This is a genomic window from Burkholderia sp. Bp9142 (assembly GCF_003853415.1).
GTDB lineage: Bacteria > Pseudomonadota > Gammaproteobacteria > Burkholderiales > Burkholderiaceae > Burkholderia.
The window spans coordinates 229,430-286,062 of the sequence record NZ_QTPP01000002.1 but is presented as its reverse complement, the minus strand read 5'-3'; the positions used below and the strand labels follow the sequence as shown (position 1 = coordinate 286,062).

Below are 56,633 nucleotides of genomic sequence, written 5' to 3'. Positions count from 1 at the left end.
GCGCGAACGGATCACCATCTCGCCGGTGTCGGCCTGCACGAGGTCGTCGCCCCACTTCGCCGGGTCCGGACGCTCGCCGCCCGTGTACCAGTACGCGAGCGACTCCATGAAGTAGCGCTGGCCGCGGATGCCGATCTTGCGGGCCTTCTGGCCGTCGGCCATCACGACCGTCGGGCACAGCGCCGCGAGGTGCTGGGTCGGGCGGAAGCCGACCTGGTCCTCCGGCTTGCGGTTCGCCCATGCTTCGCGATAGACCGCGTTCTTCTTCGCGACTTCATCGGGGCCGCCGAAACCGAGCACCAGCGCGCCCATCCCGCGCTGTCCTGCGCGCAGCAGCGCATCGGTGTTCGTGCAGGCGAGGTACATCGGCGGATGCGGATCCTGGAACGGCTTCGGGTGGATCGGACGCTTCGGAATCTTGATGTACTTGCCGTCGTGCTCGATCTCGTCCTGCACGAACATCTTCGGCACCAGGTACATCGACTCGTCGATCATCGGCTGCAGTTCGTTGAGGTCGTAGCCGAACGCGCCCGCTTCCTGCTGGCTGCCGCCCTTGCCCACGCCGAAATGCACGCGGCCACCCGACAGGATGTCGAGCAGCGCGACGCGCTCGGCGACCTTGATCGGATGGTTCATCGCCGGCGGCAGGCACACGACGCCATGACCGAGGCCGATGCGCGTCGTGCGGCCGGCCAGGTACGCAAGGAAGGTTTCCGGCGCGCTCATGTGCGCATAGTTGGTCAGCGACGTGTGCTCCACGCACCAGATCGTGTCGAAGCCGACCTGCTCGGCCAGCAGCGCCTGTTCGACCGTCTCGTTGAACACCCGGTGGTCGCCCTCGCGCGACGCGTCGGTGGTCTGGGCTTCGTAGATGAGGGAAAACTTCATTGCGTGCGTCTCCATGTATGTTGGACGAGTCGGGGGTCGTGCAGCCGCCCGCACGATACGGACGAATAGCGACGGTCCACGGATGGGAGTGTCGGCGCGCGGGCCCGCACGGGCATCGTCTGTTTGGAGTAACGGCCCGCCTGCGGGGACAGAGGGGTTTCACCGTCATCCGATCGGACTGCGTCGCGGCCGGCACCGCGCGCTAGCATCGAACGACGGTGCGGTGCGCGCCGACCACATCACGACGAGGGAGAGAGGGAATGAAGGTATCGATGCTGCTGTACCCGGTCGACGACATCGACACGGCCCTGCCGCTGTTCGTCGACGGACTGGGCCTGAACGTGAAGTTCCGCGACGGCGACCGCTACTGCGCGCTCGACGGCGGCCCGCTGACGATCGCGCTGGTGGCCGGCGACGAGCAGATCGTCGAGCGCGCCGCGCTCACGCTGCGCGTGGACGAGGACGACGACCTGTACGCGGCGATGGCGCGGGTCGTGAAGGCCGGCGCGTCGGTGCGCGTGCCGGTGCAGGCCGGGCCGCACGAATACCGCGCGGTGCTGGAGGACAGGAACGGCGCGCTGCTGGTGCTTTCGCAGAAACGCGCGGCATGAGCGGCATGAGCGGCGTGAGCGGCGTGAGCGGCGACGCATGGCGCGCGGCCCGGCCGGCTGCCGCGCGAACAGCGGCTGGCAGGTGACGAAGTGCGCTACACGCTTCGATCGGCCGCGCCGGGGGCACGCAGGTCGCTGGTTTCCAGCAGCTCGAGCAGCGTGCCGGCCGGCTGGCTGAGCCGCTTCGCGGCGAGCGCGATGAACTCGACATCGGGCAGCGCGGGCAGCCCGTCGCCGTTCACCGGCGGCGCCAGGCCGCGCGCCGACAGGTACTGCGACGTCGCGGTGAGCCCGAGGCCGGCCCGCGCGGCCGCGATGCAGCCCGGCTGGCTGCTGCTCGAACACACGACTTCCCAGCCGATCCCCTTCTCCGCGAGCGCGTTCAGCACGACCGCGCGCGTGACGCTCGGCTCGGCGACCAGCACGAGCGGCAGCGGCCGCTCCAGGTCGACGACGGTGCCCGGCCGCGCGACCCATTCGAGCCGCGCGCGCAGCAACGGCGTGCCGCGCCGCTCGCCGAGCCGCCGCTTGCCGACCATCAGGTCGAGCGCGCCCGCATCCATCAGTTCGTAGAGCCGGCTCGTCATGCCGGTCGTGATCTCCAGCGCAACGTCGGGGTGCGCGGCGCGAAACGCCGCGAGCACGTCCGGCAGCGCGACCAGCGCGAGATCGTCCGACGCGCCGAGCCGCACGCGGCCCTGCAGCCGCGGCTTGCGGAACTGCGATTCCGCACGGTTCAGCGCCTGCAGGATCACGTTCGCGTGCACGAGCAGCGCCTCGCCGTCGGCCGTCATCGCGATCGAATGGGTGTCGCGCACGAACAGCCGCCGGCCGACGCTCTCTTCGAGACGACGGATGTGTTCGCTGACGCTCGACTGGTTGAGCCCGAGCTGCCGGCCCGCTTCGGTGAAGCTGCGGCAGTTCGTGACGGTCGCGAACGTCTTGAGCCAGACGGGATTGAGCATTCCCGCATTGTCATCGGCAACTCCGATGACAGTCAATGTCTTCAGGCGGCTTCCCGATGACTGGCGGAATCGGTACCATCGAACGCTTGTAGACCGGCCGTGCGCCGGCGCGAGCCTGCCAGGCCGTGTCGCCCGTCACGTCGCCATCGCCGGTCGCCGCACTTCCCATTTCGTCATGCCCCGCGAACCCTCACACTCCGCGCTGCTGTGGATCGTCGCCGCCGCGTTCTTCATGCAGTCGCTCGACACGACGATCGTCAACACCGCGCTGCCGTCGATCGCCCAAAGCCTGCATGCGTCACCGCTCGCGATGCAGCCGGTCGTGGTCGTCTACACGCTGACAATGGCGATGCTCACGCCGGCGTCCGGCTGGCTCGCCGACCGGTTCGGCACGCGCCGCGTGTTCTCGGTCGCCATCCTGGTGTTCTCGCTCGCGTCGATCGGCTGTGCCGCGTCGCACACGCTCGGCCAGCTCGTCGTCGCACGCGCCGTGCAGGGTATCGGCGGCTCGATGCTGCTCCCGATCGGGCGGCTCGCCGTGTTGCGCCGCGTGCCGGGCGAACGGTACGTCGCGGCGATCGCGTTCGTGTCGATCGCCGGGCAGCTCGGCCCGATCGTCGGACCGACGCTCGGCGGCTGGCTCACGCAGGCGATTTCCTGGCACTGGGTGTTCATCGTCAACGTGCCGGTCGGCGTGGTCGGCTTCCTCGCGGTGCAGCGCTTCCTGCCGCACGACCAGGCGACGCAGCCGCCGCCGTTCGACTTCGTCGGCTGCGCGCTGCTGTCGGTCGCGATGATCGCGCTGTCGCTCGCGATCGATCCGCCGATGCCCGCGCACCGCACCGGCTGGGCGATCGGGCTGGCCGTGCTCGGCGTGGCGAGCGCGCTCGCATACCTGCCCCATGCACGACGCCGCGCGCAGCCGCTGTTCCGGCTCGGGCTGTTCCGCGAGCCGAACTTCGGCTCGGGGCTGCTCGGCAACCTGCTGTGCCGGATCGGCACGAGCGCCGTGCCGTTCATGCTGCCGCTGCTGATGCAGGTGCAGCTCGGCTATACGCCGCTGCAGTCGGGGATGATGATGCTGCCGGCCGCGATCGCCGGCGTGATCGCGAAACGCTGGATCGCGCCGCTCGCGAAACGCTTCGGCTATGCGACGTTCCTGGTCGTGAACACGGGGATCGTCGGCTGCGCGATCGCGGGGTTCGCGCTGGTATCGGCACGGCCCGCGCCACTGCTGGAGATTGCGTTGCTGATCGTGTTCGGCGCAGCCAACTCGATGCAGTTCGCCGCGATGAACGCCGTGACGCTCAAGGGGCTGTCACACGCCGACGCCGGCAGCGGCAACAGCCTGTTCACGATGATGCAGATGCTGGCGATGGGGCTCGGCGTATCGATCGGCGGCGGGCTCGTGAACCTGTTCGCCGCGCATTGGGGCTCGATGGCGAACGGCTTCATGCTGTCGTTCGCGTGCATGGGCTCGGTCACGCTGCTGTCGTCCGTCGTGTTCCGGCGGATCGACACCGCCGCGCCGCCGAGACCGGTCGCGCCGCGGCCGTCCGTATGAGCGGTGCCGCGGGCGGACGTGGCCGTCAGTTCACCTGGCGGCGCTCGACGACACGCCTGAGCACCCAGCGGATCGACGAACCGTCGGCCGGGGGTTGCGCGACGCGGTACTCGTCGACTTCCAGTACGTATTGATAACCGGGCTGGTACGCAAAGCCTTCGATCCCTGCGTACCACAGGCTCCACGGCTCGGCCGGGCTGCCGCGCACCTGCAGGCAGTCCATCGGCGCGACGCCCGTGCAGCGCGCCGCCTGCGGCGCGACATGAACGGTCCTGGTCACGGGCCGGCCGTCGGCCGGGCGGGCCGCGCGCGCGGCCGTCGCGGCCGCGTCGGTCTGGCATCCGGCCAGCAGCGTGCTGCCGGCAATCACGGCCGCGCCGAGCAGCCTTTGGGTCTTGCGAATCATCCGATGTCTCTCAGGAAGCGTTGGCGGGCCGGTTAGACGAGTGGTGCGCCGGGAAAGTTCACAATCGGCTTACAGCAGGCGTACCGCCACCTTCATTCGACGTCGGCAGGAACACCGCGCACTCGCATCTGCGTGCGATCTTTTCGAAGACGGATGTCACGCGGCCGGCGACGCTCGTGCGGACGTTGCTGAACAGCGTGTTGTCGCTGGAGCGATGCGATCGACGGCGGCTTCACCGCGTGGTGATCGTGTATTACCATCGGCGCTTCCTCGTACGCTTCGTCGCGCCGCCTGCGCCTGCCCGGCCACGGGCAGGCAGCGCCCCCTGTTCGCATGACCTCACCCGTTCCGTCCGACGCCGCGCTGCGGCCGCAGCCGATCGATGCGCTGACCGTGCCGGCCGCGCTCGACGGACGCGCGGGCACGAACCGCTCGACCGGCGCACACCCGCAGATCGCCGCGACCCATGATCTCGATGCCGTGCGCGCATGGCTCGCGCGCTTCGTCGATACGCCCGCCACATTCCAGAACTACCGCAAGGAAGCCGAGCGCCTGCTGCTGTGGGCCGTGATCGCGTGCGGCAAGCCGCTGTCGTCGCTCACGCACGAGGATCTCGTCGTCTACCGGCAGTTCCTGCTCGCGCCCGCGCCGGCCGACGTGTGGTGCGCGAACGGCGGCCGCAAGCATCCGCGCGGCGACCCGCGCTGGCGGCCGTTCTACGGGCCGCTGTCGGCGGCCAGCCAGCGCCAGGCGATGGTGATCCTGAACGTGATGTTCTCGTGGCTCGTGCAGGCCGGCTATCTGGCCGGCAATCCGCTCGCGTTGTCGCGGCAGCGGCAACGGCGGCCCGCGCCGCGCGTCACGCGCCATCTCGGGCCGCCGCTGTGGCAGGCGGTCAAGGACGCGATCGCCGCGATGCCGCGCGACGATGCGCGCGCATCCTTCCATGCGGACCGCGCGCGCTGGGTCTTCACGCTGCTGTATCTCGGCGGGCTGCGCATCACCGAGGCAGCCGATACGACGATGGGGCAATTCTTTGCACGGCGCGACGCGAACGGATACGATCGCTGGTGGCTCGACGTGACCGGCAAAGGCGGCAGGCAGCGGCTCGTGCCGGCCACCACCGAAATGATGGCCGAGCTCGCGCGCTACCGGCGCGCGCACGGCCTGCCCGCGCTGCCCGCCGACGGCGAGGACACGCCGCTCGTGCTGCCGGCCGGTCACACGCGCAAGCCGCTCACGCGCGCCGCGCTGCACCGGATCGTGAAGCAGGTGTTCCGGTTCGCGGCCGACCGGTTGCGCGCGCAAGGGGATGCCGGCGAGGCACAGGCGCGCGTGCTCGACCAGGCATCCGCGCACTGGCTGCGCCACAGTGCGGGCTCGCACATGGCCGACGGCCGCGTCGACCTGCGGCTCGTGCGCGACAACCTCGGACACGTCTCGCTGACGACGACGAGCCAGTATCTGCATGCGGACGACGACTGGCGGCACAGCGAAACCGACGAGAAGCACCGGATCGGCTGGTGAGCGGCGGGCCGTCCGGTCCGCTTCAATACACGGCCACCCAATGCCCGGGCACCCACGCCCAGTGGTTGCCGGCCCAGCGGTAATGGCCCTTCGCCCAGCGATAGCCGGGTGCGGGCGGCGGCGGCGCCACCTCGGCGACCGGTGCGGGCTGCGGCGGCCGCGCGGGTTCGACCACGCACGCGGACAGCAGCGCGGCGCTCGTGGTCACCAGTACGGCAAGCGATACGGATCGGATCTTCATCGTCACTTCTCCCTGTTGTGTCATCGGTTGGCGGATGCGAACGCGCGCCTGCCGCGCGTCACGCGGTTCCGCGAACGAGGCCCGTCATCGGCCGCGTCGCGCCGCTTTCCGCGAACAGCGTGGCCGCGGTGCGGCCGGGATCGAGCCGCAGGCTTTCGGCGGCCGCGCCCGCGATCAGCGCATCGAGCGACGCGGTCGGCTTCAGGTCGCGCCCTTCGTACAGGTCGGCCGGCCGCAAGCCCGGCCAGTCGGCGATCACCCGGCCGCCCGCGACCGCCCCGCCCGCCAGCATCGCGACCGACGCCTGCCCGTGATCGGTGCCGCCCGTGCCGTTCGCGGCGGCCGTGCGGCCGAACTCGGTCGCGACCAGCACGGTGGTCTGCTGCCACACGGGCCCGAGACCGTCGCGCAATGCGGCGAGCATCGTGTCGAGCGCCTTCAACTGGTTCGCGAGCCGTGCGTTCTGCGCGCTGTGCGTGTCCCAGCCGCCCGTCTCGATCATCGCGATCCGCGGGCCGTCGTCGCGCGCGAGAAACGCCGCCGCGAGCGTGCCGACGCCCGCCGGATCCTGACGCGCATGCGCATCGCCGGCGAGGCCGCGCGCCGCCATCGCCGATTGCCACAGCGGCGCGAGCTGCGCATCGGCCTCGTAAAGCGCCGACACGCGCGCGAGCAGGTCGTCCGGCGCGGCCGGCAAACCGGACGCCGCATACGACGCGGCCTGCACGCTGCCGCGCAACGCAAGCGGCACCGTCGGCGCGAACGCGATCGCGCGCTCGCGCGTCGCCGGCAACATCGCGGCGAGGCGGTTCAGCCAGCCGTCCTTCACCTGGTATGGGGCGCGGCCGCCCGTCTCGAGCACGTTCTGGCCGTCGAAATGCGAGCGGTCGCGATACGGCGACGCGATCGCGTGAACGAACAGCGCCTGTTGGTCGCGAACCATCTGCGCGGTCTGGACAAGCGACGGATGCAGCGCGAACGTGCCGTCGATGCGCGTCGCCGCCGCGGCATCGATCGCCAGCGGGCCGCGCAATGACGCATACGCGGGTTCCGCATACGGGACGACGATGTTCAGCCCGTCGGCCGCGCCGCGCTGGATCACGAACACGAAGCGCCGGTCGGTTTCGACGTTCGCGAACACGATGCGCGGCGCGACGAGGATCGCGCCCGCGCCGGCCGCCGCGACGCTCAGGAAATGACGACGGGTAAGGGATCGAGCCATGTTCATCTCCGCTGGAAATCGGGCGACACGAGCAGCAGCGCGAGCGACGTCGTCGCGCTTTCCGCGCGCGACAGCGCGGTCGCCGTCGGTGCGCTCAGCGAGCCGGCCAGCAGCGTGTTGCCGAGCGTGCGTGGATCGAGCCGGTCGCCCGTACGCGCGGCGAGCCGCTGCGCGATCTCGACACGGCGCACCAGCGCGTCGGGCGCGGCCCAGCTCGCGGCGACGTCGTCGTAGCCGGCCGGCGACCCGGGCCGCCACACCGGCTGGCCGAGTTGCGCGAGCAGCGGCGCGGCCTTCAGGTCGCCGAAGTCGCCCGTATCGCGCCAGCCGAGCCCGCGCAGCGACGACACGGCCCACTCCCACGGCGTCTTGAACTTGCGGTTGACCGGCAACCAGGCATCCGGCGCATCGACGAGCGCGCGATAGACGGTCGGCAAATCGCCGCCGCTCGTCTCGAATGCGCGCGCGAGCCGGTCAGTGAGCGCGGGCGGCGGGTTGTCGGCGACGAAATGGCGAGCGAGCTGGAACGCGATGTGCCGGCCCGTCGCCGGCGAAGCTGCGAGGTCGCCCAGGATCGCGCGCGCCTGCGCTTCGCCCGGCTGGTCGTAGGCGCGGCCCATTACCGCGCGCACGCCCGGTTCATGCAGCTTCGGGCGAAACACGAACGCGCCGGGCGCCGCGTCGCCGGGCTGCGGCCCGCGTTCGCCGGCAATGCTCCAGCCGGTCAGCGCACGCGCGAATTCCGTCACGTCCGTTTGCGTGTAGCCGGTGCGTACGCCGAGCGTATGCAGCTCCATGATTTCGCGCGCGAGATTCTCGTTGAGACCGCGCCGCGCCGCGGGATTGCGCGCTTCGGCGCGCAGCGCGGCCGGACTGTCGGGGCCGACCGAGCGCGCCTGGTCGAGAAACAGCTGCATCGCGGGATGCTGCTCGGCGGCGACGAGCATGTCCTCGAAGCGGCCGAGCACGTGCGGGCGGATCGCATCGCGCTCGAATGCGCCCGCGTACGCGGCGACCTGCCCCTTGTCGACCGACACCGCGAAATGGTTCGCCCAGAAATGCACGAGCCGCTCGACGAACGGCGCGGGCGTGGCGAGCGCGCTGTTCAGCCGCGCGGCGACCGCGCTGCGATACGCGTCGTAGCCATCGCGACGGATCGACTGCGCGGTCGCGCGCTTGGCCGCCGCGTCGTCGCTCGTCATCGCGTGGCGGGTGTTCGCGAACCGGGTGGCGAGCGTGACCGCGTCCGGCTCGGCGGCCCACGCGGCGGGACGCGGGTCGTAGCGATCGAACTGGGCGACCAGCGCGGCCTTCGGGTCGACCGGCGGCGCTTCGTTGGCTCGCGCGCCGAGACCGAAGCGGTTCAGCGCGATGGCGGCCGGTGAGATGTCGTTCGGATGGTCCATGACGGGGGCTCTCGCGATGCGTACCCGTGTTTAACGGGGGCCGGCGGGAAATCCGTCGCGGGATGGGCGAAATATTTCGGATGCGGCGCGGCGATGCTGCCGGACAGCACCGCCTGAACAACCTCACGGACCTCACGGAACGGGATATCACCGGTGGCACCGGCAAGTTCCGCGGCATCCACGGCATCGTGCGCGCGGAAACCGTATCCGACGCCAAGGCCTTCAACCAGACCCACACTGAATTCGAAGACTGGTTCGACAAGTAGCCGGGAGGATGGCCTCGGGTCGGCGACGCCCGTGACGATCACCCCAGCTCGAACGACGTCACCCCGAACACGCGCTCGATCGCCATCGCGGGCACTTCTTGCGTATACATCCGCGCGGTTTCGAATACGCTCGACATGCCGTGCCGTTCAGCGAGCGCGACGGCCGCGGGGTTCGTTTCAGGCACGTCGAGCACGATCACCTCGCCGGGCATGTGCGACGCCAGCGCACGAAACAGCCCCGTGGCGACGCCTGCGTCATCGGCGAAGAGCGGGCCGATCTTGCAACCCGCCCTGCAGCGGCGCACGACGCCGTACCCGGCGACACGACCGGCCTCGACCGTTGCGAGCGCAACGGCATCGGGTTGCGCGATCCAGGCGGAAACAAAACGCTCGCGCGCCGCGGGAAAACACTGGCGATCGTAGGCAAGCAACTGCTGGAACGGCACATCGGCCACGGACGCCACATGAGCGCACCCGATGCCGTCCACGCGCCCCTGATAGCGGATGTTGCGATACGCGAGCCGGAACCCGGACTTCCTGTAGTTCGCCTGCTGGGCCACGACGCCGTCGAGACCGACGTTGCGGTCTCCGAGGTAGCGCATGCCGTGCTGCCAGATGCGCAAACCGAAGCCCTGGCCGCGAAACCCGGGTTTTACGATGTAGAGACCGATGAAGCCGAAGCGCTCGTCATAGGCGACGGCGGAGATGCACGCAACCGGCTCGCCGCGCAACACCCCGACGAAAAAGCCGGCCGGGTCCGCTTCCCTGAAGCACTGCGGATCATGCCGGCCGGGGTTCCACCCTTCGGCAGCCGCCCATTCGACCGACATGGCCACCTCATCGGCCGACATGGTGCGCACGATAAAGTCTTCGCTTCGATCCATGGTTCGCCCCCATCGCGGCACTCGAGATGGCCGCCAACTGATTCGCGAACGTCGCGCGTCGTCACGCAACGCCGCTTACTGACTCCCCGCCGCGTCGCGTTTGCTCTGCAATTTCGCCGGCAACCGCCAGTTCCCGCTCCGCCGCAACCCGTCGACGAACTTCGCGCGCTCGTCCGGCGTCAACGTCGCCGCGAAATCGACGACACTGCGCTCCACCTGCCCGCGCAACGCACTGTCCGCCGCCCGCGTCCGGTCGAGCGCCGCATCGATCGCCGGACGATCGAGCTGCGGCGCAGCCAGCAGATCCAGCACCGTAATCCGCCCGTCACGCCCTTCCCGCGCGACATCCCGGCCGTCCTTGCGCGCCGCCTTCAGCGCGGCGGCAAATTCCTGCCGACGCGCATCGGACAATTCGTCCGCGGCGAACCGCAACGCCGTACGCTGCCCGGGCATCCCGGCCCCATGCAGATCGCGATGCGTCGCGAACCACTGATACGCGCCGCCGCCAATCGCGCCGAGCATGAACACGTTCAGCACGACGGACCCGACGAGAATGAATTTCCAGCCGCGCTCGCTCAATCGTCGCCTCCGTCGATACTTGGGCCGCCGAACGTCGTCGTCAGGTAGCCCGGTTCGTGTTGCGCGACCGGCGCGCTACCGAGCATCAGCATCGACACGGCCACCGCGCCCGCCAGCGCGCCCGCCAGCCCGACGCCCGCGAACGCCGCGCCCGACCACCACACTCTTCCTCGCCGCCGCGCACCTCGCGGCGCAGGCGCCGACGCGACGATGCGTTCGACGAGCGCCGGCGCCGGCGCCGGCGGCGTGACCGCATCCTGCGCGAGCCACGCATCGAGTTCGGCGGCTTCGTCGAGCGCCTCCAGCGCGTCGCGCGGATGCGCTTGCGCCCACGCTTCGGCCGCCGCGCGTTCGCCTGGCGGCCAGCGCCGCGCATCCGCGCCGTACGCGGCGACGATGGTACGAAATCGTTCGGGTGTCATCGCTTGTCCTCGCTAGGTGGGTCGCCGGCCAGTTGCGCGCGCAGGTTGCGCCTCGCGCGCGCGAGCAGGCTTTCCAGCGCATCGACGGTGATGCCCATCAGGTTGGCCGCTTCAACGTTCGACATCTCCTGATAGTACTGGAGCACGAGCGCTTCCCGCTGCCTGGGCGGCAACGCGGCGAGCGCCTGCCGTACGCGCGCGTCGCGCGAGCGCGACTCCGCGTGCGCGGCCGGCTCCGGTTGCGGGTCCGGCACGTCGGGCAGCGCGTCGACCGGCTCCTCGCGCCGCCCGCGCAAGCGGTCATAGCACAGGTTCAGCACGACGCGATGCAGCCAGGTGTCGAAGCGCGCTTCGCCGTCCCGCCAGCGCGGCGCGTGATTCCAGATCCGCAGGAAGGTTTCCTGCGCAACGTCTTCCGCCTCGCTCCGGTCGCCGAGCATGCGCGTCGCGAGCGCGAGCAAGCGCGGCAGCTTGCGTGCGACGAGCGCGCGCACGGCCGACGCGTCGCGCGCGCCGACCCGCGCGACGAGTTCCGCGTCCGGATCGGCGTTGCTCAACGCGGACTGCTCCACAACGTGCCGGGCGAACGCCGCATGCTGCCGGCGGGTCTGCCCGCCGTCCGGCTGAAGCTCATCGTCGTGCTCTCCTTGCATGCGCCGGGCCGGCGCCGGACGGCGCCATGCCGGCGCGTCGGCAACGCGCGGTGCGCCGCGCCCGAGATCGGCCTGGTCGGTTTCGTCGACATCCGGTTCGAAGGGCATATCGATCCTGTCGATCGCCAGCCGGCCGCGCGATCAATATACGACGACCGGCGCGGGCCGGTAATACACGGGACGCGCCGGCACCACGACACAGCCGGTCAGCACGGCGGCCGCGGCTGCCAGGATCACGAGGGTTCGAAAAGGCATGGCTCGACTCATGAGGTTGCGTGGAAGTCCCGCCGCACGGACGCTGCGCGCCGCGCGGCACCGTGCGCGTCACGCCCAGTGACCCGGCACCCAGCGCCAGTTCGGGCCGCGCGCGGCCCAATGCCCGGGCACCCAGTGATAACCGGCACGAACCACTTGCCAGTGCCCGGGGATCCATACGTAGCGACCGTACCGCCAGTGCCAGTGGCCCTGATCCCATACGTAACCCGCGCGCGGCGCCGGCATCACTTCGACGCGCGGCGGCGGCGGTGCGACCGGCGCGACCGGCGCGACGATGACGGCCTGAGCGAATACGGCGGATGTCGCCAGCGCGGCCGCGCACGCCGCGGCAAACCGTAATGAAATGGAAAGTTTCATGCAAGACTCCGAAGCATCGTGTATCGACCGTTCATGGCCGGACGCGGCCGTTCATTCGTTAAACGACGCATGCGGCAACAATCCGTCGCGACACCAGCAAAAAAATTTCCGCCGCGCCTGCCACGCCACACGCGCCCATCGACGCATCGGGTCCGCGCACCGATTACCGTCTGTCACAACCCGGCAAAACTGCGCTTCGACAATGCGTGTCACCGGGATCCCGCTCGTTTCCGGCCCACGCCCCGGACGCGCTCGCGCACGGCCGGGCGGTTCCGCATCTCGCGTGCCACTCAACGAAAATACGATCATGTCGAACCAGGACAACTTCCCCGCCGAGTCGAACGAGCCGGCCGCTTCCGTATCGCGTCGCGGCTTCCTGAAACTGGCCGGCGTCTCCGGCCTCGCCACCGCCGCGGGCGGGCTCGCGGCCACCCGGGCCGCCGCATCGAGCCCGGACGGCACCCCCGAACAGGTGCACCTGACGTGGGGCAGCGACCCGACGTCCGAAGTCTCGATCTCGTGGGCGTCGCTCGCGCCGGCCGTCAATCCGCGCGCGCGCATCGTCGCCGACGGCGAGCCGGCACACACCGTGCATGGTGTTCAACGCCTCTACACCGACGGCCTGAACGGCGAAACCGTGTTCACGTACCACGCTCGCGTGCACGGCCTGAAGCCGAACACGCGCTACCGCTACGAACTCACGGCCGACAACGACAGCAACGCCGCGCAGCCGTTTGCCGCGACCTTCACGACCGCGCCGCGCGGGCGCGCCCCCTTTCGCTTCACGAGCTACGGCGACCTCGCGACGCCGAACGGCGCATGGGTGCTGTCGTCGCCGCAAAGCCGCTTCGCGGTGCAGGCCGTCGAGCAGTTCCAGCCGCTGTTCCACCTGCTGAACGGCGACCTCTGCTATGCGAACCTGAACCCCGCGCACCAGCCGGAAGTGTGGCGCGACTTCGGCAACAACAACCAGACGTCGGCCGCGAACCGTCCGTGGATGCCCTGCCCCGGCAATCACGAGATCGAATTCAACAACGGTCCGCAGGGGCTCGACTCGTATCTCGCGCGCTATACGCTGCCCGAGAACGGCACGCGCTTCCCGGGCCGCTGGTACAGCTTCCGCGTGAGCTCGGTGCTGTTCATCTCGCTCGACGCCGACGACGTCGTGTACCAGGACGCCGCCGCGTTCGTCGGCGGCCCCAATCCGTTGGTGCCGGCCGCGAGCACCGGCCGCGCGCCGATCGAGCCGGGCACGTCGTTCTACGTGCGCGGCTACAGCAACGGCGAGCAGACGCGCTGGCTCGAGCACACGCTGCGCCATGCGTCGCACGACGACGACGTCGACTGGATCGTCGTGCAGATGCACCAGGATGCGCTGAGTTCGTCGAAGACGGGCAACGGCTCGGACAAGGGCATCCGCGAGGCATGGCTGCCGCTGTTCGACCGCTACGGCGTCGACCTCGTGCTGTGCGGTCACGATCACGACTACGAGCGCAGCTACCCGGTGCGCGGCTGCAATCACCGCGCGGGTGTCGATGTGTCGACCGGCGAAGTCGTCGAGACGCTGCAGCCGCGTCCGGTCGGATCGACCGATCCCGATCGCACGACGTTCGACACGAGCCACGGCACGATCCACCTGATCCTCGGCGGCGGCGGCACCAGTGCGCCGCTCGACGTGTACGGCGAGAACCCGGCGACCGGCTATGCGCAGGCCAAGGTCTTCACGAAGCCGAACCGGCCGGTGCCGGGCGCGGCGGCGAACACGTTCGTGCGCAAGCCGGCCGATGCGCTGGAGGATGCGATCTGGTCCGCGCGCCGCGATACGGGCACGGGCTACGGGATCGCCGTGTTTGACCACGACCCGGGCAAGCCGGGCGGCCACACGACGATCACGATGCGCTACTACCACGCGCCGGGCGCGGATCAGCACCCGACCACCCAGTACGATCTGTTCGAGACGATCGAGCTGAGCAAGCAGCGCGGCGAGCGCTGATGCGGCGGCGACCCGCGGTGCGTGATGGCGCCGCGGGCCGGCGGAGGTCCGGTCATGCGGAGCACATCGCGCGCAATGCGCCCCCTCCGCTCACCCTTGCACCGGCCGCCGGAAACCGCCTCGCCGCTAGCTGCGCGACTCGAGCGCGATACGCACCGCCAATCCCGCCAGCACGGTCCCCATCAACCAGCGCTGCACCCGTGCCCAGACCGGCCGATCGGCAAGAAAGCCCGCGATCGAGCCGGCCATGCACGCGATCAGCGCATTGACGCAGACGCTGACCGCGATCTGCACGCAGCCCAGCGCCAGCGATTGCGCGAGCACACTGCCGTGCCCCGGCGAAATGAACTGCGGCAGCAGCGATAGATACATCACCGCGATCTTGGGGTTCGCCAGGTTCGTGACGAAGCCCATCGTGAAGAGTCTCGCGCCGCTGTCGCGCTGCAACTGCCGGACCTGAAACGCCGAGCGGCCGCCGGGCCTGAGCGCCTGCCACGCGAGATACGACAGATACGACGCGCCGGCAAACCGCAACGCGTCATATGCGTACGGCACGGTCAGCACCAGCGCGGTAATGCCGAATGCCGCGCAGAACATGTAGAACACGAACCCCAGCGCCACGCCGCCGAGCGACACCAGGCCCGCGCGGCGGCCCTGGCAGATCGAGCGGGAAATCAGGTAGATCATGTTCGGGCCGGGCGTCAGGACCATGCCGAGCGATACGAGTCCGAAAGCAATCAGGGTGGGCAAGGCCGGCACGGTGGTCTCCTTCGACGCGATGAAGTCAGGGTGAGTGTCCAACAATGTATTGCATGCCGACCGCTGTCAGCATGAATAAACTGCAAGCCCCTCATGAGCGCACTTCATCGCCTCATTGCGCTGCCGATGCGCTACTTTCCCTTTTTCGCCCGCGCCTGAATCCCCTTTCCTGCCTTCGCGCGCCGCGCATCGACCAGCTTCACGAATGCGTCGGCGACCGCATTGCCGGTCGCGTTCCACGACAGCCGCACGGAACGGTGCAGCCTGGGCGACAGCTCCAGCACCCGGCCGCCGAAGCGCGTATAGGTGAGCGTGATGCGCGGAACGATCGACACACCCATTCCCGCTTCCGCCATCGACAGGATGGTCCGCATCTCGACCACGTTGAACGCCGCGCGAAGCGACGCACCGTTGCGCGCGAAGTAATCCGCGATGACCGGCCCGCACCCCGCCTTCGAGAAAATGAACGGCATGGCGGACAACAGTTTCGCCGACACGCTCTTGCGGCCGTCGAACATGCCGTGCGCCGCCACCGCGACGAAATCCTCGTCGAGCAGCGGCAGATTGTTCGCGAACGTCTTCGTGCCGGCGACCACGCCGATGTCGGCGGTGCCGTCCTCCAGCCACCCTTCGACTTCCGCGTCCGTGCCTTCGAGCAGTACCGCTGTCACGCCCTCATGTGCCGCCTTCAACGCCTCGAGCGCGGGGACGACCAAGGCGAGCGATACGCTCGGCAGCGACGCAACGACCAGCCGCCCTTCGAGCTTGCCGCGCGCCAGGCCGAACTGCTGGCGCAGCGTCTGCGCCTCCCGCACGACGTTCTGCACGTATGGCCACAGGCGTTCGCCGGCAGCGGTCAGGACGACCGGCTGGCGGTCGCGCAACAGCAACCTGACCTCGGTGATGTCCTCCAGTTCGGTCAACGCGTGGCTGATCGCGGACTGGCTGCGGCTGAGCCGGTCGGCCGCGGCCGTCAGCGAGCCGAGTTCGACCACGGCAGCCAGGGCCTGCAATTGCGCAAGCGTCATTTCGCCTCCTTGTTCCGGTCCATGTATTTTCCACATGATAGGGCGACGCGTCATGAATGGGATTGAAGCGGGCCATCGATATTCGACGGCGTGCGGCACCGCACGCACCGCCAACGGGTGCCGTCGACCGAACTCGCTTTCGCTCATGTCGATAGCGGGCAGGCAGGCGCGAAATGACGGGGATCCGGTCACACCGGCATCGGACTTCCGCGGCGCAAGCAACCCGCAGGCAGAAGCACGGCGAACCGCATCTTCCTGTCGATGAGCACCACCCGGTCGATTCGCAGTCCGACATGAACGGCACGCGGCTCACGACCGGTGCGGTCGGCCGCATCGCGCCCGCGAGTCCAGCCCCCGCCCATTACCCGTTCAGCCGCGGTCCGCAAGACGCGTTAGACTGTTTCGATGGAACAATGCCGTTATTGCCAGAGAATCCGCGATGAATGGGATTGCCACGGGGACGAATGCCGCCGGGCAATCGCGAAGGCACTGCGCCGGCAGCGCGCGGGCCTGCCGATGGTGCCCGATCGCATCCGCAACGAGCTGCCGTCCGGCGCCCCGACCCAGCAGGTGATCGCGGTCCTGTCGCGCCAGCGCCTGCGGGCGCGCCGCGGCAACGAGGAACGCCGCGAGCGCAAGGAGATCGACGACGCCGACGGCGTCTGATCCGGCAAGCCCCGATCCCGCCCCACGTGCCGGCACCACGCCGCCGGGCGCTCGCCCGTGCGCGGCGCCGCGCCGCTCCCCCCGATTGCAATTCCCGCCACGTACGATGGGGCCGGATCCAATTTATCTTGAAATTATTGCCTCGGATGCAATGATCTTTCGCTGGAATCCACGTTTACCCTGGATCCAGCGACGCCTACGATGTAATCAATCGCTTACGACATGGTGTCGGCAGCGAAGTCAATAGAACATCGGAGGTCATCATGAAGTCGCTCGTTTCCGCAGTCGTCGCCGCTGTCGCCCTGTCCGCTTCGTTCGGCGCATTCGCTCAAAGCACCGTGACCCGCGCACAAGTGCGCGACGAACTCGTCCAGCTCGAAAACGCCGGCTACAAGCCGAGCCGGTCGAGCCCGTACTACCCGGCCGACATCCAGGCCGCGCAAGCGCGCGTGCACGCCGCCGACAACAGCGGCTACGGCGCACAACCGGCCCCGGTCGTCCAGGGCGGCGCCCCGGCAGTCAAAGTGCGGAACGCGCGGGACTCGGTCTACTTCGGCCACTAAGCCCGCCGCTGCGCGCGTCGCGCGCAGTCCGCCGCAAGATGCGACGAGCCTGTCCCGCGACGGGCTCGTCGCGTTTGTGCCGCCCGCACGGCCGGCCGTCAGCGGCTGCCTCCCGCCGCCACGCGGCCCGCGGCATCCGGGCAGACGCCGCCGCCACCGCCGAGCAATTCCTGATAACGCACGCACGCGCACTGCGCGGACGCCTTCGACGCATACATCGCCGCGTCGGCCTTCACCAGCAGTTCCTCGGCCGACGCGCCGTCGGCCGGATATTCGCTGACGCCGATGCTCGCGCCCACGGCCAGGCGCCGGTCGCCGAACTCCAGTTCCTCGGCCATCACGATCTGGATACGCGACGCGATATCGCCGATCACCGCCGGCGATCGCACGTCCGAAATCAGCACGATGAATTCGTCGCCGCCGAGCCGCGCGGCCATGTCGCCGCCGCGCAGCACCTGGCTCAGCCGTTTCGCGACCGCGACGAGCGTGCGATCGCCCGCAGCGTGCCCGTGCTGGTCGTTGATCTGCTTGAAGCGATCGAGATCGACGAACATCACCGCCAGCCCCTCGCGCACGGCGGCCGCATGCCGGATCGCAGCTTCGAGATGCTCCATGAACAACAGGCGGTTCGGCAGTCCGGTCAGCGGATCGTGACCGGCGAGGTGCGTGAGCTCCAGCTGCTTCGCGCGCAGCATCGCGACCTGCGTGCGGATCTCGACCCGCATGCTGTCGAAACAGCGCGCCAGCACGCCGATCTCGTCGGCCCGTGCAACGGGCAGCCGTTCGGCGACCGGATCGTCGAACACGTGGGTCGCCGCACGCGCGAGCATCTGCAGCGGCCGCGTGATCGCGCGTGCAAACAGGATCGCGAGAATCACCGCGGCCAGGCTCATCAGGAACACCATCCGGATGATCCGTTCACCGAGCATCCCGGCCGGCGTCAGCACGTCCGTGAGCGGACGCGCCATGCCCAGCACGACGAAGCGGTTGCCCTCGCTGTTGCCGAACGGCGTGCGCACGAACGCGACCATCTGGCCCGGCGCATTGCCGGTCGCGGCGAGACCGTCGAGCGTCACGTTCGTCCTCGTACCGGCGAACAGCAGCCGCGTGTCGGGAAAGGTGTCCTGCATCAGCACGCGCCGTCCGCGATCGAAGCCGAACGTTTGCGACGGATCGGGATGCACGATGAAATCGCCCCACTCGTTCGCGAGATAGACCGCGTAGTCTTGCGGCAGATCGCGCTCAAGCCGATCGAACACCCGCGACAGTTCGATGTCGACGATCAGTGCGCCGACGACCTGGCCGGCCGTGTCGACGACCGGCGTGCCCACGCGCAGGATCGGCAGATCTTCGGCCGCGTGCGAACCGGTCTCGTGATTGATCACGATCGGCGACAGGTAGATATGGCCGGGGGCCGTCGCGAGCGTATCGAATACATAGGAAAACTGCCCTTTCTCCTGGAACGCACTCTCCGGCAGCACGACGATGCCGCGCGCGTCGCGATCGACACGGATCCGCTCGATCCCGAAATTGTCGCGCGCGATCAGCCTGATCTGCAGGTACTCGGGGTGATTCCTCATGAAGCTGCAATACACCTGCTCGAGCCGCGTGCGCGGCGCGCGATCGGCGCCGTCGCTGTCCGCGACGAGCGCCGACGACGGCAATTGCGCGAGCACGAGCGCATCGTCGGCCACGTCGGACAGTGCGCTCGTGAAGCGCTGTCCGAGCAATTGCGTCGACATCAGCAGGCTGTGCTGCGCTTCCTGCACGAGCATCGTCCGGTTCGCACGGTAGGCGTAGTAGCCGGTCGTGCCGGACGCAATCACGCCGATGCACGCGAACAGCACCGACAGCTTCGACGTGAGCCCGAGCCGGATCATTTTTCGAACCGCTCCGGCCGGTCGCCCGACACGATGCGGCTCCACAGCGACTCGCGCCGCGCGATGTCCTCGACCGGCTGGATCCAGACGAGGTGCTGGTGGCCGGTCTCGATGCCGGGTGGCGGGGCGAGCGTATTCGCGAGCCCCTGGCGCTCGGTCAGCAGCGTGCCGATCGCCGGTTCGAGCATGTAGTTGATCCATGCGAACGCGAGCGCGCGATGCTCCGAGCCGCGCGTGACGCCCCAGCAGTCGAGCCACGCGAGCGCACCTTCTTCCGGAATCACGTAGCCGACATCCGCCCCGGCGCGACGCAGCTGTTCGACCTGCTGCGTGCCGTAGTTGCCGAACATCAGCGCCGCGCGATGCTGGACGAACAGCGCGGTCGCTTCTTCCGGAAGCGTGTAGTAGGTGAGCAGGTTGCGGCGCAGGTCGACCAGCTTGTGCGCGACGGCGAGCGTCTGCGCGGGCGACAGGTGAAACGGATCGGGATAGCGGAGCGCAAGCGCGGTGAACGAAAAATTATGCTGTGCGCTGTTGAAGTCGAGCACCTTGCCGCGGTAGCGCGGATTCCAGAGCTCGAGCATCGAGCGCGGCGCGGACGGCACCTGCTTGCGATCGTAGATCAGTCCCATGGACGAATACGTGAACGGAATCGCGTAGGTCGAGCCGTTGCGCACGAGCCCGCCGATCGTCGCGAGCTGCTGGAAATTCGGCAGTTGCCGCCGGCGGTTCGGGATCTGCGCCAGGTCGATCGGCGTAAGCAGGTCTTCGCGTGCATAGCGCTGGATCTCGGCCGTGTTGGCCGCGAGCACGTCGTACGGCGGCGGCGACGCGCTGTGCAACCGCGTCCACAACGCTTCGTCGGAATCGACGAACGTCACTTCGACGCGCACATGGAATTGCGTCTCAAATGCATTGACGACATCGTTGTCCGCATAGCCGGGCCACGCGAGCACACGCAGCACGGTGTCACCGACGGTTTCGGGAGAAGCGGCGAATGCCGGCAGGACGAGCGCGCTCAGCGTCAGCAGGGCGAGCAAGCGCCGCGCAGCACGATGCCCACGCCTGCGCGCGCCAATTCCCCATATGAATGGGACCCCGTACGAATGGCCCGACTGCATTGACCGTCCTTTTTCGCGTCGACGCGTTATCGTGCAACGACACCATAAAAAACAATGCCATGCAATCGGAATTCGCCGTACATGACCGTGCATCCGAATGGCGACAAGGCTCGCACGGATGCGCTCACATGTCGTTGCGGGCACAGGAGATCGTCAGCGCGGACCGGCAATGATCAGGCAAAAGCACATTGTCACGCGTTTGCCATTTGCTTTCAGCGCCACGCTTGCGTGAATTCCGCGATCACGCGCGACAAATGCGCACGCATCGCATCGCGTGCGCCGTTCGCATCGTGCGCCATGATCGCCGCGAAGATCCGCTGATGATCCTCCTGCGAGGCCTTGCGCAGCGCGCTCGAGTGAAAGTGTTCCTCGATCTTGTCCCACAGCGGATCGCCGCGCGCACAGTCCCACATCGCCGTGATCATGTGCAGCAGCACCGCGTTGCCGGTCGATTCCGCAATCCGCAGATGAAACTGGCGATCGGCCGTGTCGTACGCGGTCTTGTCGTTCATCTGCTCACGCATGGTCGTCAGCGCGAGGAACAGCCGGTCGAGATCGGCGTCCTTGCGTTCGGTCGCCGCGAGCGCCGCGACTTCCGCCTCGATCGGCCCGCGCGCGCGCAACGTCTCGATCGGCCCCGGGCCGCGCGGCACTTCGAACGTCACCGGACGCGCGGCGTCGGCAGCCGACACGTAGATGCCCGAGCCGACCCGCACCTCGACGATCCCCTGCACCTCGAGCGCGTTGATCGCCTCGCGCACCTGCGTGCGGCTCACGCCGAACGGGTCGGCCAGGCTGCGCTCCGACGGCAGCCGCGCGCCGGCTTCGAACGCACCGGCCGCCACCATCGCGTGAATGTCCCGCGCAAGGCCGATATAGGAGCGGTCCGCGGCTTCGGCATCGCGGTGGGCGGGCAGGCTGGAAAGATCGGTCATCGAAAGGCTCGCAACAGGCTCGCCTGCATCTTCATCATGACGTTCACCGGCGTGATGCTGTCGATCACGAAGGGCTCGTTCGTCGTGCCGCTCGCCGTCGCCGGTGCGCTGTGCGTGGTCGGCGCGCTGTCGTACCTGTTCGTCGTCGGCAAGGTCGAGCCGCTGCCGCCGCTGCGCGACGGCGCGAACGGCCGCAACGCGGAGCCGAACGCGGCCTGACGCAGCGCAAGCATCGGCGGCGCCGGGACAGCGCGACGCGCCGCGGCCGTCGCGCTTTCCTTTTCGGGCTGCTCGTCGGACAATGCGCCTGAGCCGCGCCCGCCGGCACGGCGCCGCACCGGCCCCGCGCGCGGCGGCCACGTGCGCCCGTCCGCACCGATGAAACGCTACGAAACCCTCGCCCACACGATCGCCGACGAAATCCGCCACGGCAACCTCGCGGTCGGCACGCGCCTGCCGTCGCTTCGGCAGATCATCGCGCAGCATGGCGTGAGCCAGTCGACGGTGTTTCGCGCGTACTACCTGCTCGAACAGTGGGGGCTGATCCGCGCACGCGAACGCTCCGGCTATTACGTCGCGCCGGGCGCGGGCCCGGCGGCGAACCCGCCCGTGAAACGCCGCGCGAGCCGCGCCGGCGAGACGCGCAAGGTCGATATCAGCGATCTCGTGTTCTCGGTGCTCGACGCCGCGACGCAGCCCGGCATCGTGCCGCTCGGCTCCGCCTTCCCGTCGCCGCAGCTGTTTCCGCTGCCGCGCCTCGCGAAGTCGCTCGCGCAGGCGACGCGGCTCGTCAGCCCGTGGAGCACGGTCGTCGACCTGCCGCCCGGCAACGAGGCGCTACGCCAGCAGATCGCACGGCGCTATCTGGCGACCGGCATCGCCCAGCCCGTCGAAGATATCGTCGTTACGAACGGCGCGCTCGAAGCACTCAACCTGTGCCTGATGGCGGTTACGCGGCCCGGCGACGTCGTGGCGGTCGAATCGCCCGGCTTCTATGCGGCGCTGCAGGCGATCGAGCGGCTCGACCTGCGCGCGGTCGAGATTCCCGTCGATCCGCGCACGGGCCTCGATCTCGATGCGCTCGCGAACGCGCTCGACCGGCACGACATCCGCGCGTGCTGGTTCATGACCAATTTCCAGAACCCGACCGGCGTCACGCTGCCGGTCGACAAGAAGCGCGCGCTCGTGGAGATGCTTGCCGCGCGCGAGGTGCCGCTGATCGAGGACGACGTGTACGGCGAGCTGCATTTCGGCCCCGACTACCCGCTGCCCGCGCGCGCCTTCGACCGGCACGGCCTCGTGATGCATTGCAGTTCGTTCTCGAAGACGCTTGCGCCCGGCTACCGGATCGGCTGGGCCGCCGCCGGCCGTTTCGCGGAAAAGGTGCAGCGGCTCAAGCTGATGACCACGCTGTCGGCAAGCATTCCCGCGCAGGCAGGCATCGCGAACTATCTGGAGCATGGCGGCTACGATCGTCACCTGCGCAAGCTGCGCGGCGCGCTGCAGACGCAGCTCGCCCGCATGGACGACGCGCTGCGGCGCTGGCTGCCGCCCGGCGCGGAGTGGGTGCGGCCGGACGGCGGGTATTTCCTGTGGCTGTCGTTTCCCGATGCGATCGACGCGATGGAGCTGCATCGCCGGGCGATCGCGCGCGGCATCAGCTTCGCGCCAGGGCCGCTGTTCTCGGCCGCGCACGGCTTCGAGCGCTGCGTGCGCGTGAACTTCGGCCATCCGTGGAGCCGCGACATCGAACGCGCGATCCGCGTGCTCGGCGAGCTGGTCGCGGAGCCGACGGTACGCAAGGCCGGTTGAGCCGCACGCCGGCCGACGCCGTGCAGCCGACGCGCACACGGGTTACAGTGCAAGCCCCTTCGCTCCTTCGCACGCCCCCCCATCTCATGAGCGCATTGCCCTACCTCGATCACGCCGCGCTGCTGAAGCGCGCGGCCGAAGCCGCCGGCGTCACGCAGCCGTGCACCTGCACGAAGGCTCCGCTTGCCGGCTGGACGAGCCTGCCGCTGTCGCTGCAGGGCACGCAGCTCGCCGAAGTGGCGACGCTCGCGCCGCCCGACGACCGCGAGCCGACCTACGACGAATACCATCCGGCCGGCACGCGCTACGGGTCCGACGACGCGCCGATCGCGCCGCGCCACTTTCCGTACAACCGCTGCAACATCAGCCGCTGCGTGTCGTGCGGCCGCCTGTTCCTGCGCTACCAGGAAGGCGGCGGCTACTTCGTCGACCAGCGCATCCGCGCACTCGATCCGGCGTTGATCGTCGACGCACAAGCACAAGCCTGAGCCTGACGCGGGCATGCGCGGCGCATGCCCGGCGTTCACCGGCGCGCTACCGATCTGCTGCGCCCTTTTCGTTCCGATCTGCTGCTTGTCCCGCCGCCCCGCGTTCCCTACGCTGTCTCCGGTTGCCCGACACCCGTCGCAACGTCCCCTCCCGAGCGGCGCGCCTTCCCGCGCCGCCGCTCCTCTCGCGTATCACGTCATGTACCGATATACCGATTTCGACCGGGCGCTCGTGCACAGCCGCGCCGCCCAGTTCCGCGACCAGCTCGAACGCTGGCAGCACGGCTCGCTGAGCGAGGACGCGTTCCGCCCGTTGCGCCTGCAGAACGGCTGGTACGTGCAGCGCCATGCGCCGATGCTGCGTGTCGCCGTGCCGTACGGCGAACTGTCGAGCGCGCAACTGCGCGTGCTCGCGCGGATCGCGCGCGACTACGACGTGCCCGACGACGCCACCTATCGCGCCGCCTGCGACGCGCAGGCGCTGCTCGGCACGCTGCGCCTGCCGACCCGCAACGCGCACTTCACGACGCGCACCAACGTGCAGTTCAACTGGATTCCGCTCGCGAAGGCGGCCGACGTGATGGACCTGCTCGCGACCGTCGACATGCACGGGATCCAGACGAGCGGCAACTGCATCCGCAACATTTCGTGCGACGAGCGCGCGGGCGTCGCGCCGGACGAGATCGCCGATCCGCGCCCGTTCGCCGAAGTGATGCGCCAGTGGACGACGCTGCATCCGGAGTTCGCGTTCCTGCCGCGCAAGTTCAAGATCGCGATCACCGGCGCGGCCGAGGACCGTGCGGCGACCGACTGGCACGACGTCGGGCTGAGGCTCGTGCGCAACGACGCTGGCGAACTCGGCTTTCGCGTGAGCGCCGGCGGCGGCATGGGCCGCACGCCGCTGATCGCGACGCTGCTGCGCGCGTTCCTGCCGTGGCGGCACGTGATGAACTACATCGAGGCGATCGTGCGCGTGTACAACCGCTACGGGCGGCGCGACAACAAGTACAAGGCGCGCATCAAGATCCTCGTGAAGAGCGAGGGACAGCGCTATATCGACGACGTCGAGGAAGAGTTCCGCCAGATCGTCGAGCACGACGGCGGCCCGCACACGATCCCGCAGGCCGAGTTCGACCGCATCGCGGCATCGTTCGTGCCGCCGCATCTCACGCCGCGCGCGCTCGACCTGCAGGAAGCCGAAGCGCGCATGGCCGCGCACGCCAATCGCCACCCGGCCTTCGCGCGCTGGCTCGCGCGCAACGCCGCCGCGCACCGCGATCGCACGCTGCGCATCGTCACGCTGTCGTTCAAGCGCCGCCTGCAGGCGCCCGGCGACGCGTCGCCCGAGCAGCTCGACGCGCTCGCCGAGCTCGCCGACCGCTTCTCGGCCGGCGAGGCACGCGTCACGCATGCGCAGAACGTGGTGCTGCCGTGGGTGCACGTCGACGACCTGTTCCTGCTGTGGGAACACGCGCGCGCCGTCGGTCTTGCCAGCGCGAACGTCGGACTCCTGACCGACATGATCGCATGCCCGGGCGGCGACTTCTGCGCGCTCGCGAACGCGCGCTCGATCCCGATCGCCGACGCGATCGCCGAGCGGTTCCAGGATCTGGACATGCTGCACGACGTCGGCGACATCGACCTGCACATCAGCGGCTGCATCAACTCGTGCGGCCACCATCACAGCGGGCACATCGGCATCCTCGGCGTCGACAAGGACGGCGCGGAGTGGTACCAGGTGACGCTCGGCGGCTCGGACGGTTCGAGTGCGAGCGGCCCGGCGCGACCGGGCAAGGTAATCGGCCCGTCGTTCTCGGCGGACGAGATCGTCGATGTCGTGGACGCGCTCGTCAACGCGTATCTCGACGCGCGGCTCGACGCCGACGGCCGCAGCGAACGATTCATCGACACGGTGCGCCGCATCGGCGCCGAGCCCTTCAAGGCGGCGGCAAACGACGCACGTCACCAGGCGGAGCACGTATGAAACCGACCGACGAAAACGCTCACGCGAGCGCGAACGCACGCATCCGGCTGCTGACGCCGGCCGCACACGCCGACGATACGAACGCGCCCGACACCGCGACGCTCACGATCCTGACGATCGCCAACGACGAGGAACTGCCGCCGCTCGCCGCACGAATCGCGCAGGCCGCGCGCATCGACCTGCATTTCCCGTCCTTCACCGACGGCCGCGCATACAGCCAGGCGTACCTTCTGCGCAAGCGCTTCGGCTTCGCCGGCGACCTGCGCGCGACGGGCGACGTGCTGATCGACCAGTTGCTGCTGATGGAACGCACGGGGTTTTCGAGCGCGGTGCTCGGCGCCGATGCGGACGTCGCGGCCGCCCGCCGGCAGCTCGACAGGTTTCCCGGCTTTTACCAGCGCGATGCGAGAACCGCACCGCCGCGGCAGGACGCCGCGATGCTGGCGGAGAAATGAAGGCGGGCGGCCCGCAGGCCGCCCGTCCGATCAACCGCGAGCACCGCGCCCGCCGCGCAGCGGGCGCCGGCGTTCAGCGCGCCGCGACCGGCTTGCCGAACCCGCCGAGGATCTTCTTCTCGAGCGCGATGTAGTCGTGGCCGAAGTGGTGGTCGCCCCCCGTCTTGATCACGTCGGCGCCGGTATTCACGAGCGCGGGACACATCGTGTCCTGCTCTTGCGCACCGTAGAAGCACTGCACGAGCCGCGGCGGCACCTTCGCGATTTCCGGCGCGACCTTCATCGCCTGGTCGCTCGCCGGCATCCCGAGCCAGCCCGTCACGCGGATCTGGAAATCCGCCGCCGGCGCGAAGCCGAGCAGCGACATCACCGAGACCTTGTCGCGCAGGTCGGCCGGCAGCCGGTTGTACGCGAACGGCATCACGTCCGCGCCGAACGAATAGCCGACCAGCGCCACGCGATTCGCATGCCAGCGCGCCAGGTACGTGCGCATCACGCGCGCCAGGTCGCGGCTCACCTGCGCGGGCGGCTTCTCGCTCCAGAAGTAGCGCAGGCTGTCGATGCCGACCACCGACACGCCGTCGCGCTGCAGCGCCTCGGCGATCGTCTTGTCGAGATCGCGCCAGCCGCCGTCGCCCGAGATCACGATCGCGAGGCGGTCGCTGCCGCCCTTGGCCGGCAGTTCGACGAGCGGCAGGTCCGACACGTCGAGCTCGTCGCTGCTGGTGGTGTCGTGCAGGTGCGACGTGACGAGCGACACGAGCTTCGCGGTGTTGCCTGCCGCGGCCGTTTCGACGAAACCCGGCATCGCGCGACGCACGATCGTCGGATCGGGCGGGCACGGCTTGAAGCGCGCGTCGAGCTTCGCGGCCGGCTCGACCGACACCACGCCCGCGATGGTGCTCTCGGGCGCCATCGACAGGATCTGCTTCGCGATCGCGCCGCCCTGGCCCACGCCCGCGACGATCGGCGTGTAGTAGCGCGCCGATTGCGCGAGGCGTTCGAGCTGGTGGCTGACGGCCTCGGCGTCGCCGTCGAGGTGGTGACAGGTTTCCTGCTTCGCGGCGAGGTTCGCCGCATAGCGCTCCGAATCCACACCGACGGTCATCGCGCCCGCTTTCGCGAGTGCGTCGGCCGCCTGCTGGTCGGCGGCACCCCAGCCGCGCTCACGCGAGAACAGCACGACGAAGCCGCGCAGCGGGCCGCTCGGCTTCGTCACGGTCACGGGGCCGTAACGGCCGCCCGACACGGTTTCCGGTTTCGCCGCCGCCGGCTGGGCCGCGAGCGCGGCGCCGGCCAGCATCATTCCCGCGCAAGCGACTGCCGCCTGTGCGATACCCTTCTTCAACATCATGAACGCCGACCTCCAGCCAGCAGGGACAGATCCGCGAGCGTGACGAACACGCCGACCGAGCCCGAGGCCGCGAGATAGCGCGGCTCCCAGTGCGGCTCGAACTTGCTCTTGAATGCACGCAAGCCACGGAAGTTGTAGAAGCGGCCGCCGAAGCGCCAGACCATCAGTCCGAACCGGTGCCACGGCGACGGCATCTTCGCCGCCCCCATCCCCGAGAACGGCGCGATGCCCAGGCTGAGCTTGCGGAACCCCGCTTCCTTCAGATGCAGCGCGAGCTGCGTAAACAGATACTCCATCGCATACGGCGACGCGTCCGGCAGATGGCGCATCACGCCGACGGTCGCCTCGGTGTTGAGATCGGTCGTCATGAACGTGACGAAGGCGATCGGCTTGTCGGCCTGGCGCACCAGCATCACCGACTGCGTCGCGAGATAGCCGTCGTGGAACGCGGCCACCGAGAAGCTCTTCTCGCGCGCGTCGCGGCTGTCGAGCCAGCCGTCGGAGATGTCGCGCAGCGACGGCAGCGCGGCCGGCACGTCGGGCGGTGCGATCACCTCGACCGTCAGCGCGTCCTTGTCGCCGCGGCGCAGCGCATAGCGCAGGTGCGACCGGTTCGAACCCTTCAGGTCGAACCGGTCGAGCGCGATATGCGCTTCCTCGCCGAGCTTCATCAGCGTGAGCCCCGCGTCGAGATACAGCGGCAGCGCGTTCGCGCGCACCTGGTAGAACGCCGCGCGGCCGCTGTGCGCGTGCGCCAGCGCGATGAACTTGCCGATCAGCGCCGGCCATTCCTCACGCGGGCCGACCGGATCGTGCAGCGCGGCCCACGTGCGGCCGTGTTTCGCGTACATCAGGAACGCGCGGCGCGACTCGGAGAACAGGAACGACTTGTCGCCCATCAGCGCGAGGCCCGCATCGCTGCATTCCTGCGCGCGGATGATTTGCTCCGCATCGAGCAGATCCTGCGCGACCGGCGTCACGAAACGGCCGGGCGCCGGGCGCAGCAGTTGCCACAGCGCGAACAGCGCGACGAACACGCCGGCCGCCAGCGTCGCGCGCAGCGCCCGCGGCGCACGCTCGTCGAACGCGAAATGCGACCACAGATCGCGCGTGTACGGCACGTCGCGGAACGCGAAGCACAGCACCCACACGGCGAGCACGAGCACCATCGTCACCGACACGAACCAGCTCACCGTGAAGCGCTCGGCGAGCAGCGACGAGTGACGGTTGAAGCGGCGTCGGCTGACGAGCAGCAGCACCAGCAGCGTGCCGAGCACGCCGGCCTCGACGAATGCGAGCCCCTTCGCGAGCGACAGCGCGAGGCTCGCGAGCGTCAGCGCGAAGGTCATCCACCATGCGCCGTCGAGGCGGCGCAGCAGCCCGCGCGCGACGAACAGCAGGGCGACGCCCAGTACGCTGCAGATCACCTGCGAGCCTTCGAGCACCCACAGCGGGACGATGCCGCGCAGGATCGCGATCCGGTGCCAGAACGCGGGCGTCGCGCTCGAGATCACCAGCATCCCGCCGACCGCAAAGGTCACGAGGCTCAGGAACAGCGGCGCCAGTTGCGACACGCGCGCGGCCTGCCGCGACACGAGCCGGCGCCGCAGCGCGCGGCCCTCGAAGCTGGCCAGCAGGCCGGCCGACAGCACGAGCGGCACGCCGAAGTAGATCGCGCGGTAGGCGATCAGCGCGGCGACCATCGCATGCGCGGGCACTTCGCGGCCCAGCGTGAAGACCATCGCGGCCTCGAACACGCCGATCCCGCCCGGTGTATGGCCGATCATCCCGAGCAGCAGCGCGGCCGCATACACGGTGATGAAGGTCGGGAAGCCGACCGGCGCAGCCGGCAGCAATACCCACAGCGTCAGGCCCGCGGCCACGACGTCGAGCACCGCGTAGGCGACCTGCGCGACGAGGTCGCGCCGCGCGGGCACGTCGAACGACAGCCATTTGAAGCGCGTGACGACCGGGCGGGCGGTGTTGCCGCACGTCATCGTCATCACGGCCAGCACCACGAGCAGCGCGGCACCGCCCCACATGAGCATGCCGGGCGCGACATGCAGCATCGCGGCGAGCGTGCGCGGCACGCAGACCATGCCGACCGCCGTCATCAGCACCAGCGCGAGCGCGAGCGTGCCGCTGGTGAATACCGTCATCCGGCCGATCTGCGCGGGCGTGACACCCGACACGCCGTACACGCGCGCACGCACCGCGCCGCCCGTCAGCGCGCCGAAGCCGGTCGCGTTGCCGAGCGCGGAGCCGGCGATCGCGCCGATCCACAGCGCGGCGCGCGGCACCCTGGCGGCGACGTAGCGCAGGCCGACCGCATCGCGGGCGACGAGCGCGAGATAGCTGAGGGCCGTCGCGGCCAGCGACGCGCCCCATTCGCCCGCGGACAGGTGGCGCAGCTGGCGGATCACCGACCGGTAGTCAACGGATTCGGACAGGTGCTGGAACACCACGATCAGCAGCAGGCCGATGCCGAGCGCGAGCAGCGGCGACAGCACGCGCTCGTTGCGGATCAGCGTCGCCACACGGGCGATCGCCGCCGCGGCACGGCCGGGCGGCCCAGGGTGGCGGGAAGACATAGATTGTTCAGTGGTGGCGCATAGCATGTCGCGGCGCGGGACGGCCGGGCGGCGACGGATCTGGTTGTTCTGCGTGAGCGGCCAGCCTAGGTCGGAGGCTGGTGGCGCCTGAATCAGAAATTACGAGTATACGGAATTTATATTACAGAATCTTTCGATCGCGCACAGGGCAGTTCGGGCGCGGCGGGCGCATCGACGAGGCATCAAATTCATGCGCAAGGTGCGCATCATACCGGGAACGGCAGGGGATTTTTCATCGGATGAATGACTGGTGACGCATTTGGGAGAAATTCTCCCGGCCGCCCCGCGCGAGCGAGCGCAAAACCGCGAGCGGCACGGGATTCGGGGAATGGGGACGGATTGCGCCCCCTCACTTCGCTCGCTCGCGCGGCACGTCGCTGAATGCGCGCAGCTTCGCCGGCACGTGCGTGTGGTTCCCGTCATGGAGCGTCCTCGGCGGCAGCGTCCGGCGCGCGCGCGCGGGATCGGCGGCAACACGCCGCCAACAGCGCGGCGAGTGCCGGACGGCGCCCGCCGCGCACGCGGTCAGTACACGTCCCGCATGTAGCGGCGCGCCTTCGCGAGCCGCGCGACGTAGTCGTTCGCGGCCTCGTCCGACATCCCGCCGTGCTCGGCGACGACCGCCTTCAGCGCGGTATCAACGTCCTTGGCCATCCGCGCGGCGTCGCCGCACACGTAGAAGTGCGCGCCCTCCTCCAGCCACTTGTACAGTTCGGCGCCCTGCTCGCGCATCCGGTCCTGCACGTAGATCTTGTCGGCCTGGTCGCGCGAGAACGCGAGATCGAGCCGCGTCAGGAAGCCGCTGTCGCGCATCGCGCTCAGTTCGTCGCCGTAGTAGAAGTCGGTCTGCGCATGCTGCTCGCCGAAGAACAGCCAGTTGCGTCCGCGCGCGCCGCGCGCCTGCCGCTCGTGCAGGAAGCCGCGGAACGGCGCGACGCCGGTGCCGGGCCCCACCATCACGACCGGCACGTCGCCGTTTACCGGCGGCCGGAAATGCGCGGACTTCTGCACGAACACCGGCACCCGGCCGTCGTCCGCGCGATCGGCGAGGAACGTCGACGCGACGCCTTTGCGCGCGCGCCGGCCGTTGTGATAGCGCACGGCCGATACGGTCAGGTGGATCTCGCCCTGGTGCGCGCTCGGGCTCGACGCGATCGAATACAGGCGCGGCTGCAGCCGCTTCAGCATCCCGACCAGCTCCGTGCCCGACAGATCGACCGGAAACTCGTGCAGCACGTCCGCGAGCTGTTGCCCCCACAACCATTGCTTCAGGTCGGCCTTGCGATCGTCGCCGAGCAGCGCCTTCAGCGCGCCGTTCGCGCTGCGCGACGCGATGAACGCGAGCGTGTCGGGATGCGGGCGCGTGATGTCGAAGTGGCGCGCCAGCGCATCGCCGAGGCGCACGTCGCCGACGCCCGCGACCGACACGGGCGCGTCGGCCTTCAGCGCGGTGACCGACAGCAGCTCGTCGACCAGCTCCGGGCAGTTGGTCGGCCACACGCCGAGCGCGTCGCCGGCTTCGTATTCGAGGTTCGCGCCTTCGGTCGACAGCGACACGTAGCGCGTGTCCTTCGCGGCGCCCGGCCGATTGAGCCGCAGGTTCGCGACGAGCTTCGACGGCGCCGGATGCGCCTTGGTCGGCAGCAGCCCCGACGGGCTCAATCCGGCGGACGGCACCGCGTGCAGCGCCGCGTCCGCTTCCTTGATCCGGGCGACCACGCGTTCGAGCCACTGGTCCGCATCGCGCTGGAACTCGACGTCGCAATCGACCCGCGCGCACAGTCGCGCCGCGCCGAGTTCCGCGAGCCGCGCATCGAGCCGCCGGCCATGCCCGCAGAACTGGTCGTAGTTGCGGTCGCCGAACGCGAGCACCGCGAAGTGCACGCCGTCGAGGCGCGCGGCGCTGCCGGCCTGCAGCGCATCCCAGAACTCGCTGCCGTTGTCGGGCGCATCGCCATCGCCGAACGTGCTCGTCATCAGCAGCACGTATTGCGCGCCGGCCAGCGACGCGGCCGGATAGTCGGACATGCACGCGGTGCGGATCTCGAAGCCCGCGTTCATCAGCTGCGTCGCGTAGTCCTCCGTCAGCGATTCGATGTTGCCGGTCTGCGATGCCCACAGCAGCACGACCTTCGGCCGCGTGCGCACGATCCGCACGCCGCCGGGCGCGGCGTCCTCGGCCGGCAGCGCGCGCGCCGCGGCTTCCGCCGGGTGGGCCGGCAGCGAGCGGCTGAACAGCCCCGCGAGCATCCCGTCGAGCCAGAACCGCACCGGCGGCGCGAGCGGCGCACCGGCCGGCAGCACCGGCACGCTGCCGTCGCGCCGGCCGGCGCTCGCCTTCAGCCCGCTGACGAGGCCGGCCACATACAGGCGCTCCGCATCGGAGAGCGGCGGCGGCGCGAGATCGGCCACGCCGAGCGCGGCCGCGAAAGTGTCGAGGTCTGCCATGTCGGATTCCTGTGAAGCCGTGATCTGCACCGTCGCCGGCGCGGTCCGCGCGTCGGCCGCGGAGGCATCGGGTTGCGCCGTGTCATCGTCGGCGGATGCGAACGCATCCGTGTCGACGCGCGTCAACGCGACCGCGCAATATTTCAGTTCGGGCTGCTGCGATTCCGGATCGATCGCGTCGTTGGTCACCGCGTTGATGCACAGGTCGTCGCCGTACACGTCGTTCCAGTGCATCGGCGCGAAGCAGTTGCCGCGCTGCACGCGCTCGGTCACGACGGCCGGCAGCACCGCGCGGCCGCGCGCCGAACGGATCTCGACGCTGTCCTTCGTCGCGATGCCGAGGGCGCTCGCGTCGTCCGGATGCAGTTCGACGAACGGGCGCGGATTGAGCTTGTTCAGCATCGCGACCTTGCCCGTCTTCGTCATCGTGTGCCATTGATGCTGCAGCCGCCCGGTGTTCAGCACGATCGGGAACGTGCCGTCCGGCAGTTCGGCCGGCGCGACGTGCGGCCGCGCGAAGAAGCGCGCCTTGCCCGACGGCGTCGGGAACGCGATGCGCGGCGCGTCGTGCCCGTCGGCCGCCGGACGCGGCGTCTGGCTCACGCCGTCGTTCAGGTAGCGGATCGGGTGCCGCTCGCGCGCGGTGCCCGGCGCGACCGGCCATTGCACCGGGCCGTCGCGCAGCGCCGCATGGCTCGCGCCGCGCAGGTCGTAGCCGGTCGCCGGATTCGAAAAGCGCACGATCTCGTCGAACACGTCGGCCGCCGACGCGTAGTCGAACGCATCGCCGAAGCCCATCGCGCGCGCGACTTCCGCGACGATGCGCCAGTCGGGCAGCGCATCGCCGGGCGGCGCGATCGCGGCGCGCATCAGCGTCATGTTGCGCTCGGAGTTGATCATCACGCCGTCGCCCTCGGCCCACAGCGCGCCGGGCAGCAGGATGTCCGCGTAGCGGTTGGTCTCCGTATCGAGAAACGCGTCCTGCGCGATCACGAGCTCCGCTGCCTGCAGCCCCGCGATCACGTTCTGCCGGTTCGGCACGGTCGCGACCGGGTTCGTGCAGACGATCCAGCACGCCTTGATGTCGCCGGCCGCCATCCGTTCGAACAGGTCGACGGTGCCCTTGCCGGTTTCCTTGCGCAGCGTGCCGGCCGGCACGCGCCACAGGTGCTCGACGAAGCGCCGGTCGTCGTCGGACAGCACCGAGCGCTGGCCCGGCAGGCCGGGGCCCATGTAGCCCATCTCGCGCCCGCCCATCGCGTTCGGCTGGCCGGTCAGCGAGAACGGCCCGCTGCCCGGGCGGCAGATCCGGCCCGTCGCGAGATGCAGGTTGCAGATCGCGTTGGTGTTCCACACGCCGTGCGTGCTCTGGTTGAGCCCCATGGTCCAGCAGCTCATCCATTCCTGCGCGTCGCCGATCCATTGCGCGGCCGTGCGGATGTCGGCTTCCGCGAGCCCCGTGATGTCAGCGACGCGCGCCGGCGTGTAGTCGGCGAGGAACGCGGGCATCGCGTCCCAGCCTTCCGTGTACGCGTCGATGAACGCGGCGTCGGTACGGCCGTTCGCGTGCAGCAGGTGCAGCAATCCGTTGGTCAGCGCGAGATCGGTGCCCGGCCGGATCTGCAGGAACAGGTCGGCCTTGTCGGCGGTGCCGGTACGGCGCGGATCGACGACGATCAGCTTCGCGCCGGCCTTCACGCGATCCATCATCCGCAGGAACAGGATCGGGTGGCAATCGGCCATGTTCGCGCCGGTCACGAAGAACAGGTTCGCGCGATCGAAGTCCTGGTACGACCCGGGCGGGCCGTCCGCGCCGAGCGACTGCTTGTAGCCGGTGCTCGCGCTCGCCATGCACAGCCGCGAGTTCGACTCGATGTTGTTGGTGCCGACGAAGCCCTTCGCGAGCTTGTTCACGAGATATTGCGCCTCGATCGACATCTGCCCCGACACGTAGAACGACAGCGCATCGGGCCCATGCGCGTCGAGCACCGCGCGCAGCCGCCGGGCGGTCTCGGCGATCGCGTCGCGGGCCGGCAGCGGCACGAGGTCGTCCTCGCGCGCGCGCCGCACGAACGCGCGGTCGAGCCGCCCGGAGCGGCGCAACGCGACGTGCGCCGACGAGCCCTTCGTGCACAGCCGCCCGAAGTTGGTCGGATGGTCGGAGTCGCCGGATACCTTGACGACTTCGTCATCCTCGACGTGCAGCACCATCCCGCAGCCGACGCCGCAGTACGGGCACACGCTCTTGACGGGGGTGGCGCTCATGCGTGCTCCGGGGCGTTCAGGCGGCGATCCACACGAAGCCGTCCTCGACCCGCGACGGATACGCGCTCACCGACTTGTCGGGCGATTCGAGGCATTCGCCGGTACGCAGGTCGAAATGCTGCTTGTAAAGCGGCGACGCGACGACGACGCGCTCGCCGAGGCTGCCGATCAGCCCGCGCGACATCACGGCCGCCTGCGACACCGGGTCGACGTTGTCGATCGCGAACACGCCGCCTTCTTCAGCGTGCGCGACGTGAAACACCGCGACCTGCTCGCCGTTGACGAGCGCGCACACGCCGGTGTTCGGCACGATGTCGTCGAGCGGGCACACACGGGTCCAGGACAGGGGAAGACGATCGTTCATGATGGGCTCCTTGGAAAAGACGCAGGTGTCGGTCGGGGTCAAACGGTGGCCGATTCGGTTGCGGGTTCGGCGACGACGGGAATCGAAACGGGCTTGCCACCCACGCGCTCGTCGGGCGTCGCGGGACGGATCTGGCCGCGCGTCTCGACGAATTCGATGGTTGCGTCCGGCGCGTCGCTGTTCACGAAGTGACGGAAGCGCTTGCGCGTTTCCGGATCGGTGACGGCCTTCTTCCATTCGCATTCGTAGGTGTCGACCACGTGCTGCATGTCGGCCTCGAGTTCGGCCGCGATCCCGAGCTTGTCGTGCACGACGACGTCGGTCAGGTAGTCGAGCCCGCCTTCGAGGTTGTCGCGCCACACGCTGGTGCGCTGCAGCCGGTCGGCCGTGCGCACGTAGAACATCAGGAAGCGGTCGATGTAGCGGATCAGCGTGTCACGGTCGAGGTCGGATGCGATCAGTTCCGCGTGGCGCGGCTTCATCCCGCCGTTGCCGCACACGTACAGGTTCCAGCCCTTCTCGGTCGCGATGATCCCGATGTCCTTGCCCTGCGCTTCCGCGCACTCGCGCGTGCAGCCCGACACGCCGAACTTGATCTTGTGCGGCGCGCGCAGGCCCTTGTAGCGGTTCTCGATGTCGATCGCGAGGCCGACCGAATCGTCGACGCCGTAGCGGCACCACGTCGAGCCGACGCACGACTTCACCGTGCGCACCGACTTGCCGTACGCATGCCCGGATTCGAAGCCGGCCGCAATCAGCTCTTCCCAGATCGACGGCAGCTGCTCGACGCGCGCGCCGAACAGGTCGACGCGCTGGCCGCCCGTGATCTTCGTGTAGAGGCCGTACTTCCGCGCAACCTGGCCGACCGCGATCAGCCCTTCCGGCGTCACCTCGCCGCCCGGCATGCGCGGCACGACCGAGTACGTGCCGTCGCGCTGGATGTTCGCGAGGTAGTAGTCGTTCGAATCCTGCAGCCCCGCATGCTCCTTCTTCAGCACGAACTCGTTGAAGCACGACGCGAGGATGCCCGCGACGGCCGGCTTGCACACGTCGCAGCCGAGCCCGCGGCCGTGCTTTTGCAGCAGTTCGTCGAACGTCGTGATGCGCTCGACGCGGATCAGGTGGAACAGCTCCTGGCGCGAATGCGGGAAGTGCTCGCACAGATGGTTGTTGACCGCGAGGCCCTGCTTCTTCATCTCGGCCTTCATGATCTGCGTGACGAGCGGCACGCAGCCGCCGCACGACGTGCCCGCGCCCGTGCACGACTTCAGTGCGCCGAGGCTCGTCGCACCGTCGGCCACCGCCGCGCAGATCTGCGACTTCGACACGTTGTTGCACGAGCAGATCTGTGCGCCCTCCGGCAGCGCGTCGACGCCGATCGCGGGCTTCGCCGCGCCGTCCGACGACGGCAGGATCAGGAATTCCGGCGACTCGGGCAGCTCGATGCGGTTCAGCATCATCTGCAGCAGCGTGCCGTATTCGGCCGCGTCGCCGACCATCACCGCGCCGTGCAGGAACTTGCCGCAGTCCGACACCACCAGTTTCTTGTAGACCTGGCGGCGCTCGTCCGCGTACTGGTAGGTGCGGCTGCCGGCCGTCGCGCCGTGCGCGTCGCCGATGCTCGCGACGTCGACGCCCATCAGCTTCAGCTTCGTGCTCATGTCGGCACCGGCGAACGCGGCCCCGGCCGCGTCGTCGAGGTCGCCGCCGAGCTGCTTCGCGACCACGCGCGCCATGTCATAGCCCGGCGCGACGAGGCCGTACACCATCCCGTTCCAGGCCGCGCATTCGCCGATCGCGTAGATGTCGGCGTCGCTCGTGCGGCACGCGTCGTCGATCGCGACGCCGCCGCGCGGGCCGATGTCCAGCCCGCACGCGCGTGCCAGTTCGTCGCGGGCGCGGATGCCGGCCGAGAACACGATCATGTCGGTGTCGAGATGCGAGCCGTCGGCGAACGCCATCCGGTGCGTGCCTTCCTCGCCGTCGACGATCTCGAGCGTGTTCTTGCCCGTATGCACGGTCACGCCGAGCGCCTCGATCTTCGCGCGCAGCATCCGGCCACCGCCGTCGTCGACCTGCACCGCCATCAGGCGCGGCGCGAACTCGACGACGTGCGTGTCGAGCCCCATGTCGCGCAGCGCCTTCGCGCATTCGAGGCCGAGCAGCCCGCCGCCGATCACCACGCCGCGCTTCGCGTGCGTGCCGCACGCCTGCATCGCTTCGAGATCCTCGATCGTCCGGTACACGAAGCAGCCCGCGCGATCGCGGCCCGGCACCGGCGGCACGAACGGACGCGAGCCCGTCGCGAGCACCAGCTTGTCGTAGGCGAGCGTTTCGCCGGACGCGAGCGTGACCGTGTGTGCGGCACGATCGATCGACGCGACCTGGGCGTTCAGCCGCAGGTCGAACCGCGGATGACGCGCGAAGAAACCGGGTTCGACGAGCGACAGATCGTCCGCCGACTTGCCCGCGAAGAATTCCGACAGGTGCACGCGGTCGTATGCCGGGCGCGGTTCCTCGCCGAGCACCGTGACCTGCAGCGCGTCCGCCGTGCCGGCTTGCGCCGCCAGGCATTCGAGGAGCTTGTGGCCGACCATCCCGTGGCCGATGACGATGAGTTTCATGATGACGTTTCCCTCGGTCGATCAGTTCGCGGCGTTGGCGGCGGCCAGCGCGCGATCGCGCAGTTCGGCCTCGCGTGCCTTGTGTTCTTCGCTGAAACGCACGGCCATTGCGCACAATGCGGTCGCGGTGACGGCGAGCCCGAGCAGGCTCAGCGTGTGCTGCACGTCGCCGACGCCCTTCAGCAGGAAGGCCGCGGCCACCGCGCCGACGTTGCCGCCCGCGCCGACGATCCCCGCGACGCCGCCGAGCGCCTTGCGGTCGATGAACGGCACGAGCGCATAGGTCGCGCCGCAGGCCATGTGCGTGAAGAGGCCGAAGGTCAGCATCGCGACCAGCGCCATGCCGATGCCTTGCGCATGCGAGAACCAGATCAGCCCGAGCCCTTCGCCGATGATCAGCGCGCACAGCAGCGCCGCGCGCACGTCGAGGCTGCGGCGTGCGGCGACCTTGTCCGACAGCCAGCCGCCGAGCGCGCGGGCGAACAGCGCGAGCAGCCCGAACAGGCCGACCGCGAAGCCGGCATCCTTCAGCGACAACTGGAAGTGATCGACGTAGTACAGCGCGGCGATGTTGTGGATGAACACCTCGACGCCGAAACACGCGCCGTACGTGACGAACAGCATCCACACGCGATAGTTGCCGCACGCCGCGAAGAAGCTCGCCCAGCCGCCCTTCTTGCCGCTGTCGACCGTCACGCCCTGCTTGCGCAGCGCGACGAAGTCGCCTTGCGGGCAGTCCTGCGTGAAGCGCCAGTACGCCCACGCCATCGCGAGCATCGCGACGCCCGGCACGATGAGTGCGATGCGCCACGACGCGTCGTCGCCGAAGCCGAGCATCAGGCCGGCGGCGACGAGCAGCGGCATCATCGCCTGCGTCGCGCCCGCGCCCGCGTTGCCCCAGCCGGCCGTCGTCGCGTTCGCGGTGCCGACCACGTTCGGCGCGAACATCACCGACGTGTGGTACTGCGTGATCACGAAGCCCGCGCCGATCGCGCCGATGCCGAGGCGGCAGATCAGGAACGACAGGTAGTCGTGCGTGAACGACACCGCGAACACGGGAAGCGCGCCGAGCAGCAGCAGGCCCGCATAGACGCGGCGCGGGCCGAAGCGGTCGCACATCGGGCCGACCAGCAGCCGCACGGCGATCGTCGCGGCCACGGCCGCGATGTTGATGTTCGCGACCTGTGCCGCGGTGAGGTGGAATTCGCGCGCGATCAGCGGCATCAGCGGTGCGCAGGCGAACCATGCGAAGAAGCACACGAAAAACGCCATCCACGTCATGTGGAACGCGCGCATCGGCGCGGTGCGGAAGCTGAAGAGATCGATACGGGTAGCTTTGTCGGTCATGTCATCCGCCAAACGAAAAACGGCATCCTGCGCAGCCGGTCTCGTCGAGAGATCCGATGCGTAGGACGCCGTTGCCCATGAAGCCCGTTGCCGGGCGCGTCAGTAATCGGTACTGCGGACGAATCGCCGTTGATCCGCCCGAACCAGCTAACGCAAGCGCCGTGCCACGTCGGCCCGCATCGCGCCGAGCGCCCCGCCACACAAGGCTCGCAGCCCGTCACACACGTCGCCGCGGTGCGCCGCGCGCGATGCGTCGGGATGCACGGAGGCACAGATGTGGTGCGCTGCAGCACTGTCGCCGTGCGACATCGCGGTGCGCGCTGGCGGGGCGGGATGCACGCCGATGCGGCATCGCGTGCGTCCTGGCCCCGCGGCTGCGGGCATGTCCGGGGCCGATGCGGCCGTCGCGCGGCGGATGCCGCAGGGTTCGCGGGTGGTTGGCCCGGATATTGCTGAATCCGGTGCACACACCGGCAACGGCGCCGGTGGGCAGTCCCCGAAGTCAGGCCCGCCATCGCAGGCGGGTGCAGCAGATCAGGACAACGATGTCCCCCCGTGCGCGGCACGGCAGGATGCCGTGGTTGCTTCGACCGCCCGCCGCCGCGCGCAACGACATGCAATCGACCGCCGCACGCACGCGGCACCAGGAACACGACATGACGACTGGCAAAGTCACGCTGCTGGGCGCCGGCCCCGGCGATCCCGATCTCCTCACGCTGAAGGCCGTGAAGGCGCTGGCGGCCGCCGACGTGCTGCTGCTCGACGATCTCGTCGCGCCCGGCATCGTCGAACTCGCGCCGCACGCGCGCGTGATCCGCGTCGGCAAGCGCGGCGGCTGCCGCTCCACGCCGCAGGCATTCATCGAGCGGCTGATGCGCCGCTACGCGCTGCGCGGCGCGCACGTCGTGCGCGTCAAGGGCGGCGATGCGCTGCTGTTCGGCCGCGCCGGCGAAGAACTCGCGACGCTGCGCGCCGCCGCGATTCCGGTGGACATCATCAACGGCATCTCGTCGGGATTCGCGGCCGCCGCGAGCCTCGGCATCTCGCTCACGCACCGCGAGCACTGCCAGGGTGTCACGTTCGTCACCGCGCACCGCCAGGATCACGGCGAGCCCGACTGGGCAGCGCTCGCGGCGACCGGCACCACGCTCGCGATCTACATGGGGATGAGCCGGGTCGACAGCATCGCGGCGGGTCTGCTCGCCGCCTTGCCCGCAGCCACGCCGGCCGCCGCCGTGCAGTGGGCCGGCACGCCGCACGAACGCCGCTGGACCGGCACGCTCGGCGGTCTCGCGCGCGGCGTCGAAGCAGCGCGGCTCGGCAGCCCGGCCGTGATCCTCGTCGGCGGCGCGATCGGGGAAGCGGCCTTGCACGACGTGCCGGACGCGGGTGCCGCGTTCGAAACGACCTTGTCCCGGGCCGCGTAGCATGCGTGACACCACGCTGCAACGGCCGCCCGCCTATCATGAAAGCAGCGGCGCGGCTCGCACCGGCCGCCTGAGCGCCGCGCGCGGTGCCGACCCGATGTCCGCACGGGGCCACGGCTCCCGATCCGCGCATCGCGCCACGATTTTGCCGCCGCCGTTTGCCTCATGAGTACGCCCGCCCCACCCCTGCGCCTGCGCGTGCTGCTCGTCACCGACACCGACAAGCCGATCGGCGAACTCGGCGACGCGCTCGCGCGCCTCGGCTACGAGATGCTCAACGACGTCGCGACGCCCGCCCGCCTGCCCGCCGCCGTCGAGGAGCAGCGCCCCGACGTCGTGATCATCGATACCGATTCGCCGTCGCGCGACACGCTCGAGCAACTGGCCGTGATGCACGCCACCGCGCCGCGCCCCGTGCTGATGTTCAGCCACGACGCCGACCAGGCGCTGATTCACGCGGCGGTCGGCGCGGGCGTCAGCGCGTATCTCGTCGAAGGGCTGTCGGCGGAGCGCCTCGCGCCGATCCTCGAAGTCGCGCTCGCGCGCTTCTCGCACGACGATGCGCTGCGCCGCCGGCTCGCCGACGTCGAGCGCGAACTCGCCGAACGCAAGCTGATCGACCGCGCGAAGCGCCTGCTGATGGACCAGCGCAGGCTGTCCGAGCACGACGCGTATGCGCTGCTGCGCAAGCGCGCGATGGATCACGGGCTGCGCATCGTCGACGTCGCGCGGCAACTGCTCGACGCGCCACCTCAATGACCGCCATGAACACTTCACCTCCCGCCGCGCCGGAACGCGCGCATCTTCGTCTCGGGTTCGTCGCGCTGAGCGACGCGGCCCCGCTGATCGTCGCGCAGCAGCTGAACCTCGGCGCGCGCCACGGCCTGACGCTGGAGCTGAGCCGCCAGCCGTCGTGGGCCGCCGTGCGCGACAAGCTGCTGACCGGCGAGCTCGACGCCGCGCACGCGCTGTACGGGCTCGTGTGCGGGCTGCAGCTCGGCATCGGCGGGCCGCAGGCCGACATGGCCGCGCTGATGGTGCTGAACCGCAACGGCCAGGCGATCACGTTCGCCCGCGGCCTCGCCGACGCGTACCGCGCAAGCGGCGACGTGCGCGCGGCGCTCGCGACGCTCGGCCGCAAGCCGCTGCTCGCGCAGACCTTCCCGACCGGCACGCATGCGATGTGGCTGAACTTCTGGCTCGCGTCGCACGGCGTCGACCCGCTGCGCGACGTGCGCAGCGTCGTGATCCCGCCGCCCGAGATGGTCGCGGCGCTCGCGAGCGGCGAGCTCGACGGCTTCTGCGCGGGCGAGCCGTGGCACGCGGTGGCCGAAGCATGCGGCGCGGGCCGGACCGTCGCCGTCACGAGCGAGATCTGGCCCGATCATCCGGAGAAGGTGCTCGCGACCCGGCGCGATTTCGTCGCGCTCTATCCGGCCACCGCGCGTGCGTTGATCCGCACGCTCGTCGATGCGTGCGCGTGGCTGGACGATGCCGCGCACCGTCGCGACGCGGCCGACTGGCTCGCGTCACCCGATGCGCTCGGCGTGCCGGCGCGGCTGATCGCGCCGCGCCTGCTCGGCGACTACGGCGCGGGACCGTTCGCGCAGCCGCCGCTGCCGATCCGCTTCCACGACGGCGGCGCCGTGAACCGGCCCGATCCGCGCGACGGCCAGTGGTTCCTGTCGCAATACCGGCGCTGGGGCATGCTCGACGGGGCGCACGACGACGCGGGGATCGCCGCGGCGATCGCGCAGACGGCGTTGTATGATGCTGCGGTCGCCGAAGGCGGTTCAGCGGGCAGGTGATCCCGATACGGGGGATGCCGGCACCACAGGGCCGCAGGGCCGACGCACCGCGCGATGCCGCGCCATGCGGAACGCCTGACGCGATGCGCCGGTCCGCACCGGCCCCGCGCCGCCCGGACGCTTTCGTGTCCGTGCCGCCACATCCGTCCCCGTCCAGAATCGATGCCGAAACGAACGCGCACGCCGCTCGACGTGCTGCTCACCGAAATCCGCGCGTGCCGCGCCTGCGAAGCCGACCTGCCGCTCGGGCCGCGCCCCGTCGTGCGCGCCCGGCGCGACGCCCGCATCCTGATCGTCGGGCAGGCGCCCGGCGCCCGCGTCCATGCGAGCGGGATCCCCTGGGACGATGCGAGCGGCAAGCGGCTGCGCGACTGGCTGGGCGTCGACGCCGACACCTTCTACGACGAGACGCGCTTCGCGATCGTGCCGATGGGCTTCTGCTACCCGGGCCGCGGCGCGAGCGGCGACAACCCGCCGCGCCCCGAATGCGCGCAGCTGTGGATCGACCGGCTGGTCGCCGAATTGCCGTCGATCCGGCTGACGCTGCTGATCGGCCAGTACGCGCAGCGGCATTTCCTGCGCGACACGCGCAAGGCGACGCTGACCGACACCGTGCAGGCGTGGCGCGACTATGGCGCCGACGTGCTGCCGCTGCCGCATCCGTCGCCGCGTAACCAGGCGTGGTTCAAGCACCACCCGTGGTTCGACGCCGAGGTCGTGCCCGAGCTGAGGCGGCGCGTCGCGCCGCTGATCGCCGGCTGACCGAAGCCGGCCGCAGCGCCGGCATGGACACTGCGCACGAATCGCGCCGCGACCGCCGACACGCGCCGATCGGCCGGTGCCTCCAGCCGCCTCGCAACCGACGAGGCCGGCACGCACTGCCGCCATCCGGGCGTTCATCCGGCCGCCTGATTTCCCTGTCGCCGCGCCGGGCGCGCGCCCCGCCATCCCGCGCGGCCGCCCATCCGGACCGCCTGCGCGGATCGACCGGCGGATTCCGGCCGCGCGCGGTTCGCTGTACCATCGCGGCTCAACCGCGTCACGAACAGCAGAATCCTTCATGCCCTCCACCGCCCCGCCGCGCCTGTACGGGATGCCCGAACGCAGCGACCGGCTCGATTTCTACATCCGCGACCAGGCGTCGCGCCAGGCGATCACCGAGCCGCACCGGCACGCGTACTTCCAGATCCAGTTCAACCTCGGCGGCGACACCGAGCAGCGGATCGGCGGCGTCACGCGGCCATTTCCGCGCGGCGCGCTCGCGTTCGTGCTGCCGCACCGCGAGCACCTGATTCCGCATCCGGAAGGCGCGCACTTCATCGTGATCAACTTCAGCCAGGCGTTCCTGCGCGCCGATCTCGACGTCGATCCGCTCGATCTCGAGGATGTCCCCGCGCACCGCGTTCCGGAGCTGACGCCGTTCCGCTTCCAGGAACATCTCGACTTCATCCTGACCGGCGACGCGTTCGACGAGGCGCGCCGCCTCGCGCTGTGCATGCTCGACACCGACCGCGTGCGCACCTTCGGCTCGACCACGTTGCTGCGCGGCTACCTGCTGCAGCTGATCGGGCTCGTCTGCACGCAGTACGCGGGCGCGCTCGACAAGCTCGCGCAGCGCGGCGCCCAGCGCGCGGGCCGGCGCGACGCGCTCGCGCGCGTGCTGCGCCACGTGCGTGCGAACCTGACCCGCGAGGACCTGACGCTCGCGGCCACCGCCGAGGCCGCGTTCCTGTCGCCGAACTACCTCGCGCACCTGGTACGCAAGGAAACTGGCAGCACCTTCACCGATCTCGTGACCGAGCGCCGGATCGCGCTCGCGCAATCGCTGCTCGCGCATACGAGCCGGCGCATCGCGGACATCGCGCGCTCGGTCGGCTTCCGCGACGAAGGGTATTTCGCGCGGCGCTTCCGCGCACGGGTCGGCGTGTCGCCGAAGGCATACCGGGACGCGAACGCCGCGCTGCCGGACGTCGACGAAGCACCGGTGGCCGGCGACGCGTAGATTTGTCCGGTTAAAACGCAGTTGCGTCGCATCCGGGCGCGCATGCGTCGGGTATCGTTCCATGCATGCCGGCCCGCAATGTACTGCGCGGGTGGCGGCATCCGTCTTTCCATCGAACGAGGCCATCCGATGTCCGCATACGTCATCGACGCTTCCGAGCGTCCTTCCGTCGAAGTCGAACAATCGTCCGCGCGCTTTCCGGTGCGCCGCGTATTCTGCGTCGGCCGCAACTACGCCGACCATGCACGCGAAATGGGCGCCGATCCCGACCGCGAACCGCCGTTCTTCTTCTCGAAACCGGCCGACGCAATCGTCCCGGCCGGCGGCACCGTCCCGTATCCGCCGCTGACCTGCGACCTCCATCACGAAATCGAGCTGGTCGTCGCGATCGGCAAGGACGGCCGGTCGATCGACCCGGCCGATGCGCTGTCGCACGTGTGGGGCTACGGCGTCGGTGTCGACCTCACGCGCCGCGACCTGCAGGCCGAGGCAAAAAAGCTGAGCCGGCCGTGGGACTGGGCGAAGGGCTTCGACGCATCGGGCCCCGTGACCGCGCTGCGCGCGGCCACCGCCACCGGCCATCCCGCAAGCGGGCGGATCTGGCTCGCGGTCAACGGCGAAACGCGCCAGCAAGGCGATCTCGCCGACATGATCTGGGCCGTGCCGGACGTGATCGCGTACGTGTCGCGCTCGGTCGAGCTGAAGGCCGGGGATTTGATCTTCACCGGCACGCCGGCCGGCGTCGGCGCGCTGCAGCCGGGTGATCGCGTGACCGGAGGCGTCGATGGCGTGGCGTCGTTCGAGTTCATGATGGGGGCGAAGCCGTAACGGTTGCGCCCGCATGAAGCCGGGCCGTCATGCCGGCCTTTGCCCCATGCTCGCCCCACGAATCGCCGTGGGGCGTTCCTGCATGCACATAAGGCGCACGACGGCAACGCCGTCAACGCCCTACCGCGCGCGCACCGACACGAACTTGCGCGCGTTGCCGCGCTGGATCAGCACGGCGATCACGCCGCCGCGCGCTTCGAGCGTCTGCACGTCGTCCGGCGTTTCGAGCAGCGTGTCGTTGAGTTCGAGCACGACGTCGCCCGGCCGGATGCCCGCGCTCGCGGCCGGCCCGTGCACAGCATCCACCATCATCCCGACCGCGAGCCCCGTCGAACGCCGTTCGGCGTCGCTCAGCGGATGCATCGTCAACCCGAGCCGATCGCCGGTGTCAGCCGGCTGTGTGGCAGCCATCGCCACGCCGGCGGCACCGGCCGTGCCGACCGCGCCCGCGCCAGCCGTGCCCGCGCTGCCCGTCGCGGCCGCGTTATCGATCGCGTCGCCGGTCGCCGCCCCCGTGACCGTCAGCCTCATCGGCGTGCGGTTGCGGATCAGCCGCAGCGGCGCCTTCCCGCCGGGCGGCAACGCGGCGGCCAGCTCGTTCAGCTCGGCCGACTGGCCGATCGGCTTGCCGCCGAACTGCACGATCACGTCGCCGGGCTTCACGCCGGCCGCGGCTGCGGGCGAACCGGGATCGACGCCGTTGACGAGCGCGCCGGCCGGACGCGGCAAGCCGAACGCGGCGGCCAGCCCGGCGCCGACATCCTGCACGTCGACGCCCAGTGAGTTGCCGGACGACGCGCGCTGCGCCTGCGCATTGGCCCGCATCTGCGCCTGCACCTGCGCACGCACCTTGACGGCGAGCGCGATCGGAATCGCGAACGTCGTGCTCGCATAGCGGTCGGCGTCCGTATAGACCTGCACCGCAATGCCGATCACGTCGCCCGCGCGGTTGAACACGGGGCCGCCCGAGTTGTCGGGATTCACCGCGATGTCGGTCTGGAAGAACGGAAACGCGCTGCCGTCCGGCAGCGCATGCGACGTCGCACTGACGATGCCGGCCGTGACCGTGTTGCCCGAGCCGTCCGGCGCGCCGATCGTCATCACCGGTTCGCCGGCACGCACCCGCGACGAATCGCCGAGTCGCACGACCGGCAGCTTCGTCGCGTCGACGTGCAGCACGGCGACGTCGCTCTGCGGATCGACGGTCACCACCGTCGCCTTCAACTCTCGATGATCGGCCAGTCGCACCGTCACGTCGGTCGCATCGGCCACGACATGCGCGGAAGTCAGGATCACCCCGTCGGCGCTGACGATAAAGCCCGAGCCGAGGCCCGCGATCGCGCGCGGCGACGTATCAGGCACCGGCGCCTGTGCGCCTTGCGCGGGCGGCAGCGGCGCGCCTCGGCGGAAGAACGCGGAAAGCGGATCGTCGGGATCGAGGTACACGAACGCCGGACCGCCTGCCTGCTGGTCGGTCGCCGCGGTCATGATGGTCACGACCGCCGGGCCGTAGCGGTCGACGATCGCCGAGAAGTCGACCGGCATCGAGTAAGGCCGCACCGCGGGCCTGTTCTTCATCACGGGTGGTGTGGCGGGCGGCGCGACGGTCCCGGCCACGGTTGGCGGCGGCGACAGGAAAAAGGCGAATGCGCCCCCGATCAACGCAGTGCGAAGCACGGCGCGAGCAAGCGTCTGGCGAACCACGGTGCACCTCCCCCGGCAGTCGCGGCGCCGTCATGCGCGAGACGCGCGGAGCCCGACAAGCACCGGTACACGACTCCATTTATAGTCCACGCCGCTCGGGAACATACGAATCGAAACCCGCATGCCGGCGGGTCGCGCAGCGCGCGGAACCGCGACAGCGCTCGTTCCGGACAAAGTCGGCGGTTCGTCAATCGGAATATTCACCGCGGATGGCAGGCGATGCGCGCAGCCGCGCCGTGTCTCGCACCACCGTTCCGCGCTACCACGCCAACGCCAGAAAATTCCGCACCACCGCCGACGGATCATCGCGCCGCGACGCGATCGCCAGCCTCGCGCGCAGCCCGTTGCCCGCGACCGGCCGATACACGACACCCGCGACCTGTACCTGCGTGATCGCCTTCGGCACGATCGACACGCCGAGCCCGGCCGCGACGAGCGTCACCGCCGACGCGATTTGCGGCGCGGGCTGCGCCATGCGCGGCTGGAAGCCCGCGGCATTGCACGCGGCGACGATGTCGTCGAACAGCGCGCTGCCCGCTTCACGCGGCACCTGCACGAACGCCTCGTCGGCCAGCTCCGCCAGATCGATCCGACGCCGCTGCGCGAGCCGATGCGCGACCGGCATCGCGACGAACATCGGCTCCTCGTCCCAATCCGCTGCGCGCAACGCGTCCGCGATACGCCGCTCCGGACGCACGATCGCGACATCGAGCCGCCCGGCCTCCAGCGCCTCGAGCAGCACGCCCGAGGTCGCTTCCTGCAACGTCAGCTCCGTGTCCGGAAACGCTTCGCGAAAACGTCGAATCAGGCCGGCGACTTTCGAATTGAAGGCGGCCGTCCCGGTAAAACCGACGCGAAGCTGCCCGATTTCCCCGCGCGCGGCCCGTTTTGCCGCCCGTGCCGCGTGCTCCGCGTCGTCGAGCACGCGTCGCGCCTCTTCCGCGAACACCTCACCGGCCACGGTCAGCTCGGCGCCGCGTGCGGTCCGCTTGAACAGTTCCACGCCGAGTTCGCTCTCGAGCGCCTTGATCTGCTGGCTCAGCGGCGGCTGCCCCATGCCGAGCGTTTCCGCGGCCTTCGTGAAGTTCGACGTGGCGGCCACGGCCAGAAAGTATCGGAGATGCCGAAGTTCCATGCGCGATGTGATCTCAGGTGGACAAAAGCGGGACGCGGCCTTCAGGCCAGTCGTAAAACGTATCGCAACGGTTTCTTTCATATATTGGACATATGCATGAGCGTGCGCAAGAATTCTGGCATTCCCTAGCCCATCGGGTACAAGCCATGTCTTCTCGTGCGATTTCGCCCGCCGCGACTCGCGTTCCGAACCCCGCGCCCGATGCGCTGCCCGCCGGCGTGTCGCCGCGCTCGGCGGCCTACAAGCGAATTGCGCTGGCGCTCTTCCTGGCCGGCTTTTCCACCTTCTCGCTGCTGTACTGCGTCCAGCCGTTGCTGCCCGCGTTCGCGCGCGAATTCCATATCGGCGCGGCATCGAGCTCACTGTCCCTGTCGCTGTCGACGGGGATGCTGGCCGTCTCCATCCTGTGCGCCGGCGCGCTGTCCGAACGCGTCGGACGACGCGGGCTGATGTTCGCGTCGATGACGCTGGCCGCGCTGTTCAACGTGCTGGCGGCGGTTTCGCCGAACTGGAACCTGCTGCTGGTCTGGCGCGCGCTCGAAGGTTTCGCGCTCGGCGGCGTCCCGGCAGTGGCGATGGCCTATCTTGCCGAGGAAATCGCGTCCGACGGGCTCGGCCTGTCGATGGGGCTCTATGTCGGCGGCACCGCGTTCGGCGGCATGATCGGGCGGATCGGGATGAGCGCGCTCGAGGAATATTTCTCGTGGCGCACCGCGATGCTGACGATCGGCGTCGTCGATCTCGTCGCGGCGATCGCGTTCGTGATGCTGCTGCCGCGGTCGCGGCGCTTCGTGAAGCGAACCGACCTGACGCTGCGTCATCACCTGCGGCTATGGAACGCGCAACTGCATCACGCTCGCCTGCCGTTCGTGTTCGCGATCGGCTTTCTCGTGATGGGCGCGTTCGTCACCGTCTACAACTACGCCGGGTTCCGGCTGACGGCCGCGCCGTTCAACCTGAGCGCGACCGCATGCGGGCTGATCTTCGGCGCCTACCTGTTCGGGATGGTGTCGTCGTCGAGCGCGGGCGCCCTCGCCGATCGTCTCGGGCGTGCGCCCGTCCTCGTCAGCGGGATTCTCGTGTTCGCGGCCGGCCTCGCGCTGACGCTGTCGCATTCGCTCGTCGCGATCATCGTCGGGATCGTGCTGATCACGATCGGCTTCTTCGTCGCCCATGCGGTCGCGAGCGGCTGGGTCGGGCACCTTGCCGGATCCGCGAAGGGGCACGCCGCGTCGCTGTACCTGCTGGCCTATTACCTCGGGTCGAGCGTGCTGGGTTCGGTCGGCGGCACGTTCTGGCAACACGGTGCGTGGGGTGCCGTCGTCGCGTATGTCGCGGTGCTGCTCGCGCTGAGCCTGGCGGCGGCCCGGCGGATCATTCGCGCGGAACGCGCGCGATGAACGATGTCACGACGCGCTCCGGGCACAGGATGATTTGCTTCAACCCGCACGCGCATGAAAGTCCGCGATCGCCTTCCACATCAATACCGGATTCGAGTACATCGGAAAGTGCCCGCAATCCGGGATTTCGGACAGCACGACGCCGTGCGCCTCGAGCGCGCTCAAGTATGAAAGCGACGCGTTCTGCTCGCCGTACATGAACATTCTTGGAAACGGCAGGCCGAGGAACTTGCGCATCAGGTTGCCGTTGTCGGACAGTTCGACCATCGAGCGGAAAATCCCGCCGACGGCTTCGGCCCGCACCTTGTGACGCAGGCTCGTCGAATACAGCGCGCTCGCATAGGCCGGCGCGCGACGGATGCGGTCGATGAAATCGTCGAAGAACCGCTCGGCGCTGTCGCGCGGATGATCGACGATCTGCCGGCTCAGGAAACAATCCTCCGGCGCAATATTTCCTTCGATGTCGACGAAGCTCAGCACGCGTTCCGGATGTCGGTGCGCGAGCAACAGCGCCGTCAATCCCCCCATCGAATGACCGACGAGGTGGAAACGCGCGAAACCGATTCGTTCGATCACGTTCAACGCCGTTTCGACGAGGAACGGGATCGAGATAGTCGACAGGTCCGCGCAGCGCGTTTCGCCGCAGCCCGGCGCGTCGTAGGCAACGAAAGGCCGGCCGTCGAATTCGCGATGGCGCACGATGTCCGCGTAATCCTCCTTGGTCGAGCCGAAGCCGTGCAGGAACACGACGGGCGCGAGGTCGCCGCCGCGATGAAGGGCCGATACATCCAGTTCGGTGCCATCGACGGCGAACGACAGCCGCGACGGGGAAAACTCATCACTCATCTGATCCAATCCCGGGTAAAGAGGGCGTGGCGCCCGCCCCGATGCGGCAGGGTCGACAGAAGCGCACCAGCAGCCGTCGGACGGACAACGACCGTCAGGCCGTCAACGTCCGGCAGAAATCCTGGATCGCCGTGCACGCGCGCAGCAACGCGTTGTCGTCGAGCGCATAAGCGATCCGGATATACGGGCCGAGTCCGAACGCGCTGCCGTGCACGGTGGCCACGCCGGCTTCGTCGAGCAACGCGTTCACGACGTCCTCGTCGCCTTCCAGTCGCACGCCCGCACGGGTCGTCTTGCCGATCAGCCCCGCGCACGACGCAAACGCATAGAACGCGCCCTGCGGGACGGCGCAGCACAAACCCGGCGCCAGGTTGAGTTGCTCGACGACCAGATCGCGTCGCCGCTCGAATGCGACGCTCGAATGCGCGATGAAATCCTGCGGCCCGGTCAGCGCGGCGAGCGCCGCGTGCTGCGAAATCGTCGACGCGCCCGACGTTTGTTGCCCCTGTAACTTCTCCATCGCATCGATCAGCCAGCGCGGCCCCGTACCGAAGCCGATGCGCCAGCCCGTCATCGCATACGCCTTCGACACGCCGTTCATCGTCAGCACGCGTTCGCGCAGCCGCGGCTCGACCTGCGCGATCGTGAAAAACTCGAGGCCGTCGAAAATCAGGTGCTCATAGATGTCGTCGGACAGCACCAGCACATGCGGATGTGCCAGCAGCACCTCGGCGAGCGCCTTCAGTTCCGCGCGGCTGTACACGGCACCGGTCGGATTCGACGGCGAATTCAGGATCAGCCATCGCGTGCGCGGCGTAATCGCCACCTGCAGCGCGTGCGGCGTGAGCTTGAAGCCGCTTTCCGCACCGCAAGCCACGGTGACGGATCTGCCGCCGCAAAGCTGCACGATTTCCGGATAGCTGACCCAGTACGGTGCCGGGACAATGACTTCGTCACCTTCGTTCAGCGTCGCGGCCAGCGCATTGAAGATCACCTGCTTGCCACCGCTGCAGACGAGCGTGTCGCGCCAATCCACGTCGAGGCCGTTCTCGCGCCGGAACTTGTCGGCAATTGCTTCACGCAGTGCGCGCAGCCCGGCCACCTGCGTGTAGCGTGTATGGCCCGCACGGACCGCGGCGATGCCGGCGTCACGCACGTGCTCCGGCGTATCGAAATCGGGCTCGCCGGCGCTCAGCGAAATCACCGCGGCACCGCTCGCGCGCCGGGCGGCCACGCGGTCCATGACCTTGTAGGTCGCCGACGGCCGTGCGGCGGCGAGGAAGCGGTTCAGCGTCTCGATCGGTGCGCTCATCGCGCGTTCCTCCAGCTCGTCAGCTCCATCAGCTCCAGCGTGCTGCGCCCTTCGCGCAACGCGTCCATCATCCTTGCCTCCTTCTCGGCGCGCGCCTGCCCCTGGACCACTGTCGCGTCGACGTGCGCAACCGGAATCACGAGCACGCCGTCGTCGTCGGCCACGACCAGATCGCCGGCCGCCACCGGCGTGCCCGCAAAGCTGATCGGCTGCCCGACCGACGGTGCGCTCGCCTTGATCGTGCCGCGCATCGACACGCCGCGCGTGAACACCGGGAAACGGCGGGCCACCAGCGCCGCGATGTCGCGCACGCCGCCATCGATGACCAGTCCGGCCACACCGGCCGCTTCGGCGGCCACCGTCAGCACTTCGCCCCAGTAGCCGGACACGAAGCCGCCAGTCGAGACGACCAGCACACTGCCGCGCGGCACCTGCTCCATCGCGATATGGATCGCCAGGTTGTCGCCCGGCGAGCATTCGAGCGGGTAGGCAGGACCGGCGACCGCCGCGCCGGGCCACACCGTGCGGATGGCCGGATCGACGGCGCTGGTGGACAGACCCGAGGCCTCGAACAGCGTGGACGTGCCGAGCGTGCGGGCCTGTTCCAGCAGCGCCGGCTCATAAGTGCGGGTTGTGTTCATCGCTCAGGCCTTGCTTTGCAGTGTGTGATAGCCGAGCGCCGCACGTGCGCCTCCGAGCGTCTTGCCCTGTGCGATCTGTTCACGGATGTGCGATTCGACTTCTTCGATCCGGCGCGCAACCTGTGCGACTTCGCGCGCACGGCCGCGCGGCACGATCACGACGCCGTTCGCATCCGCGACGACGATGTCGCGCGCCGCCACGCGCACGGTGCCGATCCCGACCGTCGCGTTCACCGACTCGACCTGCACGCGATCCTTGCCGGTCCGCATGAAGCGCCCTGCGGTGAACAGCGGATAGTTGTCGCCCAGTGCCTTGTTCACGTCGCGGCACACGCCGTCGATCACGGTGCCCGCGATGCCGCGCAGCCCCGCGTACTGGGTCATGATGTCGCCCCACACGGTGCAGTCGGTGCGGCCGTCGTTGTCGATCACGACCACGTCGCCGGGTGCGACGTCGTCGATGAAGTCGCCGACGGTGCCGGGCGGCACGCTGGCCGGCACGTACTTCACCGTGAATGCGGGACCGGCGACGACCTTCGTGTAGTCGGCCAGCGGCATGATGCCGACCGCCTGCCCGTGCAGCCCGAGCTTGTCCAGTGCATCGGACACGCCGGGCGTGTCGAGCCCTTCGAACAGCGCGACCAGCTCCTGGTCTTCCGCCGCAGCCTTGTTGGGATTCGTCATATCAAATATTCCGGAAGAAGGATGAGTGCTCAGCGCACCGCGATGGCTTCGAATTCCTTGTCGTGCATCACGTCCGCGACCGGACGGCCCGCACGCACGGCGGCCACCATCCCGTCCTGCCGCTTCGCGATACGCTCGCCGAGATCGAGCACGTCCTCGATACACCTGGCCGGCACAAACACCGTGCCGCAGCGATCGGCGATCACGTAGTCATCCTGATGGACGGTCACGCCTGCCATCTGCACCGGTGTGCCGGAGTCGATCTGGATCATGCGGTTGCGGGCGCTGATCATCGTGACGCCGCGCCCGTACACCGGGTAACCGATCGATTCGCTGCCCTCGATGTCGCGGCTCGCCCCGTCGATCACCGAGCCGCGAATCCGTTTCGCGGTCGCCGCGTTGGCCAGGATGTCGCCCCAGCAGGAAATGCCGTCCGCGCCGCCGGCAATCACCAGCACGCGATCGTCCGTCGTGACGGCGTCGACGACGGGCGAAATGAGGTGCACCGTCGGCCTGGCATCCGTTTTCGGTCCGAGCTGAATCGTGCTGGCGCGCCCGACGATCTTCGGGCAATCCCACAATGGACGCAGGCCGACGGTCGCGCCGGGCATGCCGAGAAAGTCGAGTGCATCGGATACGGTGTTCGTGTCGAGTGACGCGAGGCGCTCGAGCAAGGAAGGCTGGTTCATCACGCTGATCCCCGTTGACAAAGTGCAACCATCGTCGCCTCGGCAGCATGACAAGTAAAATTCGCATTTCGTATCTGCGTGATACGATTTCCGGAATACGGGAAATGCAATCTCTCGCGTGGCCGGCGACGCATGATGTCGAGCGGTAGCACCCGCCCCGCGACGGTTTCCGCGCGATTTCATCCCTGGGCATACCCGACATGAGCAACACGATCGACTACCGGCTGATACGACAGCTCTGGATGTTTCTCGCCGTCGCCGAGGAGCAGCATTTCGGGCGGGCGGCGAAGCGGCTGAACATGTCGCAGCCGCCGTTGACCGAGCAGATCAAGGTGCTGGAACAGTCGCTCAGGATTCAGTTGTTCTACCGCTCGCGTCAGGGAACGCAACTGAGCCCGGCCGGCGCCGCGATCCTGCCGGCCGTCCGGCAATTCGCCGGCCAGGCCGAACGGCTGCAGCGCGTGGTGCGCGAGGTCGCGGCCGGCCAGTCGGGCGTGCTGCATGTCGGCGCGATTACATCCGCGATGCTCGATACGGTTCCGCCGTTACTGGACACGCTCAAGCGCGCGCATCCGAGCCTGACCGTGTTCGTCAACGAGATCGACAGCGTCGACGCAATTCCGGCGCTGGAGGCCGGCGAGCTCGATCTCGCCTTTGCGCGCGTCGATGGCGAGGTGGCGAACGGCATCGCGACGATGCCGCTGGCCGAGGACCGGCTGGCCGTGGCGCTGCCGAAGGACCATCCGCTGGCGGCGACGGCGAGGGTGCGGCTGCGCGCGTTGATGGACGAACCGCTGATCATGTCGTCGCGGCAGGTCAGCCCCGTCTACTTCGACATGCTGACGTCCGTCTGCCGCACGCACGGGCTGACGCCGCGCGTGATTCACGAGGTACGTTCGGTGACGTCGCAAATCGCGTACGTCGGCTGCGGTCAGGGCGTGGCGCTGGTGCCTGCGTCGATGCGCAAGCTCGCGCCGGAAAATGTCGTCGTACGGCCGTTGAAGGAAAAGGTGATGGTCGTGACGGCGGCCGCTGTCTGGAATACGAGTCGGCATCATCCGATGGTCGATGAAGTGCTCGCCATGCTGAAAAAGTAGCGACACGCGGCAATCGTGCCGCTTCCGGCTCCGCCTCGCTCGCGCGTCGTTTCACTCCCCCGCGATCCGATGCGCGATCGCCGACAACGTCCGCAGCATCGGCGCGAATGCATCGGCCGACGTATTGCCGAACCCGAGCACGAGCCCGTTGGCCGCCGGCGTCGCGTGGATCGAAAACCCCGACAGCGGAAACGGCCCGATCCCATGCTCGCGCGCCGCCTCGACGATCGCGCGGTCGCGATAACGCGCCGGCAGCCGCAACGCGAGATGCAGCCCGCACGGCCCGCCCTCGACCTGATGCGGCACGGTGAACGCATCGTCCAGCGCGGCGAGCAGCAACCGCCGGCGGTCGCGATACAACCGGCGCATCCGCCCCAGATGCCGCCCGTACTCCCCCGTCTCGATGAAATCGGCGAGCGCGAGCTGCACGTGACGTGTCCCGCCGCGCAGCATCTCCGGCAACGCCGGCCGCACCGCGGCCAGCAGCGCGTCGGGCAGCACGAGAAAACCGATCCGCAGCGCCGGAAACATCGTCTTGCTGAACGAGCCGAGATAGACGACCGGTGAATCGGCCGCGAGCCCGTGCAACGCGCCGATCGGCTCGCCGGTGTGACGGAACTCGCTGTCGTAGTCGTCCTCGATGATCCACGCGCGATGCCGGCGTGCGGCATCGATCAAAGCGAGCCGGCGCGAGATCGACAGCACCGCGCCGGTCGGGAACTGGTTCGACGGTGTCGTGTAGACGAGCCGCGGCGTGCGTTCGCGCCAGTCCGCGTCTTCCGCGCGCAGCCCCTCCGCGTCGACCGGCATCGGCACGACATCGAGATCGGCCGCCTGCATCGCGGTGCGCGCGCCGCGATAGCCGGGCTCCTCGACCCAGACCGTGTCGCCGGGATTCGTCAGCAACTGCGCGCACAGCGCGATCGCGCCCTGCGCGCCTTCGGTGATCACGATCTGCTCGGGATCGCAGCGCACGCCGCGCGTCACGGCCAGGTGGCGCGCGATCGACTCGCGCAGCGCGCGCTCGCCGAGCGGGTCGCCGTACGCGAGCAGGTCGCGGCCGGCGCGGCGCAGCGCGCGATCGATCACGTGCCGCCACGCATCGACCGGGAAATGCGACAGCGCGGGCACGCCCGGCCGGAAGCCTTCCGACTCGCCGGTGCCGATCAGGCTCGGACGGATCCGGCCGAGCCGCTGCGCGACGGCCGGCGGCGCGGCCCGCCGGCGCGGCGCCGCCGGCCGCGACAGGCCGACCACGCGCGTGCCGCGGCGATCGGATTGCAGGAAGCCTTCGGCGACGAGCTGCTCGTAGACGGCCGCCGTGGTGTTGCGCGACACGCCCAGCGTCTCGGCCAGCGCGCGCGTGCCGGGCAGCCGCGTGCCGGCCGGCATCGCGCCGCCGAGAATCGCGTCGCGCACGCGGCGCAGCAATTGCCGCTGCAGCGAAGGCGCACCGGCCGTGCGCGCGAGCGGCGCGTCGAGCGGCAACAGCGGTGCGTCGCCGGAAGGAAGGGCTGTCGTCATCGAGGTATCGCGGCGTGGCAGTATCGGAGCATGGCGCGTCGATCGTGGCGCAACCACGGCATCGCCGCGGCATGATCGTGGCACCATAAATTTGCCGTTGTCTGGCGCTTCTCATGGTACCTCGCCGGGACTACGATCGTCTGCATGCCGGCATGTCGCCGGCCGCCAACCGAAGCGAGATCGACCTTGTCCACGCTCACCAACGACTTCCAGCAGCCCATCGGCCATCCCGTTCCCGACTGGTCCGTGCGCCCGCGCCCGGAGCGCATCGTGCTCGAAGGCCGCTACTGCCGCCTCGAACCGCTCGACGCCGAGCGCCATGCCGCCGACCTGTACGCCGCGTATGCGCAGGCGCCCGACGGCAGCGACTGGACCTATCTCGCACACGGGCCGTACACCGACGAGTCGAGCTACCGCGACTACGCGCGCGGCGCGGCGGCGAGCGCCGATCCGCTGCACTACACGGTGATCGACCGCGCGACGAACCGCGCGGTCGGCACGCTCGCGCTGATGCGCATCGATCCGGCCAACGGCGTGATCGAGGTCGGCTCCGTCACGTTCTCGCCGCTGC

At 69.4% G+C, this 56,633-nt stretch carries 50 protein-coding genes and 1 pseudogene (2 of these 51 running past the window's edge); 21 read left to right on the top strand and 30 right to left on the bottom strand.

Going from position 1 to position 56,633, the window contains the following annotated elements:
- Window positions 1-888: the 5' portion of an LLM class flavin-dependent oxidoreductase gene (locus DIE22_RS04035; RefSeq protein ID WP_124604570.1), read on the bottom strand. Its footprint begins 252 nt before the window's first position; the window shows 888 of its 1,140 coding nt (coding positions 1-888); its start codon is at window positions 886-888; its stop codon lies beyond the left edge, outside the window.
- A gap of 260 nt (window positions 889-1,148) precedes the next feature.
- Between DIE22_RS04035 and DIE22_RS04030 the strand changes: the two genes are divergently transcribed.
- Window positions 1,149-1,499 carry a VOC family protein gene (locus DIE22_RS04030; protein ID WP_124484670.1) on the top strand — a complete coding sequence of 117 codons (351 nt, stop codon included), beginning with the start codon at window positions 1,149-1,151 and terminating at the stop codon, window positions 1,497-1,499.
- 95 nt (window positions 1,500-1,594) lie between these two features.
- Here DIE22_RS04030 and DIE22_RS04025 read toward each other — a convergent pair whose 3' ends face one another.
- Entirely contained in the window at window positions 1,595-2,464 is an 870-nt protein-coding gene (locus DIE22_RS04025; protein ID WP_124604569.1) for a LysR family transcriptional regulator, read from the bottom strand.
- A 175-nt stretch (window positions 2,465-2,639) separates the two neighbouring features.
- Between DIE22_RS04025 and DIE22_RS04020 the strand changes: the two genes are divergently transcribed.
- Complete coding sequence (locus tag DIE22_RS04020) at window positions 2,640-4,028, top strand: DHA2 family efflux MFS transporter permease subunit (RefSeq protein WP_124496246.1); 1,389 nt, start codon at window positions 2,640-2,642, stop codon at window positions 4,026-4,028.
- 25 nt (window positions 4,029-4,053) lie between these two features.
- Here DIE22_RS04020 and DIE22_RS04015 read toward each other — a convergent pair whose 3' ends face one another.
- The gene (locus DIE22_RS04015) at window positions 4,054-4,434 is read right to left on the bottom strand and encodes a DUF4377 domain-containing protein (protein ID WP_124496248.1); all 381 of its coding nucleotides are present in this window, start codon (window positions 4,432-4,434) and stop codon (window positions 4,054-4,056) included.
- A 333-nt stretch (window positions 4,435-4,767) separates the two neighbouring features.
- Between DIE22_RS04015 and DIE22_RS04010 the strand changes: the two genes are divergently transcribed.
- Window positions 4,768-5,961: a tyrosine-type recombinase/integrase gene (locus DIE22_RS04010; RefSeq protein ID WP_124496250.1), complete on the top strand. Its 1,194-nt coding sequence runs from the start codon at window positions 4,768-4,770 to the stop codon at window positions 5,959-5,961.
- Window positions 5,962-5,983: 22 nt separating this feature from the next.
- On the opposite strand, the gene DIE22_RS04005 is transcribed toward DIE22_RS04010, so the two are convergent.
- Genes DIE22_RS04005 through DIE22_RS03995 form a run of 3 tightly spaced genes read right to left on the bottom strand, consistent with a single transcriptional unit; the run spans window position 5,984 to window position 8,830 of the window.
- Complete coding sequence (locus tag DIE22_RS04005; protein WP_124496252.1) at window positions 5,984-6,202, bottom strand: YXWGXW repeat-containing protein; 219 nt, start codon at window positions 6,200-6,202, stop codon at window positions 5,984-5,986.
- A gap of 58 nt (window positions 6,203-6,260) precedes the next feature.
- The gene (locus DIE22_RS04000) at window positions 6,261-7,424 is read right to left on the bottom strand and encodes a DUF1501 domain-containing protein (RefSeq protein WP_124496254.1); all 1,164 of its coding nucleotides are present in this window, start codon (window positions 7,422-7,424) and stop codon (window positions 6,261-6,263) included.
- 2 nt (window positions 7,425-7,426) lie between these two features.
- Window positions 7,427-8,830: a DUF1800 family protein gene (locus tag DIE22_RS03995; RefSeq protein WP_124496256.1), complete on the bottom strand. Its 1,404-nt coding sequence runs from the start codon at window positions 8,828-8,830 to the stop codon at window positions 7,427-7,429.
- 62 nt (window positions 8,831-8,892) lie between these two features.
- On the opposite strand from DIE22_RS03995, the gene DIE22_RS03990 reads away from it, so the two are divergent.
- On the top strand, window positions 8,893-9,096 hold the full coding sequence (locus DIE22_RS03990; RefSeq protein ID WP_124604568.1) for a hypothetical protein: 204 nt from the start codon (window positions 8,893-8,895) through the stop codon (window positions 9,094-9,096).
- 38 nt (window positions 9,097-9,134) lie between these two features.
- Here the strand turns inward: DIE22_RS03990 and DIE22_RS03985 are convergent, their stop codons facing one another.
- From DIE22_RS03985 to DIE22_RS03965, 5 genes are all read right to left on the bottom strand, one after another.
- Window positions 9,135-9,980: a GNAT family N-acetyltransferase gene (locus DIE22_RS03985; protein WP_124604600.1), complete on the bottom strand. Its 846-nt coding sequence runs from the start codon at window positions 9,978-9,980 to the stop codon at window positions 9,135-9,137.
- A gap of 75 nt (window positions 9,981-10,055) precedes the next feature.
- On the bottom strand, window positions 10,056-10,559 hold the full coding sequence (locus DIE22_RS03980; RefSeq protein ID WP_124496260.1) for a periplasmic heavy metal sensor: 504 nt from the start codon (window positions 10,557-10,559) through the stop codon (window positions 10,056-10,058).
- Window positions 10,556-10,981: a hypothetical protein gene (locus tag DIE22_RS03975; protein WP_124496262.1), complete on the bottom strand. Its 426-nt coding sequence runs from the start codon at window positions 10,979-10,981 to the stop codon at window positions 10,556-10,558. Before DIE22_RS03975 ends, DIE22_RS03980 begins: the two co-directional genes overlap by 4 nt.
- Entirely contained in the window at window positions 10,978-11,742 is a 765-nt protein-coding gene (locus tag DIE22_RS03970; RefSeq protein ID WP_124496264.1) for an RNA polymerase sigma factor, read from the bottom strand. Before DIE22_RS03970 ends, DIE22_RS03975 begins: the two co-directional genes overlap by 4 nt.
- A gap of 216 nt (window positions 11,743-11,958) precedes the next feature.
- Window positions 11,959-12,267, bottom strand: coding sequence for a YXWGXW repeat-containing protein (locus DIE22_RS03965; protein ID WP_124496266.1), 309 nt, complete (start codon window positions 12,265-12,267; stop codon window positions 11,959-11,961).
- A 307-nt stretch (window positions 12,268-12,574) separates the two neighbouring features.
- Between DIE22_RS03965 and DIE22_RS03960 the strand changes: the two genes are divergently transcribed.
- Complete coding sequence (locus DIE22_RS03960; RefSeq protein WP_124604567.1) at window positions 12,575-14,260, top strand: metallophosphoesterase family protein; 1,686 nt, start codon at window positions 12,575-12,577, stop codon at window positions 14,258-14,260.
- A gap of 126 nt (window positions 14,261-14,386) precedes the next feature.
- Here the strand turns inward: DIE22_RS03960 and DIE22_RS03955 are convergent, their stop codons facing one another.
- Window positions 14,387-15,019 carry a LysE family translocator gene (locus tag DIE22_RS03955; protein ID WP_124604599.1) on the bottom strand — a complete coding sequence of 211 codons (633 nt, stop codon included), beginning with the start codon at window positions 15,017-15,019 and terminating at the stop codon, window positions 14,387-14,389.
- A gap of 131 nt (window positions 15,020-15,150) precedes the next feature.
- On the bottom strand, window positions 15,151-16,047 hold the full coding sequence (locus DIE22_RS03950) for a LysR family transcriptional regulator (RefSeq protein WP_124496270.1): 897 nt from the start codon (window positions 16,045-16,047) through the stop codon (window positions 15,151-15,153).
- Between the two features lie 405 nt (window positions 16,048-16,452).
- Here DIE22_RS03950 and DIE22_RS03945 point away from each other — a divergent pair, with 405 nt between their 5' ends.
- On the top strand, window positions 16,453-16,713 hold the full coding sequence (locus DIE22_RS03945) for a hypothetical protein (protein WP_006760082.1): 261 nt from the start codon (window positions 16,453-16,455) through the stop codon (window positions 16,711-16,713).
- A gap of 263 nt (window positions 16,714-16,976) precedes the next feature.
- Window positions 16,977-17,276 carry a DUF4148 domain-containing protein gene (locus DIE22_RS03940; protein WP_124496272.1) on the top strand — a complete coding sequence of 100 codons (300 nt, stop codon included), beginning with the start codon at window positions 16,977-16,979 and terminating at the stop codon, window positions 17,274-17,276.
- Window positions 17,277-17,374: 98 nt separating this feature from the next.
- Here DIE22_RS03940 and DIE22_RS03935 read toward each other — a convergent pair whose 3' ends face one another.
- From DIE22_RS03935 to DIE22_RS03925, 3 genes are all read right to left on the bottom strand, one after another.
- Window positions 17,375-19,156, bottom strand: a complete 1,782-nt coding sequence (locus DIE22_RS03935; protein WP_124496274.1) for a diguanylate cyclase domain-containing protein — start codon at window positions 19,154-19,156, stop codon at window positions 17,375-17,377.
- Window positions 19,153-20,277 carry an extracellular solute-binding protein gene (locus DIE22_RS03930; protein ID WP_124496276.1) on the bottom strand — a complete coding sequence of 375 codons (1,125 nt, stop codon included), beginning with the start codon at window positions 20,275-20,277 and terminating at the stop codon, window positions 19,153-19,155. Before DIE22_RS03930 ends, DIE22_RS03935 begins: the two co-directional genes overlap by 4 nt.
- 212 nt (window positions 20,278-20,489) lie before the next feature.
- Complete coding sequence (locus DIE22_RS03925) at window positions 20,490-21,212, bottom strand: FadR/GntR family transcriptional regulator (protein WP_124496278.1); 723 nt, start codon at window positions 21,210-21,212, stop codon at window positions 20,490-20,492.
- Between the two features lie 18 nt (window positions 21,213-21,230).
- Here DIE22_RS03925 and DIE22_RS03920 point away from each other — a divergent pair.
- The 5 genes and pseudogenes from DIE22_RS03920 to DIE22_RS03900 all read left to right on the top strand — a co-directional run.
- Window positions 21,231-21,431, top strand: a pseudogene (locus DIE22_RS03920) (MFS transporter); the annotation flags it as partial.
- 159 nt (window positions 21,432-21,590) lie between these two features.
- Entirely contained in the window at window positions 21,591-23,024 is a 1,434-nt protein-coding gene (locus DIE22_RS03915) for a PLP-dependent aminotransferase family protein (protein ID WP_124604566.1), read from the top strand.
- An 86-nt stretch (window positions 23,025-23,110) separates the two neighbouring features.
- On the top strand, window positions 23,111-23,512 hold the full coding sequence (locus DIE22_RS03910) for a hypothetical protein (protein WP_124496282.1): 402 nt from the start codon (window positions 23,111-23,113) through the stop codon (window positions 23,510-23,512).
- Window positions 23,513-23,711: 199 nt separating this feature from the next.
- Complete coding sequence (locus tag DIE22_RS03905) at window positions 23,712-25,496, top strand: nitrite/sulfite reductase (protein WP_124496284.1); 1,785 nt, start codon at window positions 23,712-23,714, stop codon at window positions 25,494-25,496.
- A complete protein-coding gene (locus DIE22_RS03900) occupies window positions 25,493-25,951 on the top strand; it encodes a DUF934 domain-containing protein (protein ID WP_124496286.1) in 459 nt (152 codons plus the stop codon). The genes DIE22_RS03905 and DIE22_RS03900 overlap by 4 nt, the downstream gene beginning before the upstream one ends.
- A 73-nt stretch (window positions 25,952-26,024) precedes the next feature.
- On the opposite strand, the gene DIE22_RS03895 is transcribed toward DIE22_RS03900, so the two are convergent.
- The 6 genes from DIE22_RS03895 to DIE22_RS03865 form a co-directional block, all read right to left on the bottom strand.
- Window positions 26,025-27,305: a virulence factor family protein gene (locus tag DIE22_RS03895; protein ID WP_124496288.1), complete on the bottom strand. Its 1,281-nt coding sequence runs from the start codon at window positions 27,303-27,305 to the stop codon at window positions 26,025-26,027.
- Window positions 27,302-29,896, bottom strand: coding sequence for a bifunctional lysylphosphatidylglycerol flippase/synthetase MprF (mprF, locus tag DIE22_RS03890; protein WP_124604565.1), 2,595 nt, complete (start codon window positions 29,894-29,896; stop codon window positions 27,302-27,304). Before mprF ends, DIE22_RS03895 begins: the two co-directional genes overlap by 4 nt.
- A gap of 546 nt (window positions 29,897-30,442) precedes the next feature.
- Window positions 30,443-34,630 (bottom strand): bifunctional nitrate reductase/sulfite reductase flavoprotein subunit alpha, encoded by a 4,188-nt coding sequence (locus tag DIE22_RS03880; RefSeq protein ID WP_124496294.1) that lies wholly within the window; start codon window positions 34,628-34,630, stop codon window positions 30,443-30,445.
- 16 nt (window positions 34,631-34,646) lie between these two features.
- Complete coding sequence (gene nirD / locus DIE22_RS03875; RefSeq protein WP_124496296.1) at window positions 34,647-34,994, bottom strand: nitrite reductase small subunit NirD; 348 nt, start codon at window positions 34,992-34,994, stop codon at window positions 34,647-34,649.
- A 38-nt stretch (window positions 34,995-35,032) separates the two neighbouring features.
- Window positions 35,033-37,618 (bottom strand): nitrite reductase large subunit NirB, encoded by a 2,586-nt coding sequence (nirB, locus tag DIE22_RS03870; protein WP_124496298.1) that lies wholly within the window; start codon window positions 37,616-37,618, stop codon window positions 35,033-35,035.
- A gap of 21 nt (window positions 37,619-37,639) precedes the next feature.
- A complete protein-coding gene (locus DIE22_RS03865) occupies window positions 37,640-38,965 on the bottom strand; it encodes an MFS transporter (protein ID WP_124496300.1) in 1,326 nt (441 codons plus the stop codon).
- Window positions 38,966-39,621: 656 nt separating this feature from the next.
- Here DIE22_RS03865 and cobA point away from each other — a divergent pair.
- The 6 genes from cobA (at window position 39,622) to DIE22_RS03825 (ending at window position 45,030) form a co-directional block, all read left to right on the top strand.
- Window positions 39,622-40,392 (top strand): uroporphyrinogen-III C-methyltransferase, encoded by a 771-nt coding sequence (gene cobA, locus DIE22_RS03855; RefSeq protein WP_124496302.1) that lies wholly within the window; start codon window positions 39,622-39,624, stop codon window positions 40,390-40,392.
- Window positions 40,393-40,557: 165 nt separating this feature from the next.
- Window positions 40,558-41,151 carry an ANTAR domain-containing response regulator gene (locus DIE22_RS03850; protein WP_124496304.1) on the top strand — a complete coding sequence of 198 codons (594 nt, stop codon included), beginning with the start codon at window positions 40,558-40,560 and terminating at the stop codon, window positions 41,149-41,151.
- 5 nt (window positions 41,152-41,156) lie between these two features.
- Window positions 41,157-42,200, top strand: a complete 1,044-nt coding sequence (locus DIE22_RS03845) for a CmpA/NrtA family ABC transporter substrate-binding protein (protein WP_124496306.1) — start codon at window positions 41,157-41,159, stop codon at window positions 42,198-42,200.
- Window positions 42,201-42,362: 162 nt separating this feature from the next.
- Entirely contained in the window at window positions 42,363-42,962 is a 600-nt protein-coding gene (locus DIE22_RS03840; RefSeq protein WP_124496308.1) for a uracil-DNA glycosylase family protein, read from the top strand.
- Window positions 42,963-43,260: 298 nt separating this feature from the next.
- A complete protein-coding gene (locus tag DIE22_RS03830; protein WP_124496310.1) occupies window positions 43,261-44,202 on the top strand; it encodes a helix-turn-helix domain-containing protein in 942 nt (313 codons plus the stop codon).
- Window positions 44,203-44,331: 129 nt separating this feature from the next.
- A complete protein-coding gene (locus DIE22_RS03825) occupies window positions 44,332-45,030 on the top strand; it encodes a fumarylacetoacetate hydrolase family protein (protein WP_124604564.1) in 699 nt (232 codons plus the stop codon).
- A 120-nt stretch (window positions 45,031-45,150) separates the two neighbouring features.
- Here DIE22_RS03825 and DIE22_RS03820 read toward each other — a convergent pair whose 3' ends face one another.
- Both DIE22_RS03820 and DIE22_RS03815 read right to left on the bottom strand, forming a co-directional pair.
- Entirely contained in the window at window positions 45,151-46,734 is a 1,584-nt protein-coding gene (locus tag DIE22_RS03820) for a trypsin-like peptidase domain-containing protein (RefSeq protein ID WP_124496314.1), read from the bottom strand.
- A 259-nt stretch (window positions 46,735-46,993) separates the two neighbouring features.
- Window positions 46,994-47,869, bottom strand: a complete 876-nt coding sequence (locus tag DIE22_RS03815; RefSeq protein WP_124604563.1) for a LysR family transcriptional regulator — start codon at window positions 47,867-47,869, stop codon at window positions 46,994-46,996.
- A 146-nt stretch (window positions 47,870-48,015) separates the two neighbouring features.
- Between DIE22_RS03815 and DIE22_RS03810 the strand changes: the two genes are divergently transcribed.
- On the top strand, window positions 48,016-49,269 hold the full coding sequence (locus DIE22_RS03810; RefSeq protein WP_124496318.1) for an MFS transporter: 1,254 nt from the start codon (window positions 48,016-48,018) through the stop codon (window positions 49,267-49,269).
- A gap of 39 nt (window positions 49,270-49,308) precedes the next feature.
- On the opposite strand, the gene DIE22_RS03805 is transcribed toward DIE22_RS03810, so the two are convergent.
- The 5 genes from DIE22_RS03805 to DIE22_RS03785 all read right to left on the bottom strand — a co-directional run bounded on the left by DIE22_RS03805 (window position 49,309) and on the right by DIE22_RS03785 (window position 53,441).
- Window positions 49,309-50,115: an alpha/beta fold hydrolase gene (locus DIE22_RS03805; RefSeq protein ID WP_124604562.1), complete on the bottom strand. Its 807-nt coding sequence runs from the start codon at window positions 50,113-50,115 to the stop codon at window positions 49,309-49,311.
- 94 nt (window positions 50,116-50,209) lie between these two features.
- Window positions 50,210-51,427 (bottom strand): pyridoxal phosphate-dependent aminotransferase, encoded by a 1,218-nt coding sequence (locus tag DIE22_RS03800; RefSeq protein WP_124496320.1) that lies wholly within the window; start codon window positions 51,425-51,427, stop codon window positions 50,210-50,212.
- Window positions 51,424-52,068: an RraA family protein gene (locus tag DIE22_RS03795; RefSeq protein ID WP_124604561.1), complete on the bottom strand. Its 645-nt coding sequence runs from the start codon at window positions 52,066-52,068 to the stop codon at window positions 51,424-51,426. The genes DIE22_RS03800 and DIE22_RS03795 overlap by 4 nt, the downstream gene beginning before the upstream one ends.
- Before the next feature lie 3 nt (window positions 52,069-52,071).
- A complete protein-coding gene (locus DIE22_RS03790) occupies window positions 52,072-52,752 on the bottom strand; it encodes an RraA family protein (protein WP_124496324.1) in 681 nt (226 codons plus the stop codon).
- 29 nt (window positions 52,753-52,781) lie between these two features.
- A complete protein-coding gene (locus DIE22_RS03785) occupies window positions 52,782-53,441 on the bottom strand; it encodes an RraA family protein (protein WP_124496326.1) in 660 nt (219 codons plus the stop codon).
- A 200-nt stretch (window positions 53,442-53,641) separates the two neighbouring features.
- Between DIE22_RS03785 and DIE22_RS03780 the strand changes: the two genes are divergently transcribed.
- Entirely contained in the window at window positions 53,642-54,538 is an 897-nt protein-coding gene (locus tag DIE22_RS03780) for a LysR substrate-binding domain-containing protein (RefSeq protein ID WP_124604560.1), read from the top strand.
- Window positions 54,539-54,589: 51 nt separating this feature from the next.
- Here the strand turns inward: DIE22_RS03780 and DIE22_RS03775 are convergent, their stop codons facing one another.
- Entirely contained in the window at window positions 54,590-56,062 is a 1,473-nt protein-coding gene (locus DIE22_RS03775; RefSeq protein WP_124604559.1) for a PLP-dependent aminotransferase family protein, read from the bottom strand.
- Window positions 56,063-56,248: 186 nt separating this feature from the next.
- On the opposite strand from DIE22_RS03775, the gene DIE22_RS03770 reads away from it, so the two are divergent.
- A protein-coding gene (locus DIE22_RS03770) for a GNAT family N-acetyltransferase (protein WP_124604558.1) crosses the window boundary here: on the top strand, window positions 56,249-56,633 show its start. Its footprint extends 815 nt past the window's final position; 385 of the gene's 1,200 nt are visible here — the first part of the coding sequence; it begins with the start codon at window positions 56,249-56,251; the stop codon falls past the right edge of the window.

Coding starts and splice junctions, on each gene's coding strand:
- DIE22_RS03905 (WP_124496284.1), top strand. CDS start 23,712: ATGTACCGATATACCGATTTCGACCGGGCGCTCGTGCACAGCCGCGCC.
- DIE22_RS04010 (WP_124496250.1), top strand. CDS start 4,768: ATGACCTCACCCGTTCCGTCCGACGCCGCGCTGCGGCCGCAGCCGATC.
- DIE22_RS04020 (WP_124496246.1), top strand. CDS start 2,640: ATGCCCCGCGAACCCTCACACTCCGCGCTGCTGTGGATCGTCGCCGCC.
- DIE22_RS03995 (WP_124496256.1), bottom strand. CDS start 8,830: ATGGACCATCCGAACGACATCTCACCGGCCGCCATCGCGCTGAACCGC.
- DIE22_RS03940 (WP_124496272.1), top strand. CDS start 16,977: ATGAAGTCGCTCGTTTCCGCAGTCGTCGCCGCTGTCGCCCTGTCCGCT.
- DIE22_RS03845 (WP_124496306.1), top strand. CDS start 41,157: ATGAACACTTCACCTCCCGCCGCGCCGGAACGCGCGCATCTTCGTCTC.
- DIE22_RS03950 (WP_124496270.1), bottom strand. CDS start 16,047: ATGACGCTTGCGCAATTGCAGGCCCTGGCTGCCGTGGTCGAACTCGGC.
- DIE22_RS03795 (WP_124604561.1), bottom strand. CDS start 52,068: ATGAACACAACCCGCACTTATGAGCCGGCGCTGCTGGAACAGGCCCGC.
- DIE22_RS04005 (WP_124496252.1), bottom strand. CDS start 6,202: ATGAAGATCCGATCCGTATCGCTTGCCGTACTGGTGACCACGAGCGCC.
- DIE22_RS03970 (WP_124496264.1), bottom strand. CDS start 11,742: ATGCCCTTCGAACCGGATGTCGACGAAACCGACCAGGCCGATCTCGGG.
- DIE22_RS03850 (WP_124496304.1), top strand. CDS start 40,558: ATGAGTACGCCCGCCCCACCCCTGCGCCTGCGCGTGCTGCTCGTCACC.
- DIE22_RS04015 (WP_124496248.1), bottom strand. CDS start 4,434: ATGATTCGCAAGACCCAAAGGCTGCTCGGCGCGGCCGTGATTGCCGGC.
- DIE22_RS03810 (WP_124496318.1), top strand. CDS start 48,016: ATGTCTTCTCGTGCGATTTCGCCCGCCGCGACTCGCGTTCCGAACCCC.
- DIE22_RS03775 (WP_124604559.1), bottom strand. CDS start 56,062: ATGACGACAGCCCTTCCTTCCGGCGACGCACCGCTGTTGCCGCTCGAC.
- DIE22_RS03975 (WP_124496262.1), bottom strand. CDS start 10,981: ATGACACCCGAACGATTTCGTACCATCGTCGCCGCGTACGGCGCGGAT.
- DIE22_RS03825 (WP_124604564.1), top strand. CDS start 44,332: ATGTCCGCATACGTCATCGACGCTTCCGAGCGTCCTTCCGTCGAAGTC.
- DIE22_RS03805 (WP_124604562.1), bottom strand. CDS start 50,115: ATGAGTGATGAGTTTTCCCCGTCGCGGCTGTCGTTCGCCGTCGATGGC.
- DIE22_RS03830 (WP_124496310.1), top strand. CDS start 43,261: ATGCCCTCCACCGCCCCGCCGCGCCTGTACGGGATGCCCGAACGCAGC.
- DIE22_RS03965 (WP_124496266.1), bottom strand. CDS start 12,267: ATGAAACTTTCCATTTCATTACGGTTTGCCGCGGCGTGCGCGGCCGCG.
- DIE22_RS03930 (WP_124496276.1), bottom strand. CDS start 20,277: ATGCAGTCGGGCCATTCGTACGGGGTCCCATTCATATGGGGAATTGGC.
- DIE22_RS03880 (WP_124496294.1), bottom strand. CDS start 34,630: ATGAGCGCCACCCCCGTCAAGAGCGTGTGCCCGTACTGCGGCGTCGGC.
- DIE22_RS03990 (WP_124604568.1), top strand. CDS start 8,893: ATGGGCGAAATATTTCGGATGCGGCGCGGCGATGCTGCCGGACAGCAC.
- DIE22_RS03815 (WP_124604563.1), bottom strand. CDS start 47,869: ATGGAACTTCGGCATCTCCGATACTTTCTGGCCGTGGCCGCCACGTCG.
- nirD (WP_124496296.1), bottom strand. CDS start 34,994: ATGAACGATCGTCTTCCCCTGTCCTGGACCCGTGTGTGCCCGCTCGAC.
- DIE22_RS03945 (WP_006760082.1), top strand. CDS start 16,453: ATGGAACAATGCCGTTATTGCCAGAGAATCCGCGATGAATGGGATTGC.
- cobA (WP_124496302.1), top strand. CDS start 39,622: ATGACGACTGGCAAAGTCACGCTGCTGGGCGCCGGCCCCGGCGATCCC.
- DIE22_RS03935 (WP_124496274.1), bottom strand. CDS start 19,156: ATGATCCGGCTCGGGCTCACGTCGAAGCTGTCGGTGCTGTTCGCGTGC.
- DIE22_RS03915 (WP_124604566.1), top strand. CDS start 21,591: ATGAAACGCTACGAAACCCTCGCCCACACGATCGCCGACGAAATCCGC.
- DIE22_RS03900 (WP_124496286.1), top strand. CDS start 25,493: ATGAAACCGACCGACGAAAACGCTCACGCGAGCGCGAACGCACGCATC.
- DIE22_RS03785 (WP_124496326.1), bottom strand. CDS start 53,441: ATGAACCAGCCTTCCTTGCTCGAGCGCCTCGCGTCACTCGACACGAAC.
- DIE22_RS04025 (WP_124604569.1), bottom strand. CDS start 2,464: ATGCTCAATCCCGTCTGGCTCAAGACGTTCGCGACCGTCACGAACTGC.
- DIE22_RS03865 (WP_124496300.1), bottom strand. CDS start 38,965: ATGACCGACAAAGCTACCCGTATCGATCTCTTCAGCTTCCGCACCGCG.
- DIE22_RS03960 (WP_124604567.1), top strand. CDS start 12,575: ATGTCGAACCAGGACAACTTCCCCGCCGAGTCGAACGAGCCGGCCGCT.
- DIE22_RS03800 (WP_124496320.1), bottom strand. CDS start 51,427: ATGAGCGCACCGATCGAGACGCTGAACCGCTTCCTCGCCGCCGCACGG.
- DIE22_RS03925 (WP_124496278.1), bottom strand. CDS start 21,212: ATGACCGATCTTTCCAGCCTGCCCGCCCACCGCGATGCCGAAGCCGCG.
- DIE22_RS03840 (WP_124496308.1), top strand. CDS start 42,363: ATGCCGAAACGAACGCGCACGCCGCTCGACGTGCTGCTCACCGAAATC.
- DIE22_RS03910 (WP_124496282.1), top strand. CDS start 23,111: ATGAGCGCATTGCCCTACCTCGATCACGCCGCGCTGCTGAAGCGCGCG.
- DIE22_RS03895 (WP_124496288.1), bottom strand. CDS start 27,305: ATGATGTTGAAGAAGGGTATCGCACAGGCGGCAGTCGCTTGCGCGGGA.
- DIE22_RS03985 (WP_124604600.1), bottom strand. CDS start 9,980: ATGGATCGAAGCGAAGACTTTATCGTGCGCACCATGTCGGCCGATGAG.
- mprF (WP_124604565.1), bottom strand. CDS start 29,896: ATGTCTTCCCGCCACCCTGGGCCGCCCGGCCGTGCCGCGGCGGCGATC.
- DIE22_RS04030 (WP_124484670.1), top strand. CDS start 1,149: ATGAAGGTATCGATGCTGCTGTACCCGGTCGACGACATCGACACGGCC.
- DIE22_RS03790 (WP_124496324.1), bottom strand. CDS start 52,752: ATGACGAATCCCAACAAGGCTGCGGCGGAAGACCAGGAGCTGGTCGCG.
- nirB (WP_124496298.1), bottom strand. CDS start 37,618: ATGAAACTCATCGTCATCGGCCACGGGATGGTCGGCCACAAGCTCCTC.
- DIE22_RS04000 (WP_124496254.1), bottom strand. CDS start 7,424: ATGGCTCGATCCCTTACCCGTCGTCATTTCCTGAGCGTCGCGGCGGCC.
- DIE22_RS03780 (WP_124604560.1), top strand. CDS start 53,642: ATGAGCAACACGATCGACTACCGGCTGATACGACAGCTCTGGATGTTT.